Genomic DNA, 51,324 nt, shown 5'->3' with positions numbered 1-51,324 from the left:
CGTAGTCTTCAGCAGCGTTAGTCTGGTTCGTGAACTGATCGAAAAAGCCTGCACAAAAACCGGACTGAAAGTTACTGCTGACATTCTTGACGGAGTCTATGAAGCCGGACGGACAGTCACTCGTTGCGTCCGTGCTTCACTGAACATCGAGTACGACTCAACCTTGCCTGCGTGGAACTACAGCATCCGCTCACGGAACGCCGCATAGCGGGAAGTTATTTCGAGCACGTTCCTAAGGGCGCTCACCATGGCCGCCTTCGCTGAATCTGCCTCGCAGACAAATGGCAACGCCACGCGGCCTGGCAGGCCGGTGACGGAAATTTCCCGGATCACTTTCGGAAATCGCCCAATTGAGTCTGTACCCAGCGCCTAGTCCCATGTCTCAGGTGGCACCTTTTATCCGCCGGCGCGGCCAGGCTTGGGTTAAGTGACGTGCCTATCCGTTCGCCATGGGGCCGGCCTCGGCCCCTGGCGGCGCAGTGACTGACAAGCTGAAACGGCTTTCCTATAGGAATGGTTTGGCCACCAGTAAAGTGGTATAGCCGCTTTGTGTCGCGCACAGCAGAATCAGCGGAATCCTGGCCGTCATGCAAAGGCTGGTCGCACCAAATGACATCGCCCGCCCGGATGACCGGGCATCGCGAGTGGCGGGGGCGGCCGGCGGGGGAAACATTGCGAACAGCAGCGGCACCGCGAGCAGAGGTATGCAGAACGCTGCAAACATTGCGCGCCACCCCCACGCAGCAGCGAGCCATCCGGCAGCCAACGGAGCAACGATGCTGGTTGCTTCCAATGCAGCTTGGCCATAGGCAAACAGTTTCTTGTATCGCTCATGGGTCAAGAGGTCACGCATTAGGGCCCGGTTTCCGACGGAGCCTATAGCATTTACCGCGAACATTGCCAGCAAGACTACGGCATAGGCCAGGTAGCTTTGGGCAGTCGCACTTAGTAAGCCCAGCAAGCAAGCCGCCGCGGCGCTCACGGTTACGGCGCGCAGCCTGCCAATATGATCGACCAGCCATGGCGCACCGAGAAAAACGGCGGCGCCCACCATCAAGGTTGCCGAGAAGAAGGCCTGAAATCTCGCCTGGCTGACGCCAAGGTCGGCGCCGATCAGAGGGAGGACGGGGCTGAGCACATCGAATAGCGTCGCCACCAGTATTGTTCGGAAGACGAGGCACACATAGACGATTGTTGATACTGATCTCAGGCGGTCTATCATTTGCGCTTGGGGGATGCCATCGCTGTTGCCAACGACATCGTTCTCATTTTGTCTCATATTGCAAAATGAGCAACACCATGGCATGCAGAATCGTCTCGGCGTGCCATGGCTGACGCCGTATTTCAAGCAGCTAGAGCTTCATACTGGTCGAGGCGACAGAGTTTCCGCCCGCAAGAACTTCGTTCTGCGCTGCCGGCGCCACCAAATCTCAATGATGCCCTTGTGCTGGCGCTGGGAGAAATAATCGAAAAATTCCGGTGTTGCGTAACTAAACGCGCATAGTCATGTTCGCGCCCTTTGCCCTATTTTCAGCAAGCGGAAGTTTCTAGCGCCATTTTCGGACTTGCCCGATTGATTCCGTACCGGGCACCTTGTTCCATGACTCCAGTGGCGACTTGCCATGCTCACCGGAGTCGGATATGGCCTCAATCAGAAGCGCAATTCTCCCTAGATTAACCTACCTAAACCTTTGCGCTACGTCAGCAATCTCTGACGTACACGTGCGTGCGGAGGTTTCGCCATGGTGACCCGGACCTATCTCATCAGAGGCGATAAGGCCAACAACGGCGCCACCATTTCCGGCGGCAGCGACTCGTACTTCTGGCACAACGTTCCCGTCGCCCGGGAAGGCGATGCCGTGTACTGCCCCGTATGCAAGCGCGCGGGGACAATTGTCTGCGTCGGGCCACGCGTGCCTTGTACGGACATGGGCAAGGAAGTCGCACTCAGCGGAGATATCTGTGCCTGCGGCTGCCAACCGGCACCGGTCTTCTATGCCTCGCGGCCGTTCACAATGACCATCGCTTCCGAGGAAGCTGCCCAACGGCAAAGCGCCAAGCCCAATGGATTTGCAGCGACCGTGCGAGCGCAGCAATCCGGCGGCGCCACCAGTCATGATCAACGGGTCCAGCTGCTTGATGAGGCTAGCGGACAGCCGTTGGCAAACTGGCGGTATTGCCTTACGGGCGAGAACGGCACGCACGAGGGCCGCACCGACAGCAATGGCTTCACCACACGGGTGTTTGCGGATCAGGCCATGACTGTCAGGCTTGAGGTCTTTGGGGAGGAGGCGTAATCATGCAACCGCTCAAGACTCTCAATATACGGTTGACGCCAACTTCCGACACGGAGCACGTCAAGGTGTATCTGCTGCGGCCTCGGGGGACTTTGTATTGGGGTGGCGCAGGGTTGGACGGCAGCTATATTCCGCTAACTACCAAGGCCTTTCAGGCGGCCGGCATTGGATCGTTCAATCTCGGCCTCACCAACTCGGCAACACGGACGGCTCTCGGCGATCGTGGAATGCTTGTTGATGCCATCCGGGCTGGACTTACTATCCGCTATGAGGATGATGCGGAATGGGTCATTACCTCTGGCATGTCGGCCGAAGCACCGCAATTCAACCTGATCGGCTATTCCTACGGGTCATTGCTTGCGGCCCAGACAGCCAACTACTACGCAAACCAGGGACATACTGTGGACCATCTGGTGTTGATCGGCTCTCCAATCGACGGAACATTTCTGGACAAGTTGCGCAAGCATCGACACATTCGCAAGGTGGTTGTGGTGGACCTGACGGAACACGGAGATCCTATCCACGCGGGCATGTCTCAGCTCTCGTTGGTTTCGGCGGCGCCGAAGCTCGCCAGTCAAATGGCGGCTGGAAATGGTGAAGGTCATTTCTACTATGCGCACATGGTTCCAGATTTGCCACGCAGGCTGCAGAAATTGGCGGCTCGGGTAGCGGATGAGGGAGTCAGATGATGGTCTTGCGTTGGTTGTTCCTGCTGCCATCCGTATTGCTGCCCGCATCACTCATTGCCCTCAGCCTGTTTCACATCGTCGCAGCGCCAACGCGAGACGACATGTTCGTCGGATATGCAGGCGTTGTATCCGCCGCCGTACTCCTGCTTGACCTCGTCCTCGCACTGGTATGGCTCGGCGCATTTGGCTACCTGCTCTACGTCAGCCCCGGACAGCGACGGCTATTGCTGATAATTGCGGGAATGACCATTCTGGCGTTTGTCGCCTGCTACGTGCTGGACAGCAAGCTGATTCGGGCACTTCCGGGATGAGCGAGCGCTGCATCTGTAGCATGGACGGCGCGAACACGCGGGTGGCATCCGGCGCGTCGTCCCTACCCCACCAGCGCCCGCAACTCCCGCGCTTGGCAGGCGCCACCTGACTGGCGCAACGGGCAAGGTTGACTTGCATGGCCGTGGCGGCGACATCCAACAGGATCGGGTCAATGCTGTAATCGCGCTGATCCAGCCATACAAGCACATCCAGCAAGTGCCAGAGTGTGGTGCCGCCTTCATGCACCGGCGCCGGGAAAGACTCCGGATAGCCGATCATCAACTTGCGCATGTTCTGGCGGGACATGCCGACGGCATCGGCAATATCGGTGAGTCCCACCAGATCGGGAACCGCTTCGATCAGCGTGGCGGACGGCATGGCGCGCCGGGCATCGGCAAGGGCGCTCACCATGGCCGCCTTCGCTGAATCTGCCTCGCGGACAAATGACAACGCCACGCGTCCTGGCAGGCTGGTACCCACGAGTGCGTCTTCACAGCCTGCCTCGCCCAGGCGTTCGACCAGTGCTTCGATGTCGTGGTCGGCCTGCGACAGCCCGTCTCGACGTTTGCGGGAAAGATACTTCCTGCGGTCGATGGACTAGATAACTGCGAACAGCAGGTGTCGGGACGTGGGTTGCGGCGACACAATGCAGAGCTGTCTCATTGGCGGCAGTATCTACAACTCTTAGCCTTGCCGTTGGTGCTGAACACACCACTCGTAACGGCCTCACCGCACCCGACAGACTGCGGTGTTTTTTCGTCCATAGCTTCCGCTAAGGCCGGGTAGCGCGCATCGATACAAGACCCGAAAGGGGAAACATGCGGGCCGTTTGCGAGCGGTGTTCACGTACCTGGCCGCCCTTTGAACAGGGGCGAACTTCACAATCTTCGCAAGGATTGCCATGACGAAACGAAGCTCGCCGTTGCCCATTCGCACTGTCAAGATTAGCCGCACCTACTTTCCCGTTGTCCCTGACGGCACCAATGGCTTTACTGGCCTACGGGAAATTCCGTGGATTCGACTGCGTGGTGTCTGGTTAGAAAAGGCAGGGTTCAACGGGCAATCGCTGAAGGTCAAAGTGCAACGAAAACGCATTGTGATCTGCGTGGCCTAGCGTCAAGGGCTAGCCGCCTTGCATGTGCAAACGGGCGTCTGCGACTGCGGATTCAACCGGTCGATGCAACAGCTTGATGGAATCGTTCAGCCGGTGTATCGAAGTTTAGTGTCTTGCGCGTCCGAAGCCGCGCGGGGCTAGCGATGCTGCGGATGTGCTAGGAAGAACCGCACCATTTCGGCACTGGCATCCGGTCCCTTGGCATCGGTGAACGAGCCGCGGCTGCTGCCTCCTGCCCAGGCATGGGGTGCGCCGTGGATGAGCCAGTATTCGGCATCGACGCCGTTTGCCGCCGTCACGAACTGGCGGGTATATGCGTGTCCACCCCCGTCGCTGCTTCGTTCAGTTCGCTTTAGCGCCTCGCCGACCTCGAAAGGCGCGATCATGCGACTACCGTTGGAAGGATGCACGGTGTGGCCCGTATCGCCGTGAAACACGATAACTGGCCGTTTCGGCTGGGCCATGGACGCTTGGGCGTCGACGCGCGATGCGTCCTTGCGCTTGCCACCTTTCATTGCCGCTAGCGCGGAGGGCAGGTCATGCGCACAGCCCTGCGGCAGGCCGGAGTGAATCCCCGCGGCGGCATACAGTTCGGGATAGCGATGGATCATCACTGCCGCCATGGCGCCGCCAGCGGACAGGCCCGCGATATACACGCGATCTGCATCGACATTGTGGGAGGCCATGACCTCGCGGGTGATGCCAGCGATCAGCGAAGGCTCGCCACGCCCGCTTTGCTGGTCGCCAGGCCGGAACCAGTTCCAGCACTTGGAAGGGTTCGCCTCGGTCGGCTGGATCGGGTAGAGGACCAAGAAGCCATGTAGCTCGGCGAGCGCGTTCATGCGGGTACCCGCCGCAAAATCGTCCGCGTCTTGGGTGCAACCGTGCAGCATCACGATGAGCGGCACCGGCTCGTTCCGGTAACTGGAGGGCACGTAGAGCTTGTAGGCGCGCTGGCCCGCGTGGTTGGCGAACGTCTTCAGGCTGAAATGGCCGCGGACCTCCACATCGGATGGCGAAGGAACCTTCCGCGCCTGGCCGGGCAGGGGAGAGGCAAATGGCGTCTTTGCGAACGGCACGTCGTTCCTGAACGGTGAGCTGTCCGCTGGCAGCAACGCTTCGACAACTTGCGCCGGCGCAGGGCTCCCCTCTTTACTGCCCCAAGGCGAGCTGGTCCGGAGGGCTCGCTGGATCGCCTCCGTTGCCTCCAGCGGGCCGGCGGTGCGCAGGAACTCCATGGCCTCGCGCATGGAGGCGAGGAACGCGTCGTTCATTTTCATGATGGGTTTCCGGATGGGGCAGGTGTTGCGTGAAATTGCGTGAATTACCTGATGCGCCCGGCCAGAGCGGCCTTGACGGCGGCGGAGGCGTGGAAGGCGCCCAGCACCACGACTGACTGAATCGTGGCAAGAGCGAGCTCTGGACTGACGTCGGATGCAATGCTGGCAAGACCCAGCACATGGATATCGAGAAGCTGGTTGGCCGCCTGCGCGGCCTCCAGGTCCTGCCTGGAAAAGTGCTGCAGCCCAAGAACGAGCGCGCGACGGGTCACGGTCTCATTGACCGCCCGCGCATGCACTGCCAGTTGATTGCGAATGGCCGTACGAATCAGATCCGTGCGATTCGAATAAAAACCCTCTTCCACCAGGAGATCGATCTGGCCCAGGTCGACAGGGCCCAGATTGATCGTGATTTTTTCGGTGTCGCCGCCTTTCGATCGGGGCACCAGCATAAGTGCGCCTTTTCCGACTTTCATATGTTTGCCATCCTCATATCATCTCTACACCATCCATGTGGATGGTTATAGAATGTTGCGGTGCAGCAGTCAAGGAACCCTTTTAGCGGTTTCCACTGGCGTTGCGCTATGGGTACGGAATTCAGCGGCGACATCGAGAGCAGCCTGGGACAGGAACCGCAATCCGACCAACAACAGCCGGAACAGGGCCAGGCGAGAAACAGGTGTAGGGCACGGACGAAAGTATTAAGCAGGCCGGCCACCAGGACGCTTGACAGCAGCAAGGCCAGCAATGTCAAATTTCGGCGCTCTATAGAAAACAGGATTTACACGCCGCCGATGCGCGAGCGCCACGCAGATACCGTTTTGGCGGCGTCGACCGCGACGGCCTTCACGGCCCCTTCACGGCCCATAGCAAGGGCCAACAACGGCCGTTAGAATGGGCCAGTTATGGTCTCGCTGTCACTCGTTCGTTTCTCATCCCACGAGTGCTCGAAAATATGCGCGGCCACGAGGTCGACACACCCATACAACGCGTAGTCAATATGCATCAGCTTGCGCTGGATGACATCGGGCTCGTCGAAAGGCGTGATGTGGAAAACCAGATCCGCCTCCCGACGCGCAAGGTTGTAACGGCGTGAATTGGTGACGAGCTCCACCTCTCCCTGCTTCAGCTTCCTACATTCGTTCGAGGAGGGCGAAGCTCCGCGCGATGTATGGCTTGACCCCCAGGTCATTAGCGACAGCAAGACGGTCATCGACTTTGGGCTACTGTTCCTTGCCGAATGGCATGACCATCGATGAGCTGCATGGCAGCATCCAACGAAGAGCCGCTGTCAGCGGTAAAGACGACGTTCGAATGTCCGGGCGTGGGCCTGAACGAACGTCCGTCGGTGGCCGATAGCAGCCACTTTAGCCAAGAAAAATGGGAGCCTTCGGCTCCCATTTTTATCGTTGATTAACTAACACTCAATCCCAGCTCAACGCCCCACCCGTCTGATACTCAATAACCCGAGTCTCAAAGAAATTCCGCTCCTTCTTCAAGTCAATCATCTCGGACATCCACGGGAACGGGTTCTCCTCATTCGGGAACAGCTGATCCAACCCAATCTGCTGGCACCGACGATTGCAGATAAACCGCAGATACGACTTAAACATCGGCGCATTCAGACCCAACACCCCACGCGGCATCGTGTCCTCAGCATAGCGGTACTCCAGATCAACAGCCTTCTTGAACAACTCCGTGATCTCAGCCTTGAACTCCGCCGTCCAAAGATGCGGATTCTCCAGCTTGATCTGATTAATCAGGTCGATACCAAAATTGCAGTGCAGCGACTCATCCCGCAGGATGTACTGATACTGCTCTGCCGCCCCAGTCATCTTGTTCTGCCGCCCCATCGCCAGGATCTGCGTGAAGCCCACATAGAAGAACAGCCCTTCCATGATGCAGGCGAACACGATCAGCGACTTCAGCAGCTTCTGGTCGTTTTCCGGCGTGCCGGTCTTGAACGACGGGTCGGTCAGCGTGTCGATGAACGGGATCAGGAACTCGTCCTTGTCGCGGATCGACTGCACTTCGTGGTACGCGTTGAAGATCTCGGCTTCGTTCAGGCCCAGCGATTCAACGATGTACTGGTAGGCGTGCGTGTGGATGGCCTCTTCAAAGGCCTGGCGCAGCAGGTACTGGCGGCATTCCGGCGCGGTGATCTGGCGGTAGGTGCCCAGCACGATGTTGTTGGCGGCCAGCGAGTCGGCGGTGACGAAGAAGCCAAGGTTGCGCTTGATGATGCGGCGCTCGTCTTCGGTCAGGCCGTTGGGGTCTTTCCACGTCGCGATGTCGCGCGACATGTTGATTTCCTGCGGCATCCAGTGGTTGGCGCAGCCGGCCAGGTACTTTTCCCACGCCCACTTGTACTTGAACGGGACGAGCTGGTTGACGTCGGTCGAGCCGTTGATGACGCGCTTGTCGGCAGCGTTGACGCGGCGGTTGCTTTGCGCGGCGGCGGCGTTGGGGTTGTTGCCCAGGATGCCGCCTTGCGTGGCGCTCGGCGGCAGGACGCCTTGCTGGTCAGCGGTGGCAGCCGATGCAGCGGGTTGCAGGGCAGGCTGCGGTGCGGCCTGCGGGGTGGCTTGAACGTCGTCGTCCCAGCTCAGCATGATGTGATTCTCCGTGATTCGATTGGGGGGCGCGGTGGTCAAAGATGACGGCTCACGTTGTGGTGGCGCCGGCCCTCTCCCCCGGCCCCTCTCCCGCAGGCGGGAGAGGGGAGCAAACCCCGGGGGTGGTTGATTACTTCGCTACTGCGTGATTACTGGCAGGCTTCGCACTCTTCGAAGCCAGGATCGCCCGGGCGCATCGTGCAGACCGCGCCTTCCGCTTCCGGCATGGCCGGGGCCGATGCGGCCGCTGCGTCCATGGCCGAGCCACCATCGCTACCCGACGACACCGCATTCAGCGAGCCGCGCGACACGGTCGACTTCTCCACGTGCGTGGCAGCCATGGTGCGCAGGTAGTACGTGGTCTTCAGGCCGCGCAGCCAGGCCAGCTTGTAGGTGTCGTCCAGCTTCTTGCCCGAGGCGCCGGCCATGTAGATGTTCAGGGACTGGGCCTGGTCGATCCACTTCTGGCGGCGGCTGGCGGCTTCGACCAGCCAGGTCGGCTCGACTTCGAACGCGGTGGCGTAGATGTCGCGCAGGTCTTGCGGGATGCGGTCGATGCGGGCCAGCGAGCCGTCGAAGTACTTCAGGTCGGCAACCATCACTTCGTCCCACAGGCCGCGTTCCTTCAGGTCGCGCACCAGGTAGTCATTGACCACGGTGAACTCGCCCGACAGGTTGGACTTGACGTACAGGTTCTGGAACGTCGGCTCGATGCACGCGGACACGCCGATGATGTTCGAGATCGTGGCGGTCGGCGCAATCGCGATGCAGTTCGAGTTGCGCATGCCGTGCTGCTTGATGCGGGCGCGCAGCGCGTCCCAGTCCATGGTGCTGGACAGGTCCACTTCCAGGTAGCCGCCGCGCTCTTCGGCCAGCAGCTTGAGCGAGTCTTGCGGCAGGATGCCGCGGTCCCACAGCGAGCCTTCATAGGTGCTGTAGCGGCCGCGCTCTTCGGCCAGTTCGGTCGAAGCCTGGTAGGCGTAGTAGCACACCGCTTCCATCGAGGTGTCGGCAAACTTGACGGCGGCGTCGCTGGAGTACGGCGTACGCAGCACGTGCAGGCAATCCTGGAAGCCCATGATGCCCATGCCGACCGGACGGTGGCGCAGGTTGGAATTGCGGGCCTTGTCGACAGCGTAGTAGTTGATGTCGATCACGTTGTCGAGCATGCGCATGGCGGTGCGCACGGTCTTCTGCAGCTTGGCGTGATCCAGCGCGTAGGTGCCGTCGGCTTGCTTGGTCATGTGGGCGACCAGGTTGACCGAGCCCAGGTTGCACACGGCGATCTCGCTCTCATTGGTATTGAGCGTGATTTCCGTGCACAGGTTGGAGCTGTGCACCACGCCCACGTGCTGCTGCGGGCTGCGGATGTTGCACGGATCCTTGAAGGTGATCCACGGGTGGCCGGTCTCGAACAGCATGCCCAGCATCTTGCGCCACAGTTGCAGCGCGGGCAGCTTCTTGAACAGCTTCAGTTCACCGCTGGCGGCCTTGGCTTCATAGCCGAGGTAGGCCTTCTCGAATTCCTTGCCAACCTTGTCGTGCAGGTCCGGGCAGGTGGCGGGCGAGAACAGGGTCCACTCGCCGGCTTCCATCACGCGCTTCATGAACAGGTCCGGAATCCAGTTGGCCGTGTTCATGTCGTGGGTGCGGCGGCGGTCGTCACCGGTGTTCTTGCGCAGTTCCAGGAATTCTTCGATGTCCAGGTGCCACGTTTCCAGGTAGGCGCAGACCGCGCCCTTGCGCTTGCCGCCCTGGTTCACGGCCACGGCGGTGTCGTTCACTACCTTCAGGAACGGGACCACGCCTTGCGACTTGCCATTGGTGCCCTTGATGTGCGAGCCCAGTGCGCGCACATTGGTCCAGTCATTGCCCAGGCCGCCGGCAAACTTGGACAGCAGCGCGTTTTCCTTCAGCGCTTCGTAGATGCCTTCCAGGTCGTCCGACACGGTGGTCAGGTAGCACGACGACAACTGCGAGCGGCGGGTGCCCGAGTTGAACAGGGTCGGCGTGGACGACATGAAGTCGAACGACGACAGCAGCTGGTAGAACTCGATGGCGCGCGCTTCGCGGTCTTTCTCGTTCAGCGCCAGGCCCATGGCCACGCGCATGAAGAAGGCCTGCGGCATTTCGATGCGGGTTTCATCGATATGCAGGAAGTAGCGGTCGTACAGGGTCTGCAGGCCCAGGTAGTTGAACTGGAAGTCGCGGCCGGCGTCCAGCGCCGCGCCCAGGCGGGCCAGGTCGTAGGTGGCCAGTTGCTCGTCCAGCAGCTCGGCTTGAATGCCGCGCGCGATGAACTTGGGGAAGTACTCGGCGTAGCGCGTGGCCATTTCGCTCTGGGTCACTTCCGCGCCCAGGATTTCCTTGCGGATGGTGTGCAGCAGGATACGGGCGGTGACCTGGCTGTAGTCCGGGTCCTTTTCGATCAGGGTACGCGCGGCCAGGATGGCGGAGTCGTACACCTGGGTCATCGGCACGCCTTCGTACAGATTCTTCAGGGTTTCCTTCAGGATCGGCTCGGCGCTGACGGCATTGCCCAGGCCGGAGCAGGCGTTGTCGATCAGGGCGTGCAGCGCGGCGATGTCCAGCGGATGGCTCACGCCGCCGTCGGTCACGTTGACGCTGATGCCGCCTTCCTGCACGCGGGCCACGGCCTCGGCGCTGGCGCTGGCGCGTTCTGCCTTGCGCTTCTCGCGGTACAGCACGTAGGCGCGGGCCACTTCATGCTCGCCCGAGCGCATCAGCGCCAGTTCCACGTGGTCCTGCACGTCTTCAATATGGATGGCGCCGCCGTTGGGGCGGCTGCGCACCAGCGCGCGCACCACGTTGTCAGTCAGTTGCTCAACGATCTCGCGCACGCGCGCGGAAGCGGCGCCCTGCCCGCCGTTCACGGCGAGGAAGGCCTTGGTCATGGCAACGGCGATCTTGGACGGCTCGAAAGCCACCACAGCGCCGTTGCGACGAATGATCTTGTGATCCGGGTAATTCGTATTGGCGGCGTTGGCGGGGGTCTGCTGCGCGGTCGGTGCGATACCGGCGGCGGCGCCACCCGTGGTGATTTCGTTCTGGGCCGTTTGCATGAGAACTCCTGTTTTTACCCTGGAAATAAGAGACAAAAGAGTCCCTGGCGAAATGCGGCGAAAAGAACGTCCCTCCCGGCTGGAAAGCGGGTTCGGACAGACTGCCTTTACGTGAACATTTCGCCAGGGACTCTTGTGATTCGCTGGCCTTAGAGGGAGGTTCGGGACGATGCACGAACTTCGTGATCCCCAACTGACCCCTGGGCCGGCTCCCCGGTTTGACTACTAGATATAGTGGGTGCTGCCTGAAACTGGGCTAAGTATAGTGAAACGAATGCGAATGACCAGTCTTGACAAGCGCTTTTTGGAGGGCGCAGGCGTCAGTGCGGCAGCGCCACATGCCCGCAAGCCTAGGACTCGCAAGGGTTTTCGCCAGACCGTTCGCAACTGCACATTTCACAAAAATTTTTTTGATTGTTGCGACGGTGCGATAGCCCCACACGGACGTGGGGCATCAGCGCCAGGACTGGGCGCCCTGGCGTGGGGAAAGACGTTATGAATCAGTCACCCGAGGGAGGGGCCGATCCGCAGCGATACGGCAGCATACCCGGCGGCAATGACGCTTCTGTGGCAAAGCGCTTCCAGTCGAAATGCGGGCCGGGATCGGTCTTGCGCCCCGGGGCGATGTCGCTGTGGCCGGCAATCGCGCGCACCGGGTAGGCGGCCAGCAGCGCAGGCACCAGCGCGGCCACGGTGTCGTACTGGGCCAGGGTGAACGGCAGGTCATCGCAGCCCTCGATCTCGATGCCGATGGAAAAATCATTGCAACGGGCGCGGCCGAAGAAATCGGACTGCCCGGCATGCCAGGCCCGCTGTGTGCACGGCACGAACTGCACCAGTTCACCCTCGCGGGTGACCAGGAAGTGCGCGGACACCTGCACCTGGTGGATGGTGGCAAAGAACGGGTGCTTGCCGGGATCGAGCCGGTTCTGGAAGAAGGCCTCGATGTCGCCGCTGCCGAACTGGCCCGGCGGCAGGCTGATGTTATGCAGCACCACCAGGTCCACCGGCATGCCGGCCGGGCGCGCGTCGAAGTTGGGCGACGGCACGCGGCGCGCGGCGGGGACCCAGCCGTCGGCATCGGGTAGGTAGCGGTGCGCGGGCCTGGTCATGGCGTGCCCTCGCCTTCCACGGCGCTGCGGTCGGCGGCGTCCATGGCTTCGCGGATGCCCAGCTGCTGGATGCGGTAGCGCAGCTGGCGCAGGTTCAGGCCCAGCAGCGGCGCGGCCGCGGTGCGGTTGAAGTTGGTCTGCGCCAGCGCCTGCAGGATCAGCTCGCGCTCCACGGCTTCCAGCCTGGCCGGCAGGTCGATCGGGAAGACGATGCCGCGGCAGGCACGTTCGGCGGGGTCGCCGGCAGGCTCAGCTTCGGGCGCGCTGGCCGGGGCCGGTGCCACGGGTGGCGGCTCTGCCAGGGCCGGCGCAGGCGCGGCGGCCGGCCGCACCGGCGCCCACATGCCTGTGGCGCCCCAGGGGGCGTAATAGTTTGGCGCCGTTGCCGGCGCGGGGGCATGCATCAGCCCGGCGCGCTCGGCGCCGGCGTCCAGCGGGCCCAGGTCGGCCAGCTCGATCTCTTCGCTTTCGGCAAAGGCGTAGGCGCGCTCCAGCAGGTTCTCCAGCTCGCGCACATTGCCCGGGAAGGGGTAGGCCACCAGCCGTTGCAGCGCCGGCGGTGACAGCCGCTTGGGGTGCGGGTCGCCGTAGCGCACCGCCAGGTGGTCCAGGATGGCGCGTGCCAGCACCGGGATGTCTTCCCCGCGCTCGCGCAGCGTGGGCATGCGCAGCGCCAGCACGTTCAGCCGGTAATACAAGTCCTGCCGGAACTGCCCGGCCGCCACCATCGCGGCCAGGTCCTTGTGGCTGGCGCACATCACGCGCACGTCGACGGCGTCTTCGCGGCTGGCGCCGATCTTGCGCACGCGGCGCTCCTGCAGCGCGCGCAGCAGCTTGACCTGCATCGGCAGCGGCAGGTCGGCCACCTCGTCCAGCAGCAGCGTGCCGCCGTTAGCGGCCTGGAAGAAGCCGCCGCGCTCCCCGTCGGCACCGGTGAAGGCGCCTTTGACATGGCCGAAGAACTCGGACTCCATCAGGTTCTCGGGGATGGCGCCGCAGTTGACGGCGATAAAGGGATGCGCTGCCCGCCCGCTGGTGGCATGGATGGCGCGCGCGGCGCGCTCCTTGCCGCTGCCGGATTCGCCGCTGATCACCACCGGGGCCATGCTGCGCGCCAGCCGCGACAGCGAGCGGCGCACCTCTTGCATGGCGGCGGAATGGCCGGGCAGCAGCGCCGCGGCGCGGTCGGCGGCCCGCTCGGCCGCGGCGGCTTCGGCATCGGTGCTGTCGCGCTGCTGGCGGCCCAGCGCGTTCAGCACCAGGCTGCGCAGCTGTTCCAGCGAGACCGGCTTGGCGATGTAGTCGAAGGCGCCGGCCTTGAGCGCCTCTACGGCGTTGTCGGCGCTGCCGTAGGCGGTGATGACCGCCACCGGGATGCGCTCCGGCGCGGCCGACAGCTGGCGCACGATCTCGATGCCCAGGCCGTCGCCCAGGCGCATGTCGGTCAGCACCAGGCTGTAGCGGCCCTGGGCCAGCTTCTCGCGCGCCTCGGCCAGGGAGCCGGCTAGCACCACATCATGGCCCATGCGGCGAATCGAGATGTCCAGCAGCTCGCGCAGGTCGGCCTCGTCGTCGATGACCAGGATGGGATCGGGCGCTCGGGACATTCGCGGTGGCATGGAGTGGTAGCTGGGTTGGGACAGGTCAGGCGGCGGCCGCGTCGGCGTTTTCAATGCGCAGCGTCAGCACGAAGGCCTTGGCCGGCAGTGTATCGCGCGCGGCGGGGGCCAGCATGCCGGTGCGCTCGAGCAGCGCCGGCAATGCGATGGCGCCGTAGCGCACCTGGGCGTCATTGGCGCCGCACAGCTCGCGCGCCATGAACAGCCCCAGCCCGGTGCCCTGGGCATTGCTGGTGAAGAACGGTTCGAACAGGCTGCGCTGGTGCTCGCGCGCGACTTCGGCGCCGTCGTTCCAGACGATCAGCTCGGCATGGTGCTGGTCCAGCGCATGCGCCAGCAGCCGGATCGAGCCCGGCAGCCGGCTGCAGTAGCGCCAGGCGTTGTCCAGCAGGTTGCCCAGCACCTGCTGCAGCTGCGAGGCGTCGAACACCACCGGCTGGGCCACGTCCACGGTCAGCCGGATGGCATTGGCGTTGATGTCGGCCCGGCCTGCCGGGCGGGTCTCGCCGGCCTGCGGGCGGCGCGAGCGCATTTCGGCGCGCCAGCGCTCGACGATCTCGGGCAGCGCCTGCGCCAGGTGCACGGTGCTGCGGCCGGTGCGCGGGCGGCGCGACATCTGCAGCACGTCTGAGACGACCTGGTCCAGCCGGCGCACGTTGTCGTTGATGATGCGCAGCAGGCGGGGGTCGATATCGACATCGGCGCCGCCATGGTCCTGCGCGGCGGGATCGTGCCGGCCGGAATCGCCCAGCAGCTCGCTGGCCTGGCTGATCGCCGCCAGCGGGTTGCGAATCTGGTGCGCGATGCTGGCCACCAGCCGGCCCATGGCGGCCAGCTTTTCCTGCTGCACCTGCTCGGCGATGCGTTCCCAGCTTTCGATATGGACCAGCACGGTGTCGCGCATCTCGCTGCGCAACAGCGCCTCATCCTCCTGCGACCAGGCCATGGCCTCGTTCTGGGCGATGGCCAGGCGCAGGCGCCCGGCGGCTTCGGGCGACAGTTCGCTCCAGGCGGCCGTATCCAGCGTGGCCGGCACGGTGCGGCCATGCGCCATGGTCGACCGCAATCCTGCCAGCCCCGGCAGCACAAAGCGCAGCCGCAGCCGGGTGTGCTGCATGGTGCCGTCGGCCAGCGCGGTGCCGGACGCCATCGGCAGCAGCTGCAGGATGCGCGGCACATCGTCCTTGCTGTGCAGCCAGTCGCGCAGCATCTCCATCAGCGGCTGCAGGCGCGGGATGCGGCGCAGGTCGAACAGCACAGCTTCGCCGCCCTGCCCTGCCGTACCACCGAGCCGGCGTGAGTAGATGCGCTCATGCGACTGCACGCCCAGCAGCACTACCGCCGCCGGGTTGGCCGCCACCACCGCGCCGTTGGCGCGCATCAGCATCACGCCGTCCTGCATGTCGTTGACCATCAGCCGGTTGACCAGCTGCTGCAGGCGCAGCTCCTGCTCGCGCGCCAGCGCCAGGCGCTCCTGCGCGATCTGGCGGTTGGCCAGCATATACATCAGCAGCGCCGCGATCATGAACACCAGGCCGAACAGGCCCGAGCCCAGCAGCCCGGCATCGGCCTGGCGCAGCAGGATGGTGTGCATGAAGGGCCCGCTCATCACCACCAGCGCGGAGATCGACGCGGCAAACAGCGCGAACAGCAGGCTGGTGAGCGCGCCGGCTTCCAGCGCCGGCAGCAGGAAGATCATGGCCAGGCCCTCGGCCTGCCCGCCCCGCCCCAGCACGCTGAAGACCAGCGCCAGCAGGGCGAGGTCGGCCAGCACCTGCACCCGCACGCGCAGATGGAAGTGCCGGCGCCACAGCGTGCCGGCCAGCATCGCCAGGGCAATGCCAAGATAGGGCACGGCAATGGTCATGGCCGCCGCGTGTTCGATGCCGCCCAGGCGCCAAAGGTCGAACGGCACGGGCGGGATCGCATTCGTGACGGCGGTGACGGGTGCCGGCTCGCCGCGCTGCATCAGCGCAAAGCCGACCAGCAGCAGGCCCACCGCCACGCGGGTCCAGCAGAAATAGCGCAGCAGGCGCCAGTGGAAGTCAGGCGGCTCGGGCTGGCGCCACAACTGCGCCAGGCCGCGCCAGGCGTTCAGCCGGTGCCAGCCCGACGACGCCGGCTCTGTCATGGGTGCGGGCCGCCGCTGCCGTCGCCGCCCTCGGCCCGGCTTTCGTCAGGCAGGTGGCTGCGGCGGCAGTAATGCAGGCCGCGCCAGGCAATGGCCTCGCCCTGCGGCAGGTGCACGCCGCACTGGGCGCACTGGACCATGGGTTCGGCGGTGGCATCGGCCGGGCCGGCGGCGCCAGTGCGCTGGCTGGCCTCGCGGGCCTGGCGCGCGCGGTGTTCAGCGAGCCGGGCCTCGGCCCGGGCGCGCAGCCACCAGAAGACGCCCAGCACCACGGCCAGCAGGATCAGGATACGTGCCATGGAAGATCAGAGACGATGCAGGACGACTTCAATCACGAAACGGCTGCCGACATAGGCCAGCAGCAGGATGCCGAACGAGGCGATGACCCAGCGCAGCGCCACCTTGCCGCGCCAGCCGCGGAAGATGCGCCCGGCCAGGATGCCGCCGAACATGGCCCATGAGATCAGCGCGAACACCGTCTTGTGGTCCAGCCGGAAGGCGCGGCCGAACAGCTCTTCAGAGAACAGCAGGCCCGAGCCGATGGTCAGCGTCAGCAGCACAAAGCCGGCGCCGATCAGCCGGAACAGCAGCTTCTCCAGCGTCAGCAGCGGTGGCAGCAGGTCAAGCCAGCGGCCCAGCCATTCGCTGGGTTGCTGCTCCGGCGGCCGCGCCGGCGCGTGCCGGAAGCCGTGCAGGCGCCGTTCAGCCAGCAGCATCAGGAAGGCGTGGAACGCCGCCAGCGTGAACAGCCCGTAGGCCACGTTGGCGATGATGAAATGCAGCTTGAACAGCGGCCGCGCCGCGTAGCCCAGGATCTGCGAACCGGGGAAGGCCAGCGGCATCAGGCTGGCCACCAGCGCCACCGGGATCACGATCAGGCCCAGCCCCGCCAGCGAGAAGAAGAAGCTCTCTATCCAGTAGATGCCCACGCCCAGCCACAGCATGGCCGACAGCGCAAAGGCAAAGCCGAACATCATGCGCTCGGCCGGGAAGATGGTTTCATGCAGCAGCAAGCCGTGGCTGGCCAGCGCCGCCAGCATCAGCACGTGCCACCAGGCCGGGCGCCCTTCGCCGTGCGCGCCGCCCGCCGGGGGAATGGGGCCGCCGCCGGCCACCAGCACGGCCGAGGTCGCCCCCCCTGCCTGGCCGGCAGCGGTGGCAACGCGTGGATGGCGCGTGGCCCAGCCGTGATAGGCCAGGCCGCAATAGAGAAGTGCCGTCAGGGCATACAGTACAATGACCATTTACGCAGTTTACCTTAGTGCCCACGGACGGTGGCGGCCGGTTGAACCGGTGCTCCAGGCCCGCCCCGTGTGCCGGACTGCCTCCGATTTCAGCCCCGAGCCCTGCTCCGACTTCTCCCCCGATTCCTGCCATGCTGGACAATCTCACTCAACGCCTGGCGCGTGTGGTCAAGACCATGCGCGGCGAGGCGCGCCTGACCGAGGCCAACACCGCCGAGATGCTGCGCGAAGTGCGCCTTGCCATGCTCGAAGCCGACGTGGCGCTGCCGGTCGTGCGCGAATTCGTTGCCCGCGTGAAGGAAAAGGCCATGGGCGAGGAGGTTGTCAGCAGCCTCACCCCGGGCCAGGCCCTGGTCGGCGTGGTCCAGCGCGAGCTGACCGCGGTGATCGGCGGCGCCGACGCTGCCAGCGGCAACAACAAGGAAGCCGAGCTGAACCTGGCCGTGCAGCCGCCCGCCATCATCCTGATGGCCGGCCTGCAGGGTGCCGGCAAGACCACCACCGTGGGCAAGCTGGCCAAGTGGCTCAAGGAAAACAAAAAGAAGAAGGTGCTGACGGTCTCCTGCGACGTCTACCGTCCCGCCGCTATTGCCCAGCTCAAGACCGTCTCCGAGCAGGTCGGCGCCGACTTCTTCCCGTCGCAGCCGGACCAGAAGCCCGTGGACATCGCCCGCGCGGCGGTGGACTGGGCGCGCAAGCACTACCACGACGTGCTGATCGTCGACACGGCCGGCCGGCTCGGTATCGACGAGTTGATGATGCAGGAAATCGCCGCCCTGCACGCCGAGCTGAAACCCGCCGAAACCCTGTTCGTGGTCGACGCCATGCTGGGCCAGGACGCCGTCAACACCGCCAAGGCCTTTAACGACACCCTTCCCTTGACCGGCGTGGTGCTGACCAAGCTGGACGGCGACGCGCGCGGCGGCGCGGCACTGTCGGTGCGCCATATCACCGGCCGCCCGATCAAGTTTGTCGGCGTCGGCGAGAAGCTGGACGGCCTGGAGCCCTTCTACCCCGACCGCATGGCCCAGCGCATCCTGGGCATGGGCGACATCCTCGCGCTGGTCGAGGAAGCCCAGCGCGGCGTGGACATGGAAGCGGCCGAGAAGCTGGCCAAGAAGATCAAGAAGACCGGTGACTTCGACCTGGAAGACTTCAAGGCGCAGATCGGCCAGATGAAGAAGATGGGCGGCCTGGGCAGCCTGGTCGACAAACTGCCGGCGCAGTTCGCCCAGCAGGCGCAGGGCGCCAACATGGACCAGGCCGAGAAGCAGGTGGCCCGCATGGAAGGCATCATCAACAGCATGACGCCCACCGAGCGCGCCAAGCCCGAGCTGATCAAGGCCAGCCGCAAGCGCCGCATTGCCGCGGGCGCCGGCGTGCCGGTGCAGGAAGTGAACCGCCTGCTCAACCAGTTCGACCAGATGCAGTCCATGATGAAGAAGCTCAAGGGCGGCGGCATGATGAAGATGATGCGCCAGATGGGCGCGATGAAGGGCGGCATGAAGGGCCTCTTCAACCGCTAGAATCCGTCGCCGCAACCCGACTTGCCTCCCCCGCAAAAGAACAGGACAAACATCATGATGAGCGCCGTACAGGCCCGCGAGCTGTGGGCCAACTCCGAAGAAATCGTCTCCGCCGCGGAAGTCCAGGCATCGCTGGACCGCATGGCCACGGACATCACCGCCAAGATGGGCGATGCCTTCCCGCTGGTGCTGTCGGTGATGGGCGGCGCGGTGGTCTTCACCGGCATGCTGCTGCCCAAGCTGGCCTTCCCGCTGGAGTTCGACTACATCCACCTCTCGCGCTACAACAACAAGACCGTGGGCGGCGAAATGCAGTGGCGCGTGGCCCCGCGTGAATCGGTCAAGGATCGCGTGGTGCTGGTGCTGGACGATATCCTGGATGAAGGCGAGACCATGGCCGCCATCCGCGAGCGCATCATGGATATGGGCGCCAAGGAATTCCACGCCGCCGTGCTGTGCGAGAAGACCCTCAGCAAGGCCAAGCCCATGCACCCGGACTTCTGCGGCTTTGCCGTGCCCGACCGCTATGTCTTTGGCTGCGGCATGGATGCCAAGGGGTACTGGCGCAACCTGGACGCGATCCGCGCGTTGGTGTGAATAATCTGAAGGACTGATGGTTTGCTCCCCTCTCCCGCAGGCGGGAGAGGGGAGCAAGCACGTCACGCCTGGTGCGACCCCAGGATCGGCCAGAGCGAGGCCAGCAGCAGCACCGCCATGCCGATATTGAAAGCGCGCAGCACCTTTGGCCGCGCCAGCCAGCGCCGCAGCGCCGAGCCGCACAACGCCCACATTGCTACGCTGGGCAGGTTGACCACCCCGAAGATCCCCGCCAGCAGCAGCACGTTGAGCCACAGGTTGCCGTGCAGCACGTAGGTGCTGCACGCGCCCACCGCCATCACCCACGCCTTGGGATTGACCCACTGGAACGCCGCCGCGGCCCAGAAGCCCATCGGCCGCTTGACCTGCTGGTCCTGCACGCCGCCGGCCGTGGCCAGCTTCCACGCCAGCCATATCAGGTAGACCGTCGCCACCACGCGCAGCACCTGCCAGGTCCACGGGAAGGCTTGGAACAGCGATCCCAGCCCCAGCCCGACCAGTCCCACCATCAGCGCAAAGCCAATGCTGACGCCGAGCAGGTGCGGCACCGTGCGCATGAAGCCGAAGTTCACGCCCGAGGCGAGCAGCATCGTGTTATTGGGACCGGGGGTGATCGACGACACCAGCGCAAAGCCGGCAAACGCGGCAAAGACACCGGTTCCGGCGGCGAGTTGGGACACTTCCATGACTGACTCCAGGGCGCATTCAGGGAGTCAGTCTACGGTCAGTGAGCGGTACAGTACCGGTACAATTTTGGGAATTAATACCGATACGGGACAGATATGCCGACTGGTTCAGTGCAGGGCGCGCCCGGCCCGTTCTATGGGTTCACCACGGGCAGGCTTACGCCTCGCTGCGGTACGGCCGTTCGCGCAGCCATTTGGTGGCGATCCATTTCTCGCCGGATGCCACCGGCAGGCCGGCGTGCAGCGTACGTTCATCCAGCGTGCCGTCGGGCAGCCGGTAGCTGAAGTAGACCGCGTTGCCCTTGACCGGCGCCACCTCCAGCCCCACGCGCGGGAACGCGGTGGCGCCGCCCGCCTCAGGCGTGTTCAGGTAGATCACCAGGGTGGCGATGCGCTGCCCGCCAACGGAAAGCTGCCGCGCCTCGCCCGGGCGCTGCGGGTTGAAGTAGTCGAAGTGCGGCTGGTACTCGCCGCCGGGCTTGTAGTTGAGGATCTGCAGCCCTTCGCCGTGCTCGGCGGGCACGCCGGTGACGGCGGCGATGCGCGCCTCGATGCGCGCGATCAGGGCGTGCTCGGCCACCTGGAACATCGCGCCCATGCTGGTGCGGGCATCGATCAGGTTCTCGTCGCCGGTATCGGGGTTGACCACCGGCGAGCGCGCCAGGCGGCCGCGCGACAGCGCCACCAGGGCGTCGCACTCGTCGTCGGTCAGCAGTTGCTGGAACAGCTGGACCTGCGGCGACGCCAGCCGGAACAGGATCGGAACCTGGCGGTCGCCGCCATCGGCCGCATAGACCGCGGGCGTGCCGGCGGCGGCGGCGGAGCGGGCCGGGGCGGGCCTGGCCGGCGCGGCACCATCGGCGTCTTGTGCAAAGGCCGCGGCCACGGCCCGGCGCGCAAAGGCGTCGTCATAGCCCGAGCGCAGCATCGACAGCACCAGCGCATCGGCGGCAAAGCCCTGGGCGATATGCCGGGCCAGCCATTGTTCAAGTTCGGGCGAGGATTCGGTGTAGCCGGTCTTGCCGCCGGCAACGGATGCTTCGCGGATCATGACGGATTGGCGGCGACGCGTTGCGACGAGAACGGATTGCGGGCAGGCGGCTCAGACACCGGCGCGCGCGGGCGCGACGGCGCGATCTCGGGATCGCCGGCCACGGTGACCGTGGCTTCGGAATACTGCCAGCGCTTCCACGCCGCCAGCACCGCATTGGGGTACTCGGGGCGGCCGCGGCTGCCGTTGTAGCGGCCCAGCGCCAGGTACAGGTCGCCCTGCTCGCGGTCCAGGTAGTAGCGCAGGATGGTGCAGCCGTAACGCAGGTTGCTCTGCAGGTGAAACAGCTTGCGCGAGTCGCTGTCGCCGATGGCGCGCACCCAGAACGGCATCACCTGCATCAGCCCGCGCGCACCGGCCGAGCTGATCGCGTACTTGCGGAAGTTGCTCTCGACCTGGACCAGGCCCAGCACCAGCGCGGGCTCCAGCCCGGCGCGCTTGGCCTCGTAGTAGGCCACTTCGATCAGTTCCACGCGCACCTGCGGCTCGGGGATGCGCGAGGCCAGGCGGGCGGACATCTCGCCCAGCCATTTCAGGTAGGCCAGGCGCTCGCCACCGGACGCAAACACCGGCCGCGTGGGCCGGTCATCCGCGATGGCGGCGGCCAGCGCGCCACGCACGGAATCGGCCAGGTCTTCTTCCTTTTGCGCGCCGGCGTGGGCTGCCATGGCCGCCAGGGCCAGCAGCAGCCCGCCCGCGCAACGGCGGGCGGCGTCGGTCATGCCGCGGGCGGCGCGCATGGGGCTCAGTTCGCCAGCTGGCTGCGCACGTGGCCGACCACATCGGCCACGCTGACGGCGGTGGCCTGCGCGTCGCGCCGGCCCTGGTATTCGACCTTGCCTTCCTTCAGGCCGCGGTCGCCCACCACCACGCGGTGCGGCACGCCGATCAGCTCCCAGTCGGCAAACATCACGCCCGGGCGCTCGCCGCGGTCGTCCAGGATGACGTCCACGCCGGCGGCCAGCAGCTCGGCATGGATGCGGTCGGCCTCGGCCCTGACGGCTTCGGAGCGGTCGTAGCCCACCGGGCAGATCACCACCGCGAACGGCGCGATCGCGGCCGGCCAGATGATGCCGCGCTCATCGAAGTTCTGCTCGATCGCCGCGCCCAGGATACGGGTGACGCCGATGCCATAACAGCCCATCTGCATCGGCTGGGTCTTGCCGTTCTCGTCCAGGAAGGTGGCGTTCATGGACTCGGAATAGCGCGTGCCGAGCATGAACACGTGGCCCACCTCGATGCCGCGGCAGATTTCCAGCGTGCCCTGGCCGTCCGGCGAGGCGTCGCCGGCGACCACGTTGCGCAGGTCGGCCACGACCGGCTCGGGCAGGTCGCGGCCCCAGTTGACGCCGGTGTAGTGGTAGTCGCGGTAGTTGGCGCCGCAGACGAAGTCGCTCATGTTGGCGACGGTGCGGTCGGCCACCACCTTGACCGGCTTCTTCATGCCGATCGGGCCCAGGTAGCCCGGCGGCGAGCCGAAGGCGTCGACGATCTCGTTCTCGGTGGCAAAGCGGAAGTCGGCCAGGCCCGGCACCTTGGAGGCCTTGACCTCGTTCAGCTCATGGTCGGCACGGATCAGCAGCAGCCAGATCTCGGCGCCGGCTTCGGTATCCTTGGCCAGCACGATCGACTTTACATTGCGCTCCAGCGGAACGTTCAGGAATTCGGCCACCTGCTCGCATTTGACCTTTTCCGGGGTGAAGGTCTTGACCAGATCCTCCTTGGGCGCGGCGCGCTCGGCCAGCAGCGGCAGCGCCTCGGCGGCCTCCATGTTGGCGGCGTAGTCCGAGGTCGGGCAGTAGACGATGGCGTCTTCGCCGGTCTCGGCGATCACATGGAACTCATGCGAGCCCGAGCCGCCGATGGCGCCGTTGTCGGCCGCCACGGCGCGGAATTCCAGGCCAAAGCGGCGAAAGATACGCACGTAGGTGTCGTACATGTTCTCGTACGACTTGCGCAGGCCGTCCGCGTCGCGGTCGAAGGAATAGGCATCCTTCATGGTGAACTCGCGGCCGCGCATGATGCCGAAGCGCGGCCGGCGCTCGTCGCGGAACTTGATCTGGATCTGGTAGAAATTGACCGGCAGCTGCTTGTAGCTGCGGATTTCCGAGCGGGCGATGTCGGTCACCACCTCTTCCGAGGTCGGCTGGACCGCGAAGTCGCGCTCATGGCGGTCCTTCAGGCGCAGCAGTTCGGGGCCCATCTTGTCCCAGCGGCCGGTTTCCTGCCACAGTTCGGCCGGCTGGATCACCGGCATGGACAGCTCCACCGCGCCAGCGCGGTTCATTTCCTCGCGGACGATGTTCTCCACCTTGCGGATCACGCGCAGCCCGATCGGCATGTAGTTGTAGATGCCGGCGCCCAGCTTCTTGATCATGCCGGCGCGCATCATCAGCTTGTGCGAAACGATTTCCGCGTCGGCGGGCGCTTCCTTGAGGGTGGAAATGAAGAATTGCGAGGCTTTCATCCGTAATTTCTCTCTGGGCCGCCGGGTTCGGGAAAATCCGTCCCGGCAAAATCCGGGGGCCGGCGGCACTGAATTGTGTGCACGCGCCTGAAACTGCCCTTCCGCTCGGGGAAAACCAGCATCCCCCGGTCCGGGCCCGGCTGCGCGCTTCCTTTATAATCAGCGTAATTCTAAAGGATTCGAGGTGCAGTCATGCTCGATCGTGAAGGCTTTCGCCCGAACGTCGGCATCATCCTCCTCAACGCACGAAACGAGGTTTTCTGGGGCAAGCGAATCGGCGAACACTCCTGGCAGTTCCCGCAAGGTGGCATCAAGTACGGCGAAACGCCGGAACAGGCCATGTACCGCGAACTGCATGAGGAAATCGGCCTGCTTCCGGAGCACGTCAGGATCGTCGGTCGCACGCGCGACTGGCTGCGTTACGAGGTGCCGGACAAGTTCATCCGCCGCGAGATCCGCGGCCACTACAAGGGCCAGAAACAAATCTGGTTCCTGCTACGCATGGCCGGCAGGGACTGTGATATCCATCTGCGTGCCACCGAGCACCCTGAGTTCGACGCCTGGCGCTGGAGTCATTACTGGGTGCCGCTGGAGGCGGTGATCGAGTTCAAGCGCGATGTCTACCAGTTGGCGCTGACGGAGCTGTCCCGCTTCCTGAACCGGCACGCGCGTGTGCCGCTGAGTCCCTATGGCACACACGGGACGCATGGCCCCCACGGCATGCATGGCCGCCACGGCGGACCGCGCAGCCAGGCGCTCAGCCGCGCCCAGCAGGCGCAGCAGGCCGACGCCGACTGCAATGCCGAGGCCGAGCACGCGACCGAGCACGATTCACCGGCAACGCCGGTTTCCACCTCACGGAGCACTGATGACTAGTTTCACCGGCCTGGGCCGCCGCCGCGGCCTGACCGCTGCCGGAATGCTGATTGCCGCGGCCAGCCTTGCGCTGGCCGGCTGCAAGACCACCGGCAAGGAGATGGCGGAGGAAGAAAGCACCTGGCTCAACCCGTTCGCGCCCAAGACCTTTGAAGAGGCCAAGGCCATGCTGCCGGCACCGCCGCAGGACGCCAACCTGATCCCGTTCTCGGTGGCGGGCACCGGCTCGCTGTCGTTCGCGGTCGACGGCAAGTCGGTCTCGGTCGGCAAGGACAATGTGGTGCGCTACACGGTCGTCACCACCAGCCAGAGCGGCGCGCGCAACGTGACCTTCGAAGGCCTGCGCTGCGATGCGTTCGAGCGCAAGCTCTACGCCACGCTGCCCAAGGGCGCGACGGAATGGGTGGCCAACAGCAGCGACTACGGCGAGACCTGGCACCGCATGGAGACTGGCGTGCGCAATGCCTACGCCGCCACGCTGGCGATCGATTTCTTCTGCGAGGGCCGTACCGTGGCCGGCACTGCCGACGCCATGGTGCGCGACCTGCAGTCGCGCGCGCCGCACAAGCGCTGAAGCGCGCAGGGTCCACATAAAAAACGGCGGGACTGCCTGGCAGCCCCGCCGTTTTTATTTGCGCCTGGCCTTTGCGCCGGGATGCCGGGTCAGACCAGCACCAGGTTGTCGCGATGGATCAGTTCGGGCTCATTCAGGTGCCCCAGCACGGACTCGATCTCGGACGAGGGCTTGCGCGCAATCAGCCGCGCCTCGGCGCTGGAATAGTTGGTGATGCCGCGCGCCACCTCATGCCCCTGCGCATTGACGCAGGCGATCACCTCACCGCGCGCAAACTCGCCCTGCACTTCCACCACGCCGATCGGCAGCAGCGACTTGCCGCCACTGGTGAGCTTCTCGACCGCGCCGTTGTCGATCACGACCCGGCCGCGCAGTTGCAGGTGGTCGGCCATCCATTGCTTGCGCGCCGTGAGCCGCCCGGTCGGCGCCAGCAGCTGGGTGCCGATGGCCTCGCCCGCGGCCAGTCGCTCCAGCACGTTGGCCTCGCGCCCGGAGGCGATGGTGGTGTGGGCACCGGACTTGGCCGCGCGCTTGGCCGCCAGAATCTTGGTCAGCATGCCGCCGCGGCCAATCGACGTGCCGGCGCCGCCGGCCATGGCTTCCAGCTCGGGGGTGCCGGCCAGGGCCTCGTCCACGAACTGCGCGGCCGGGTCCTTGCGCGGATCGGCGGTGTACAGGCCGCGCTGGTCGGTCAGGATCACCAGCGCGTCGCCTTCGATCAGGTTGGTCACCAGCGCGCCCAGCGTGTCGTTGTCGCCGAACTTGATTTCGTCGGTGACCACGGTGTCGTTCTCGTTGATGATCGGCACCACGCCCAGGGACAGCAGCGTGAGCAGGGTCGAGCGGGCGTTGAGGTAGCGTTCGCGGTCGGCCAGGTCGGCGTGGGTCAGCAGCACCTGCGCGGTGCGGATGCCGTAGCGGCCGAACTGGCTTTCATAGACCTGCGCCAGGCCCATCTGGCCGACGGCGGCGGCAGCCTGGAGCTCATGGATTTCCTTCGGGCGGCGCACCCAGCCCAGGCGCTGCATGCCTTCGGCGATGGCGCCGGAGCTGACCAGCACCACTTCCTTGCCGGCTACGCGCAGCTTGGCGATCTGGGCCGCCCAGCGGGCGATGGCGTCGTGATCCAGCCCCTTGCCGTCGTTGGTGACCAGGCTGGAGCCGACTTTGACGACGATGCGCTTTGCCTGCGCGATGACCGATTGCATGGCGGGAATCCTGTCTCCCGGGCAGCCGGCGGCGGGCGCCGCGCCCGAATTGTCCGTGGGTATTCTTCTGTGGTGGGGCGCGCCGGCGGCGGCCCCTTGCTTATGCCTCGCGCTCGCCCTGGTCGACGTTGTGCAGGCGCTCGTCCAGGCGGATGTCCGGCTCGGCCAGCGCCGCAGCCTCTGCGGCCTTGATCGCCTGCAAATGGTCCTTGATCGCGTAGATCAGGTCGCGACAGTTTTCACCAGTCAGCGCCGAAATCTGGAACACCGGTCCCTTCCACTTGTAGCGCTTGAGGAAGTCCTTCACCTTCGCGGCGCGCTCTTCCTCCGGAACCATGTCGAGCTTGTTCAGCACCAGCCAGCGCGGCTTGTCATGCAGCGTTTCGTCGTACTTCTTCAGCTCGTTGACGATGGCCTTGGCTTCGGCGACCGGATCGACCGCCTCGTCGAACGGGGCCAGGTCGACAATATGCAGCAGCAGGCCGGTGCGCTGCAGGTGGCGCAGGAACTGGTGGCCCAGGCCCGCGCCTTCGGCCGCGCCTTCAATCAGGCCGGGGATGTCCGCGACCACGAACGATTGCTCATGGTCCACGCGCACCACGCCCAGGTTAGGGTGGAGCGTGGTGAACGGGTAGTCCGCGACCTTTGGGCGCGCATTGGAAATATGCGAGATAAAGGTCGACTTGCCGGCGTTGGGCATGCCCAGCAGGCCGACATCGGCCAGCACCTTCAGCTCGAGCTTGAGCATGCGCCGCTCGCCCGGCTTGCCGTCCACTTGCTGGCGCGGCGCGCGGTTGGTACTGGACTTGAAATGCAGGTTGCCCCAGCCGCCCATGCCGCCTTCAGCGAGGCACACGCGCTGGCCGTGCTCAGTCAGGTCGGCGATCACTTCGCCGGTGTCCATGTCGGCAATCAGCGTGCCCACCGGCATGCGCAGCGTGACGTCTTCGCCAGCCGCGCCATAGCAGTCGGAGCCACGGCCGTTCTCGCCGTTGCGCGCCACGTGCTTCTTGGCGTAGCGGAAGTCGATCAGCGTATTGATATTGCGGTCCGCCACCGCGAACACGCTGCCGCCGCGGCCGCCATCGCCTCCATCCGGGCCGCCGAAGGGCACAAACTTCTCGCGCCGGAACGAGGCGCTGCCATTGCCGCCGTTGCCGGCGATGGCTTCGATTCGGGCTTCGTCTATGAACTTCATGATGATGGGTTTCCGTGATGGATCGGCGGATCAGCGGCTGGAAGCCACCAACCGGGCTGGCGAACTGACATTGTCGCCAGAAAAGAAAAGGCCCCGCAAGCGTTGCGGGGCCTTCATCCTGCAAAGGCTGTTATCAGGCCGCCGGAACGACGCTGACTTGCTGCTTCTTGGCAGGGCCCTTGACGGCGAACTGCACGTGGCCGTCCACCAGGGCAAACAGCGTGTGGTCCTTGCCCACGCCGACGTTGTCGCCGGCATGCACGCGGGTACCGCGTTGGCGGATGATGATGCCGCCGGCGTTGATGGCCTGGCCACCAAACACCTTCACGCCCAGACGCTTCGATTCGGAATCACGGCCGTTCCGCGTGGAACCGCCGCCTTTTTTCTGTGCCATGTCTTACTCCTGTCGCTTTACCTGGTTACGCTCGATCGATCAGGCAACGATCGCTTCGATGCGCAGTTCGGTGTAATTCTGACGATGGCCTTGACGCTTCTGGTAGTGCTTGCGACGGCGCATCTTGAAGATCTTCACTTTGTCGTGACGACCTTGGGAGATAACGGTAGCCTTGACGGAAGCCCCGCTAACCAGCGGCGTACCAAACTTGATTTGGTCGCCGGCGCCCACTGCGAGCACCTGGTCGAGCGTGATTTCTGCGCCAATGTCTGCCGGTATCTGTTCTACTTTCAGTTTTTCGCCAGCAGCAACCTTGTATTGCTTGCCGCCGGTTTTTACGACCGCGTACATTGTCGAACCTCTCGGATGTGAATAAAACGCCGTATGCCGGCACTGGCGCACCCTGCGCGGCCGGTCAACTGCACGGCCTGGCGCCTGGATGGGCTCAATGCGGCCCGGTTATCTCCCGCCGGCCAGAACCCGCAAAGCGAGCGCAGCTACCGGAGGAAACCTGGAATTGTAAACGAGATCGGGGAAAAGCGCAAAGAAAACAGGCACATAGCCTGTGTGCGGCGGCATCGCCACAATGAGACCACGCCCTGGCTCAGGTCAGGTCGGCGAGCAGGAACCCTGCCAGTGCCGCAAACGCCACCCAAAGGGCGGTGCGGCGCAGGTGGCGGCGAGGCGCGAACTTGTTCATGGCTGCATTATAGATGCGCGCCTTGCGAACCCCCTGAGCCCATACCTGAGCGCGAATCTTTAGAAGCGCGCCATACGTAGAACGCCACGCGCATCGCATATAATCGTCCGGTTTTGCGTAACGGTGATCATCTTGCCCCAGCCTTCCGCCACTGCCTTGCTTGCCCCGGTCGCTGCAGACATGCGCGCGGTCGATGCTGTTATCCGCCAGCGGCTGTCTTCTGAAGTCCCCCTGATCGAGCAGATCGGCGAATACATCATCGGTGCCGGCGGCAAGCGCCTGCGCCCGGTGATCCTGCTGCTGACAGCGCGCGCGATGGGCTACGACGGCAATCGCCACCATGAGCTGGCCGCCGTCGTGGAGTTCATCCACACCGCCACCCTGCTGCACGACGACGTGGTCGACGAGTCCGAGCTGCGGCGCGGGCGCGATACCGCCAATGCCGTGTTCGGCAACGCCGCCAGCGTGCTGGTGGGCGACTTTCTCTATTCGCGCGCGTTCCAGATGATGGTCGATGCCGGCAGCATGCGCATCATGGAGATCCTGTCCAACGCGACCAACGTGATCGCCGAGGGCGAGGTCCTGCAGCTGCTGAACATGCACGACCCCGACGTCACCGTCGAGCGCTACCTGCAGGTGATCCGCTACAAGACCGCCAAGCTGTTCGAGGCCGCGGCCCAGCTCGGCGCCGTGCTGGCCGGCGCCGACGCCCGGATGGAAGAAGCCGCGGCCGAATACGGCCGCCGCATCGGCACCGCCTTCCAGCTGATCGACGACATGCTCGACTACACCGCCAGCGCGGAGCAGATGGGCAAGAATGCCGGCGACGATCTGCGTGAAGGCAAACCCACGCTGCCGCTGCTGCACCTGCTCGAGCACGGCACCGCCGAGCAACGCCAGCTGGCGCGCGATGCCATCGTCCAGGGCGGGACCGAGCACTTCGACGCCGTGTTCGCGGCCATCCACGCCAGCGGCGCGCTGGACGTCACCTTCGAAGCCGCACGGCGCGAGGCTGAAGCCGCCGAACAAGCGGCACGGCAGTTCCCGCCGTCGGAACTGAAGGAAACCCTGATCCAGCTCTGCGCGTTCTCATTGCAACGGCAGTCCTGACGCAACTGCGGGGAAGGCAGCGGAAGCGGGCTGAACGGCGATTTTCCTCGCCCTCTTCCATTCCCCAAAAAACACTGCTAAACTTACTTTCTTTGCTGCAGACGGTCAAACGGCTGCCAGCAAACCAAATCGGGGTGTAGCTTAGCCTGGTAGAGCGCTACGTTCGGGACGTAGAGGCCGGAGGTTCGAATCCTCTCACCCCGACCAAACAAAAAATGGAAAAGCCTAGGTGAATCAAGCACTTAGGCTTTTTTACTTTGGATCGTCATTCATGTCGGTTCAAAGCAAATTCTCCTCCTCGTTGTCCCAAGGTTGTCCCAAGCGCTCGATGTCGTTATGACTCGGTGGCCCGGCTTACGCCTTGACCAGCGCTGTGCATTTATCCATACTGTTGTTCATGGGTGAGAACAACACAGCGGCCCTGCCGGACACCCATGTTGCCGCTGTGTGAGCCGTTGGCTCGGGGCAGGTGAGGTTCGGGGAACGAGAGATAGCCGAACCAAGAGAGCCATCTACGCTCGGCGTGTACCCGCCAGGGTGGAGATGTTCGGGTTGCATGCGCAATGGCCCCTACATCCAGCCTCAGTGAACAAAGGCACCGTGAGGTGCGGCAGCGAACGGTCGTGTGAGCCTGGCAACCCCATAAGCACGATCTGCCGTATCAACAGCACCGGCTCTCACAAGCGCGTTCGCTTGTGAGAGCCGTATGCCTACGACATCGCCTGTGGTCGCCACTGCCAGCGACCTGCCCAAAATTCTGTTCATCGAGCAGTTGTCTGCCCTGATCGGGAAGACAGCAACCACGATCCGCACTTGCGCGACCAATGCCAAGTACGCGCACCTGATCCCTCGCCCCTTCAAGCTGCCGAACAGCCGTCGCCTCTGCTGGTACGAGCACGACGTGCTGGCTTGGATCAACTCCACGCGTCCCGCCGAGCCGCCGCCGAAGAAGCGGCCACGCGGCAGGCCCACCAAGGTCGAACAACTCGCACGGCAGCGCTGGGCGGAAACAGCAGCATCCCAATCGACTGCTTGAGGGTGAGGCATGGACTCACCGTTCAAGGGGGTTGCAGCGACCGCAGGCGAGCTGCTGAGGCCGCCGACCGGGCACGCCGCGTCGGCTCGACAGACAGCTCACATCACCGACAGCCGCGAATGGAGAGAGGGCTACCGCCGCCACCTAATCGCCAGGTCGGTGCCGCCGCATCAGGCCGCCGACATGGCCGCGAAGGTGGCATTCCGGCCTGATCTGTACCCGCTTGGACACGGCGTACCGCTTCAACCGCCAGTTCAATCGGCGTCGATCATCAGGGTCAGACACCCAGTCGACACGACCGTCGCGTATCCCAAGCGCTCGGGCAAGTTGCTTGACGCTGGGCACGAGATCGCCACCACGCCGCCGACTGGCAACGACATGGCATTCACCCACGCCGTACTCTGCCAAGTCGGCCTTCCACGAAGCAAGGTCGAAGGCCGCGAGTTCCATCGACAGTCGGGCGATATGTGGATCAACGTGCAAGCTGGGTGGCTTGATGAAGGGCGGGGACCGGTGGCCCAGCCCGTTCCCTATGGCGCGATGCCACGCCTTGCGCTCGCCATGATTTCCACGCTCGCCAAACGGCACAAGACGCGCGAGATTCCGATAGGCGAGAGCGCAGCCCAGTTCCTCAAGCTCATGGGCATGGACGACCAGAAGAACCGCTACGTGAAGCTGCGTGAGCAGATGCACGCACTGGCAGCGTGTCGTCTTCAGATTGGCTACCGAGGCCGCACCTTCAGCGGTCAGCCCGTTGACCAGTTCGATGCGTGGATAGGGAACGCGGATACGGGGCAGAAGGCGCTATGGCCGGGCGTTCTGGTGCTTTCCCAGCACTATTACAACGAACTGGTTGAGCACGGCGTTCCTCTCGACAAGCGCGCGCTCGTTGCCCTCAAAGGTTCCGCGTTCGCGCTCGATGTCTATACATGGCTTGCGCATCGCCTGCATCGCATCGAAGGTCGGCCCGTCACGCTTCACTGGAAGCCGTTGAGGCAGCAATTCGCGCAGGAGTCACAAAGCAAGGACGCGGATCGCGACTTCAAGAAGGCCTTTCTTCCGGCGCTGCGACAAGCGCTCGCGGTGTACCCAGAAGCGAAGGTGAAGCCGGTCAAGGGCGGCCTGCTGCTGATGGCCTCCCCGCCGCCGATTCCGTACAAAGGTGCAGCATGAAGCCGCCCACCGGGGCGGCGTGCGAGAGGGATTGAAGCCGAATGGCCAGGACGCGAACGCGGCTCGGGGCGAAGCCCGAAAAGCCCGGCCCGCAGGGACTCGCGCAAGGCGTTCAGCAGCTGACGCTCTTGAGCTTGGCGCGGATCGCGGCCAGATGTCTCAGCGCTTCCTCGCGCGTTGAACGATCCATGCCTTCCGGGACGATCAACCCGAGCACCTTGGCGACATTCGAGACGAATGGCCGTCTGGCCCCGGCCAATTGCTCCACGGCCACAGCGATGGCTTCATCGCTCACCTGACTGCGCAACCAAGCCAACGTGCGACGGTCGCGGTCATTAAGCAAAAGGATGCAGTCCTCCGGGCTGCTGCCCTCCGAACTGCCCTTGCCGGCCTGCTGACCGGCTGCGGACGGCGACTCGCCTGCTGGCTCGCTCGCCGACGTGTCGAAGCTGTTGCACGCAATGCCCACGTCCATGGTCGAAAGCGTAGCACGGAGGCGTGATCTTGCGTATAGTTTTACACATACGCAGATCACTAGAAAACGACGATGCAATTCAAGACGGTTCGCCATCGCGACCAAGACGGCAACTACCACAACGGAAGTACCGTGCAGTGCCTCCGCCGCGTGCGGGAGGTGACGCCGGATTATCCGGAAGGCAAGAACGTCCAACGTGTAGTGGCGAAGTTTGACCGTTCAGTTCGCGAGTTGCCTGCGGATGTGGCGGCCGTCCTCACCCCAGCCGAACGTGAGGAGTGGAATGACTGGCGCGCCAAGCAGGACGAAGAGCACTTGAAGTCTGTGTCCCAGTACGAACTTGACACGCTGGCAGACCGCTTGAAGCTCATTCGTGCCGGTATCGCCAAGGGGTACGCCTGCACGACAAGCGAGAACGCTGTGGCGATCCGCACGGGAGCAAGGGCCGTGCTTCGTGAGCTGGCCGACCTGATGCCCGAGCCGGTGCGTGGACGCCCAGTGATCGAAGACGAGGCCGAGATTCCGCTGCTACCCAACTTCGCCACTCCGGGGACCGCAGAGTTCGACGCCTACCAGCGCCTGCTCGAAGAGCACGAGCGCCGAAAAGCTAAAGACCAAGGAGGCTGACATGCGCTTTTGGACGTTTGATCCCAACACGTGCCGCTTCGAGCGATCGAACCGGCAAGCAGCACTGCATACCGCCGATGTGGCCGTGGTCAACGACAACGCAGACGTGCACGTCATCCACGCAGGCCAACTGCCTTCGCCCTGGCCCAGCGGCGAGCCGCTTGTCGTGGCCGGCGTGGAGTTTGAGCGTGAGCTGTTCGAGTAGGCATATGCGAACCTCACGCGCGATCGTCTTTGATGCCTTCGGGACACTGATCCGGTACACGGCCCGCCCTGCCCCTTATGAACGCCTCTTACGTTTAGATGGGCAGCCGGTGGATCGGAACTCGTGCCTCACGCGCAACGTGCCAATGGCGACGTTAGCTATCGAGTTGGGCGCTTCGGACGCCTTGGACGCGTTGGAGGTCGATCTGGCCGATGAGCTGAGTGGCCTGCGCCTTTTTCCCGAGGTCCCCGACGTGCTCGCAAGGGCACGCGCCGCCGGGCTACGCATGGCGGTCTGCTCGAACCTCGCGCAGGAATATGGGCCAACCGTGCGCGGCCTCCTCCCGGGCTTCGATGCCTACATCTTTTCGTACGAAGTCGGCGTTGCCAAGCCGCACCCGACGATGTATCGGATCGCGCGCGCTGAACTGGGCTGCGCGCCGGCCGAAATGGTGTTTGTGGGCGACAGCAAACGGTGCGACTTAGACGGGCCATTAGCGTTCGGAATGCAAGCCCGCTGGCTGGACCGCAGAGCTGGACGGACACTGCTCGATGCACTCGCGGGCTTTCTGTGAAGCCGATCTTGGTCATCGACTTAGAGGCGACTTGCGCAGACGATGGAAGCATCACTCCGGAGCAAATGGAGGTCATCGAACTCGGCGCAGTCTGGGCCACCCCTGCCGGTGAAGTCATCGACACCTTGCAGCGCTTCGTCAGGCCGACCGAGCGCCCGACCCTTACGCCCTTCTGCCGTTCGCTGACCCACATCGAGCAGGCCAGCCTCGACACTGCGCCGAGCTGGCCCACGGTTGCCGCCGAGCTGGCCGGGTTCGCCTGCCTGCATGCCGGGCAATGCTGGGCGAGCTGGGGAGCCTACGACCGACGCCAGATCGAGCGCGAGAGCGCCCGGCATGGCCTCGCTGACCCTCTGCCAGGGCTTTCCCACCTGAACCTCAAGGCGACCTTCGCCAAGGCCCGCAAGATCAAGCAGACGGGGATGGCTACGGCCCTGCGGATCGCCGGACTCGCATTGGAAGGTGAACATCACCGCGCCCTCAGCGATGCCCGCAACATTGCTCGCTTGCTGCCCTTCGCTTTGTGAGCGTTTCAGCGTGCGGGTCAGGGCAAGGCCTCCAAAGTTCACCACATTGCACCACTCTGGTGTAAAATGGTGCAATTGAACTGAGGCAGGCATGGCACCCATGGCACTCTCCACGAAACAGCATCCTTCGGCGAAAGAAGGAACCCGTGCGTCAGTCACGTTCCCTGCCGATCTCTATGCCGAGCTTGAGCGGATCGCGGAAGAAAAGAAGGTTTCTGTCGCCTGGGTCGTTCGCGATGCAGTCGAAAAATATGTTGAGGCGCAGTACCCCCTCTTTCGCAGCGCGCAGTGAAAGCCCATGCCAAGCAAAACAAGAGGAAGCGGTGACATCGTGAAAACCAATACCCGTGCTATCAAGCAAAAGATTGCTCGCCTGAAGGCTGGCGGAAATCCGCGTGTGCTTGACCTTTTTGCCGGCTGCGGCGGCATTTCGCTCGGCTTCTCTGCTGCCGGATTTACCATCGCGGGCGCTGTTGAATTCGACCCGGATGCGGCGGCCTCACATGGGCGGAACTTCCACGGCGGACACGCAGCGCATTCGCAGGCACGCGACATCACACAGACGAGCCCGGATCAGCTTGCGAAGGACCTTGAGGTAGGTTCGACCGCTGAGGCGTTCGACGTGCTCGTCGGTGGCCCGCCCTGCCAGGCGTTCGCCCGCGTTGGGCGGCCCAAGCTGCGCGAGGTGGACAACCACGCGGAGGCCTTCAAGCATGACCCGCGCGCCCAGCTCTATATCGACTACCTGCGCTACGTGGAAGCCTTTGCGCCCCTCGCCGTCGTGGTCGAAAACGTCCCCGACGTGCTAAACCATGGCGGGCAGAACATCGCTGAAGAAATCGCTGAAGTTCTGGAGAGCAAGGGGTATGTCTGCCGCTACACGCTGCTGAACGCCGCTTTCTATGGGGTGCCGCAGATGCGCGAGCGGATGATCCTCATTGCCTACCGGCGCGAGATCGCCGCCGCCGTGACATTTCCTGAGCCGACGCACTTCATCGACCTGCCGCCGGGATATGAAGGCACCCGCTCGGTCGCACTCAAGTTCCTCGACAACGAGATAGCCGACGACGCGCACCACTACATCCACGCGCCGAAGGCGGCACGCTCTCTGCCACCCGCCATCACTGCGGAAGATGCGCTCGGCGATCTGCCGACCATCGACGCGCGCGAGCTGCTGAAGAGCGGTGAACTGCGTCGCGGCGCCCGCCGCTTTGACGTGCCCATGCCGTATGGCCAGCAGCCTCATACGTCCTACGCTCGGCTCATGCGGACATGGCCGGGCTTCGAGGCGCCGGAGGCGCTGACCGATCACGTCATCCGCTATCTGCCGCGCGACTACCCTCTGTTCGCCCGCATGAACCCAGGCGATCAATATCCCCAGGCGTACGAACACGCCATGGCGATGTTCGAGCAGCACCTCGCCGACTTGGCGAAGCAAGGCGTCAAGGTCAAACCCGGCTCGCAGAAGTACGAGGACATCAAGGCTTCGATTGTGCCGCCCTACGACGTGGGCAAGTTCCCGAACAAATGGCGCAAGATGTGGCGCGATCAGCCAGCGCGCACGCTGATGGCGCACCTTGGGAAGGACAGCTACAGCCACATTCACTACGACAGCAAGCAGGCCCGCACGATCTCCGTGCGCGAGGCCGCCCGTCTTCATTCGTTCCCCGATGGCTTCGCCTTCTGCGGCACGATGAACCCAGCCTTCCGGCAGATCGGCAATGCCGTCCCGCCGCTGCTGGCGAAGGCCGTCGCGACCCAGATCATGAAGACACTCAAACAATCGGACAGGGAGACGTCGGATGAACCTCGTCGAGCGGCAGCAGCGGTTTCTTGACGCTGCGCAGAAGCATTTCAAGACCTCGAAGGCAGTCCGCCCGCGCGAGCTGTTCGGCGTTTCCAACAGCGCCAAGATCGTCGAAGGCGGCATCCAGCTTGGCGTCGTCAATCTGGACAACGTCAAGGACGACACCGAAGCGCTGATCTTCGGCTGCGTCATGCGCTTCCCGCCTGAGGATGAGGTTTACTTCGCGGTCCTGGTGCGTAAGGACAAGGCCAGCTTCCTGGCACGCCTCGCCGAGATGAAGAAGCTCGGTGCGGCCGCGAAGGCAGCCGGCGCCGAACCTGCCGACCTGCTGTCCGAAGGTACCGACGAAGAAGCCCCCGAGGCCCCTGGCGCAACCATCAAGTACAGCGCTCGCAACAACCTCGTTCCGATCTACCTCGCCCGCGACGGGCGGCTCTGGCTGCGCAACGCCAAGTTCTGGGACAGCCTTGCCTTCGACATGACGCCCTTTGGCCCGGCGACAGAGCCGGACGAGATCGTCGTCGCGCTCTACCCGCCTACCGCCTCGGCGCGGCGCAGCTTGCTGGCGCGCGAATTCATCGGCTGGCTTGGCAGTCTGGTCGGCTCGCAGAAGATTCACGAGCTGCCGGTCTGGACCGACACCGCCACGCTGAGCCCGGAAATGCGTCGCATGCCGGCAAGCATTCCGGTCGGCGACATCGAAGCTGCCGTCAAGGCGCTCGGCGGGCATTACCCCAACGGCGAGGTGAAGCGTTTCCACGCGGCGCTAAATTTCCTGCCGCACAAACACTTCGTGATCCTGTCCGGCCTGTCCGGAACGGGCAAGACGCAGCTCGCGCTGAAATACGCCAGGGCTGTGCATGGGCTCACCTCGAACACCGACGACGATCCGCTGATCTTCGAATGCCCGGTGCGGCCGGAGTGGACGGACCCGACCGGACTGACCGGCTATTTCGACGTGCTGACGAACCGCTACGTCGTGCCGACATTCCTGGAGGCCGTGCTGGTGGCGACGGCGCACCGCGAGTCGCCGGTCTTCGTCATCCTCGACGAGATGAACCTAGCGCGAGTCGAGTACTACCTGTCCGACGTGCTGTCCTGCATGGAGACCCAGGGCCGCCTGCAGCTGCACTCGAACAGCGTGCCGCTCGAAGGCACGACGGGGGCCAGCATCCGCGCCGAGCTGCCGCTGCCTGCCAACCTGTTCATCATCGGCACCATCAACGTCGATGAAACGACGAATCCGGTCAGCGACAAAGTCCTCGACCGCGCATCGGTGATCGACATGTCGGCGGTCGATGTGCCGGGCTTCCTAGCTTCGCTCGAAGGCCGCTATCCCGAGCTGAAGGACGCGCGCGCCGCGTCCGAAGCAAGGCTGACCGAAATCCATGGCCTGATGCAGCAGTACGGGCTCGGCTTCGGCTACCGGCTGATCGAAGAGTTCGTGCGCTATCACGCCTTCGATGCGGCCAGCCTCAAGAGCCCGGCCGCCGATGTCACCGACCAGCTGCTCGTGCAAAAGGTACTGGTGAAGCTGCGCGGCGCCGAACGGCAGCGCCCGCTGCTGACCAGCCTCGACAAGGCCTGCGAGGGCCTGCCGCGTGCGAAGGCCTTCGTGCAGAAGCTGCTGGCCGATCTCGATGATTTCGGCTCCTTCCAGGCGATGCGGTGAACCGTGACGGCGCTCTACATCCAGGCCGAGAGCGGCGGACCGGCATGGCAGGTCTGGCCCATGCCGGATGTAGTACCGCCCGGCGCGGTGCGGGAAGGGGCGTCCTACCTCTTTGAACTGCGCGACAGTGACGACGCGCTTTCGGCCGACCTGTTGATCGACGATGTGCTGGTCGAGGCGCTGCGGTCGCGCGAGCCGCGCAAGGCCCGCTGGCGCTGGCAGCCTGGTTTTCATGCCGGCATGGTGGAGGCTGTGCTGCGCGTGCCGGGCATAGGAACCCGGCGCTTCGAGGTTACGACGGACCCCGACCTGCGCAAGCTGACGCGCGACGACTTCGACGCGATGGTGCGCGAAGTTCTTGAAGACACGTTCGCCCTGTTCTCGTTGAGCGCATTCCGCAAGGGCATCGCGCGCCAGCCTGGCAACCGCCCACCACCGCTCGCCCGCCTTGAATTCCTGCGGTCGCGGGCCGGTGCAATCGTGGCGGCAGTCGAAGCCATCGCCCGTGCGCCGCGGCACTTTCTGCGTGCCGAAGACATCACGGTGCCGGCGCACCGTGCCACACGCGCGACCGGGCCCGAGATCATCAAGTCCTTCAGGTCGGGCGCGGTCCGCACCGAGACCGTCACCCCGTCACGGCTGCCGACGGCGCTCAAAGGGCGTCTGCCCGCGCAGATCACGGTGCGGCAGCGCCGGAACAGCGTAGACATCCCGGAACATCGGCAGATCAAAGCCTGCCTGCGCTCCTGGTCTGCGTGGCTCGGCGGCGTCGCCGAGGTGCTGGCCAAAGCAGGTGGCACAAACGATGCAGAGGTCGTCAGCACAGCTGGCAGTTGGGCCGTGCGCGCGCGGCGTATCGCGCGACTCCTGAACGATGCCGCGTCGGCCGGCTTCATGACCGAAGTCGGTGAGGGGCCAGCACTCCTGCGCATGTCCTCGCTATTCCGCAACGACCCGGTCTATCAGCGCTTCTACCGGCTCTGGCAAGACATGAATCTCGGGCTCGCCGCGCTGTTCGGCGACTTCCTGCAGATGCCACTGGCCCGGACCTATGAGCTGTACGAGCTGTGGTGCTTTCTGCGCCTGCTGCGCGCGGCCGTTGAGGAATATGGCGCCTCAGATGTTGACCTGAGTAACCTGTTCCTTAGCGAAACGGGTGGCGGCGTGACGATCGCGGCCGGCGCCATCACGGTGCCGATCGGCGGCGACCGCGTGCTGTGCTTTCAGCGGCAGTACCGCGAATACTGGGTGGAGGACAGCCGCGAAGGCAGCTTCAGCCGGACGATGGTGCCCGATGTCGTGCTGGCGGGCAGCGACCTGGGCGGCCCGGAGCGGCGCGTCATCGTGCTCGATGCCAAGTACCGGATCAATGACGGCCTCAATGACGCCCTGAATTCGATCCACACCTACCGCGACGCACTCGTGCAGGAGGTGACAAGCGGTCGGACCGAAGGGATCGTCACTGCCGCCTATCTGCTGACCCCACATGTGCCGGCGGGCCTGCAGGCGGATTTCAAAGCCACACCCGTGCCAGGCCGGCTCTTCCATCCGGAGTACCGCGAGAAATTCCACTTCGGCGCTGTGACGCTTCGTCCCGGCATGTCGGGCGAAGAGCTGCGCAGCTGTCTGCGCACCATCGTTGCAGACGCTGGGGCGTGAATGGCCGACGTGCTGACACCCGAGCAGCGCAAGCTGAACATGAGCCGCATCCGGGGCAAGGACACAAAGCCCGAGATGCTGATCCGTCGCGGCCTGCACGCACGGGGGCTGCGCTATCGGTTGCATGACCGGTCGCTGCCCGGCCGGCCCGATCTGGTGTTTCCAAAGTACCGCACTGCTGTTTTCATTCATGGCTGCTTCTGGCACGCGCACGGCTGCGCGCTGTCAAAGCTGCCGGCAACACGACAAGACTTCTGGCAGGCCAAGTTAGGGGCCAACGCCGCACGCGACCAAAAGGCGGTCGATGCGCTGCGGGCCGGCGGTTGGCGCGTGCTGGTGATCTGGGAATGCGCGCTGCGCGGGGCAGCGCGACAGAATGAATCGGTTGTGCTTGAACGGGCCGCCGGCTTCATTGAAGGTACCGACATGGGCCTTCTCGAAATCGCAGCCGTGGGCGCCGTCAACGCTGGATCGGAGGCGCACGATGCATGAACTTTCAGGCTTGCTCGGCACCGCCGCAGCGGGGGTGGCACCTGAATATTTCCTGCTGCCGATTCATGGTGCGGACCCGGTCTACCGCGAGCGCGTCTATTGCTACGAGCTTTATCACCAGATGCGGCGGCTGTGGCCGGCGGACAGCCACTATCGACTCAATGGTGAGATCGACAAACGGTCGCACCCGTACTTTGCCGACGGCGCGGCCCCGAAGCCGGACTTTCTGGTGCATGAGCCCGGCACGGGGAACAATCATGCGATCTTCGAGGTGAAATCCGCTTTGGGGTCCGAGGACGGAACGATCAAGGATTTCAAGACGCTTCTGCACTTCAGGCATCAGCTCGGATACGTGCGTGCGATCTACCTGATCTACGGCGCCTCGCCCGCCGAAGCGCTCGCAAAGTTGCAACGCCTCGGTCTGATGGACCAGCTGGCTGCCGTTGAACTGTGGGTGCACCCGGAAGCGGGCATGCCGGCGGAACGCGTCGCACCGGCCGGTTGAAGAGCGACAGCAAGACAGGGAAGGGACAAAAATGCAAAAGCCCACCATGCCGCAAAAGACGGTCTTGGAAACGATTCTGGAATGGTCACAGGGTCGCCCGCTCTGGCAGCGTGACGCCTTACGGCGCATCATCGGGCAGGGCCGCGTGACCCAAGAGGATGTGGCCGAGCTGGTCGAGCTGTGCAAGGTGGGCCACGGTGCCCCTGCAGGCCAGCTCGTCGCCGTGCCGCTGGCAAAGGAGCATCTTCCCGCTACACCGGGCGAAGGTGCCGCGCTTACGTTGGTATCGGTGGCCGGTGTGCGCGGCGCAAACAACCTCGCGCCCGGTCAGACGCTGAATTTCGAGCCGAAGGGCATCACGATCGTCTATGGCGATAACGGCGCGGGCAAGTCGGGCTATGCGCGCATCCTGAAGCGTGCCTGCCGTGCGCGCCACGCCGGGAAGATCGAGGCCAACGTCTACGACAACCAGGCCCCGACGGTCGCAAGCGCTGACATGACCTACGGCGTCGGTGGTGTTGTGCAGCCGGTCGAGCGCTGGCAGGACAGCCCCCAGCCGCATGCCGTTCTTTCGGCGGCCAGTGTCTTCGACAGCGACTGTGCGGCCGTGCACATCCGCGAGAAGAACGAAGTCGCCTTCCGTCCGTTTGGCCTCGATGTACCGGACGAACTGGCTGCCGCCTGTCAGGCTGTCAAGGACGCTCTGGCGGCCGAGCAAAAGCAGCTTGAGAAAGCACGCAGTCCGATCTTCGCGACGCCGACCTGGAAGGCAACCACGGCTGTGGGCAAGACCCTCGCCGCGCTGAACGCCACTACCGACGCAAAGAAGGTTGAAGCCTTGGCAACCCTTACGGCTGAAGAGGCAGCCCGGCTTGAGCGCCTGCGGGAAGACTTGTCGAAGAATCCGACGAAGGCGGCAGCTGAGCAAACCGTCAAGGCCGACAACGTCAAGCGGCTCATGGAAGCGGCGAACGGTGTCGCAGCCAAGACCACCGACCAAGCACTGCTTTCAGTCTTCACAGCGGCTAAAGAAGCTCTGCTGAAGCGCGAGGCCGCGCGTCTGGCTGCCGACAAGGCGTTTGCCGGTGAGCCGCTGGCCGGCGTTGGTGGCGAAGTGTGGCGAGCGCTGTGGGACAGCGCCCGCCGTTACTCGACCGAAGTCGCATATCCCGGACAGCCGTTTCCACCGTCAGCCGGCGATGCGCATTGCATGCTCTGCCAGCAGCCGCTGGGAGATGAGGCACGGACGCGCATGACCCGCTTCGATGACTTCATCAGGAAGGATACGGAACGGCTGGCAGGCGAGGCCGAACGGGCCGCGCTGACTGCACGTCAGGCCGTGGCAGCCGGGACCATCGGCACGCGGGCCGTCAAGGCCAGTCTGGACGAACTTGGAATTCAGAACCCAGCGTTGCAAAAGCAGACACGCCGCTTCATCGCAGCAGCAAGACTGCGGCGTCACGCTCTTCTGAAGGGGCTAGGCGGCGACGAGCTGACGCTTCCACCCGTCCCGCCGTCACCAGCCGCCGACCTCGGCCAGCTCGAAACCACGCTTCGCGACTACGCCGCCGAGCTGCGCAAGTCGGCGGGTGCGGACGAACGAAAAAAGCTCGAGGCGGACTTTGCCGAGCTGAGCGACCGCGCTCTGCTTGCCGGCATGCTTCCGGTCGTCACAGATGAACTCCAGCGGTTGAAGACCATTCGCTTCCTGACCGAGTGCGCGGGCGATACGGCGACAAACACCATCACGAAGATGGGCAACGATATCGCCGACACCGCGATCACGCCGAAGCTGCGAGACAGGTTTCAGGAGGAGATCACCAAGCTGGCCGCTGAAAAGGTCAGGGTCGAAATCGTGCGCTCGGGCGGTAAGTACGGGTCACCGCAATATCAGGTGCGCCTCTTCGCCAACCCGGACGCAAAGGTCCATGAGGTTTTAAGCGAGGGCGAGAAGACCTGCGTTGCACTCGCAGCGTTCTTGACCGAACTCGCTACCGCCGCGCACCGCTCGGCTCTGGTCTTCGATGACCCCGTGTCATCGCTGGATCACCGCTGGCGCGGGCAAGTGGCCAAGCGACTTGTTGAAGAAGCTGGGAACCGCCAAGTCATCGTCTTCACGCACGACTTGGTGTTCGTCAACGATCTGAACGATCTCGCGACGAAGGCGGGCAGGCCGCTCCGTCTCTCAACGCTGAGCCGTGGTGCCGCAGGCGCCGGCATGGTCTCTGATGGCTTGCCATGGAAGGCCCAGGGAGTCGAGGACCGCATCGACAAGCTTGAGAAGGCGGCTCGGGCAGCCAAGGTGCTCCACGACAACAATCAGGACGACGAATACGCCATCGAAGTGGCGAAGCTCTACAACGCACTTCGTGCGTCCTGGGAGCGCGGCCTGGAGGACATCGCCTTCTTCCGGGTTGTGCAGAGACATCGTGACTACATCAATGCCAAAGACCTCAAGAAGGTGAGCGTTCTCACAGAGGCCGACTGTGACGCATTCGCAGTTGGATACAAGAAGTGTTGCGACATTGTCGATGCGCACGACCCTTCGGCTGGCCGGAATGCTTCCCCACCCCCACCTGCGGATGTACTGCTCGACCTTCAGGCCCTCAAGGACTGGGCTGCTTCGTTACGAGCGCGGCAGAAACAGGTAGCCTAAGGGCCTATGCCTGCCCGCCTCGCTCATTCGCTGCGATCAATTGAACGCGAGTCGCGGCAAGCACAGTGGCTCGGACCTCCTCGGCGTAGACGATGACCTGCGCGCCGTCATTTGCTTCGACCCGGACCATGTCGCGGTTGGACGCCAAAAACTCTGTCCGCAGCGACCGTCCGATGTCGGCTAACGCAACGGAGTCGATCTCGCCTTGCAGATCATCCTGCTTACCCACCCGGCGGTACTCAGGCGGGATATAGACCAGTTCAAGGCCCGAATCGGACAGGAGGCCCTGTAGACATACCACTCCGTGCGCTCGGGTCAAGATCGACTGCAAGGCAGCAAAGGTGCTTGCAATTCGTGCAAGGCTGGAATTCGGGTGACAACGAGCAGCGATCCAGCGCGCACCGACGGCAAGCTCAATGGCCGAAAACCCAACTGGCAGTTGAGGTGTGAGTGTTTCAGCGCGCGCCATCAAACACTGATCTCCGGCCCTTCGTTGACCGAGTCTTGCCCCTCAAGTCGGAGGAAATGGTCGCGGTAGCGCTCAATCTTGGCCAGCGCCCGCGAGCCGTCCGGGCCAAAGGCGTAGCGCGCTGTCCGCTGGGCATAGTCATGCCAGTTCCGGCCCTCGTCTGCGGTGCGAATCGACGGCGCGCAGGCCTCAAGGACGGTGGCTATCTCATCCTGTCCGTGCCCGGTGGCCCGCAGCCGCACGGCGATCATGGAGTCCACGCGCGACAGGTCGATCCCGTCGCCCTTGTGGCGCGCAGCGATGTCGCGGTAGTGAGCCTCGTAGGCATGAGCGGGGGCCGCAGTGCGCGCCGCAGCAGGGGTAGCAGACCTCCGCACTTGTGCCACCCGGACTTCCTCGTCGAGCTGGCGAGCGACGACACAGCTCAGTGCGTATGCCTTGTCGCAGTTGCAGGCCACGGCGTGCCGCAGCTCAACCACCGGAAAGGTGCCATCAGGTCGCTGGTACTTCGGCGCAGGCGCACCCGGCTCCCACTTCCGGTTCTCGAAGCCCGGCGCGCGGTGTGGATGGATGCAGGCTTGCAGCTTCGGGTCGCCATATTGCTTGTTGAGGGCGACGATGAGGCGATTGCCTACGTCCTGATCGTCCGCACGACCGAGCTTGGGGACGTTCAGGACGGCTTGCAACTTGCCCGGACTGGACTCCATCACCACGGCAGGCCGGTAGCCATCGGCGAGCATCCGGCGCAGGCTGGTATCGCTCAGGTCATCGACTAGTACATGGTGCATCCGCTCGCTGCGCGGGGTGTAGTACAGGTTCTCGCCGCGTGCATGGAGGCGCAGCAGCTCTCGCATCCGTCGCTCCACCACCGTTGCCTCCACGCCGTCCTTGCCGCCCAAGACAAAGGCCTTGCGATGGTCGGCTGACATCTTGATCGCCGTCAGCGTGTACCTCTCCGCGCCGATTGCTTCGTGGTACTGGGCGAAGAGCCTCATTTGCGGTGCGCGCATTGCTTCCTCCCGTGCTGCCCGGCGTGCTTCCTTGGCCGCCTCGACTTGTTCTTGCAATTCAGGGTTGGCGATGCGGATGCCATGCTCCACAGCAAGCCGAACGCATGTGGCCTTGTAGGCGTCCGAGCCGTACACGCTGACCTTGCCCCACTTGGCGGCCCCAAGCTGTAGGGCGGCCAAGGTCGCAGCTTCGTCGTGCGCCTCCTGAACGTCGATGCGACGGCCGTGGTCGGTGAATGACACTTCCTCAGACACACCCCCCGCCGCCCCTTGGCGGCGGTATTCCACCGCTCCGCAGACGATCTCGCCAGTGAAGGCACGAAGGTCGCGCGGGAGGGCTTCGTTGTCACCATCGCCTTCGAGGCGCAGCGGCTCGTGCCGGTGGTAGCGGTAGTCGCCAGCGTCCTCGGGGCTAAACCACTTGGCCAGCCAGTCGTGGTACTCCGGCCATGCGTCTCGGGCATCACGCAGCGCCTTGGCTTCCCGGCGATGCCGCTCCCTGATTTCCAGTTCGACCTTCTTGGCCTCGGCAGCGGTGACGCTGCGCATGGCGTTCAACAGCTCGCCCTTCCCCTTCCACTGCTGGGCAGCGATGGCCGCGCTGCGCTCCGCCTTCTGAACACGAAGCTGGGCCATCTCGCGCTCGTAGCGCTCTTTCTCTTCGCGCTGCTTTCGCGCGAGGTGCGCCCGATGATCCGTCGCGGCGGCGATGTAGTCATCCCAGCCGGGGAGGTCTGCTCGCAGCGGCTCTGGCTTGCGCTCGACCGCCACGACAGCGGAGGCGGCAGGTTCGAACGCTCCAAGCCGCTTGGTGAGCTTGCCAAGACTGCACCAGTGGCCCGCCGTGCTGGCCTTGATGGGTTGATCGCCGACGTAGATGTGCGCCCCTCCACCGGCCTTCACGTAGCGCATACCGCGCTCGGCAAGGCCGTGGTGCAGCTCTGCCCAGCTCGCTGCCGCCCCGATCAGTTCGCCTGCCTCTTCAATCCCGATCCGCGCTGCGCTCTTCTGACCCGTGCGGCTTTCCATGTCGCCCGCACGAGTCGGCACGCTGGGCGCGCTGTCCAGCTTCCCGACGCGCGCTACGGTGCCATCTTCCAAAACGACATAGCGCCCGTTTGGCTCACGCTGCCACCCTTGCCGATGCTCAACGATTGCTACCGTTCGATGTGCCGCCTCGATGTCCCAGCCGTTCGCAGGTTTGACCACCTTGCAGGTGTCCGGGTGAACCTTGTTAATCGCTACATGCAGGTGGATGTTGTCGGTGTCCTGATGCAACGCAGCGATGACTTGGTGCTTCTCAAGCCCAAGCTGCTCAAGGAACACATCGAGCAGTTCTTCCACCTGCTCAGGGGTCGGCTGCTCGCCCTCATGCCAGCTCGAAACCCAGTGCTGAATCGGGTGCTTCGATTTTTTGCACTCCATCGCCAGCGCGACCATCTCGGCCTGCTGGCCCTTGAACGTGCTGGTGTTGAAGCCGCGCGTCGTCAGGTACAGCAGCTTTTCCGGCTGCTCACCTTTGCCGCCAAGGATGACGCCATCGTCGTCGATGTGATACCCGAGCCGGGTCAGGCGAGCCGCGTCATCCGGCACCGCGACGTAATCCGTCAGGTCACTGATGTTGGTGGCTTTGGACTTGCGCCCGGCCTTGTCCTGATCGACCGGGATTTTCTTGAGGATCATCGGTCGGCCCCTTGGTTGGCCAACTGGTCGATGTACGCATAGACCTGCCGAAGTGCCCGTGCCGTTTCAGCGGCGTAGATGCCGCCCGACTGGTTGTGAATGTGCTTGAGCAGGCCGCCGATGCGATTGAGGTGGCGAATCATCTTCTCGTCGCTGCGGGCAACGATCTTGCGGCCGAAGTAGCGCCTGCGCACCAGCTCGCTCACGCTCAGACCCGCGTCGTCGGCATCTTCCTTGAGCTGCACCTTTTCGCCAGCGGTGACGCGCACACCGATCCGCTCGGTGAGCGCTTCTTCCCCTTTGATCTCAAACGGCATGGCACTGGCTCCTTCAACTGGCCCCGTGGCGGCGGGGTGTGTCCTGTTGTCTACATCGCTGTCACCAGCCCCCGGCAGGGCAGGATGAAGTGAGCCACGGATCGAGACGCGGAGCGTCGAGGACACGGCGCCCCTTGGCGGGCACATGGCGCGGAGCGCTATGTGTTCGACAAGGGCCATCCTGTTACGCCCGCTGGACACGGTTCCGAATCTCGATGGAAACAGCCCCGTCTTCAGACGGAAGCAAAAGGGCTACGGCTGGCGATGCAGTGAGTATGCTTGAAAACACATGCACGATCAACCGCTCTCAGCACACAAAGACATGACACATCGAGCCATACAGCAGGCATTCCGACGATTTCCAGCTTGCGCAACGTCAGAAAAGTCGCAATACTAAAAGCGATTTAATTTGAAGACGGGAGCACACATGGCAATAACCGTTGAACAGGTGGAGGCCATCGCGGCGAAGCTGCGGGCACTACCTCCGGCTGACAACAAGAGCCGAGTGGTCAGCAAGCAGGAGAGCATCAAGATGCTGACCAGCGAGATCGCCGACCTGCGTGAACGGGGCTACACGCTGGAGCAGATAGCTGAACTACTCACCAGCGAAAAACTGGACATCGGCGCGCCCACGCTGAAGAGCTATTTGCAACGCAGCAAGCCGACGGGCAAGAAGGCTTTCGGAAAGCGCAAAGGTGTTCCGTCTGGCGTGCCGCCAAGCAGCGCACCCCCCGCGCCAATAGCCAGCGCGAAGCCGACCCCTGAACAGACCCTTGGGGAGCGAGCAGCAGCAGCGCTTCCCCAAAGCACCGGCAGCGCGACGAACGCAGTTGCTGCCATCACCCGACCTGACCGACAACGAATTTGAGAGGAAGCACCGATATGAACAGCACCAACACGATTTACCTGTGCGCCGGAAACAAAGGAGGGACCGGCAAAAGCATGGTTGCGACAGCGCTCATCGACGCCTTCCTGCAACGCGGTGTTGAACCGTTTGTGATCGAAACAGACGACGCCAACCCTGATGTTTTCAAGGCGCATTCGGAGCGGGTTCAGTGCGCAGCGATGAGCCTTGACGAAGCCGATGGGTGGATCGAACTGATCAACACGACCGACAAGGCGCGCGGCGTCCCCGTGATCGTGAACACAGCAGCCCGAAATAGTGCTGGCGTGGAACGCTATGGGCAGACTCTGCGAAGCACTCTCGGAGAGCTGGGCCGGAAGCTCGTCACTCTCTGGGTCATCAACCGGCAGCGCGACAGCCTGGAGCTGCTGGCCGACTACCTTGATGCGATGCCCGTGGGTACAGACCATGAAGTCCATGTCGTGCGCAACTTGTACTACGGCAGCACCGACAAGTTCCAACTCTATAGCGGCAGTGAGCTGAAGAAGCGGATCGAGGGAAGCGGCGGGAAGACGTTGGACTTTCCCGATCTGGCAGATCGTGTGGCGGACGAGTTGGCAACAAAGCGTCTGACGATTCAGGGAGCAGTCAAGGAGATGCCGCTGGGGAACCGCGCCGAGTTGCTGCGGTGGCGACGAGAAGCAGTCAAGACACTAGAACAGGTCATGTCGTGAGTACGGCAGGCCGTCCCGGAATCGTTGCAGCGTTCGAGGCGGTTTGGCAGCGCAAGGCGACACCCGAAGAAGCAGATCGTTTGCTCCACGTCCAGGCAGTCTTGGGCGTGCAGGATAACGACGCCATCATGGTCCTGATGATCGCCCTGGAGCACTACCAAGGGCTATATAGCGCGATGCCTGAACGCATCGAGGAAGCATCACGTACAGCGGTCAGGGAAGCAAGGGAGACAGCCCAGCAACTTGCAAACACTGCGGCCCAGCTCGCGCACGCTGATTTAGTGGATCGGCTTGGCAACGCAGTCAACCAAGTAGCGAACGAGGCAGCACGGAAGCAGCAGTGGAGAGCGCTGGCGATGGGAATAGGGACAGCAGCGATCACGCTAGTGATTACCGGATGCCTTGCCTTCCGCCAAGGCAAGGAAGCAGGACTCGGGGAGGGCTACGAGGTGGCTCGGCACGAAGCTGCGGCGGCAAGCTGGGCGAATACGCCGGAGGGCCAACTGGCATACCGGCTCGCACTGGTCGGGAGCTTGCAGCAGGTCGCCAAGTGCAGTGAACCGGGATGGAAGATCAGCAAGGGCGCATGTCTGCCGTACAGCGCACCGGACGGAAACCTGCACGGCTGGGTGATTCCGTGAGAGCACTGCGGGAGCAGCACTCTCAGTAGAAGACAAGCTACTTGCCGACGCCTCCCCAGTCGCAGACCGTGACCGGGACTTGCACGTAGCCATGCTGTTGCAGCCACAGGACAGCGAAAAGGACTGCCACCTGCGCGGGAAAGAACCACGGCTTGGCTATGACCGCGTTCATGCGCGAGCCAACCGCCTTCATAGACCGAAGCAGGGTAGCGCCAACAGCCCTCGGTCGGGATCGCGCACCTGCAGTCACGACTCCAAGAGATGACAGGGAAGCCGCTAGAAAACCCGCCCGTATTTGCATTTTTCTCTCCTTCATAAAAGTTGCTTTTCCACTCAAGGACCTCGAAAGCCGCACTGTGCAAAGCAAGGTGACATGCATTGTGTGAAGCAGTGTGTGCAGTTCTAGCACGCGACGTTTGATTTGCCTTTGCGGATGCTTGCACGCATATGCAGTATGCACTAATATTGGATCAACAGCCAAAGAACTGAATTGGAGTCGTGCATGGCCCAGATGCCCTTTACACCGCCGCCAGACGACGCCAGCGTCGGGATGCTCAAGGCGATGTTTGGCCCGGTAGTTGACGTGCTCCTGAACGGTGCCGACCCCAACACCGTGAGCGCGGCAAGCGGCTTGATCGCGACGCTTTTCGGGTACTTCAACAGCGGCATCCTTGTCGTGGCAGCGGTGATCGCCGGGTACGTCGCATCGATGGGCGCGATCAACACCGCGACGGACGGGGAGGCCTTCGGCAAGGCCTGGAGCGCTGTCTGGACGCCCGTGCGCTTCGTCGCAGGTGGTGCGGTACTGCTTCCATCGGCCAGCGGCTACAGCTTCATCCAGATGCTGGTGTTGTTGATCTCGCTTTGGAGCGCAGGCTTCGCCAGCAACCTCTACAAGCTCGGCATGAGCATGGGCGTGCTCAGCCCGGCAGGCATCGTCAGCAGCAGTGGCAACGTCGGCGGCGAGCTGTATGGCCTTCGCGAGTTCGCGACGCAGTACGTGGCCGTCGCCTACTGCGCGCGATCAGCCAACATGACGTTCACTGACCCCGGTGCAGGGACCGCCCCGGCAGTCTCGGCTGACGCGACTATGAGCGGCAGTCCGACCAAGTGGGACAAGCAGTCCTCCAGCGACCTCTCCACGGAGTACACGTTCTTTGTCCGCGACCGGAACGCGGTGACGAACCTCGGTGGTGGCGCACCGTTCTGTGGAACGGTATCGCTCAAGGTCTACGCAGCTGATCCCGAAGCAGCGAAGGACAGCACAGGCACCCAAGCAGCAATCGACAGCATCCGCGCCGCCGTGAGTGCGGCCAAGGTGCAAGCCGCCATCGACCTGATGAACGATATCGATGGATGGGTCGCGACCTGGCCCGCCAACATTTCGCAGCCGGGATGGGATCAGGTCGACAGCGCCACGCTCAACAGCTTCGTTGAAGCCCGCAATGCGCAGATCGTGTCCTCACTCCAGTCCTCGATGACGAGTGGGGAGTCGAACGTCAACAGCTCGGTGCAAGCCTATGCCAATGCGCTGGTGCAAGGCGGATGGGCAATGGCAGGCGGCTGGTACCAGCGCGTGGGTGCGATTCGTCGTCAGCTCAACGAGATCGCCGGAGGAAACCCCGGCACGGTGACTGCGCCGAACTTCTACGCCCTGCCCAAGAGTGCATTGGCTGACTTGGTGAGTGCCAGTGTGAACACCATCAGCGAGACCATCCAGTCGAAGTCGTCATCGGCCTCTGGCTTCGAGGCCAAGTCGTTCGGGGAGATCGGCGGTGTGGTGCCGAAGGACAGCGCCTCATCCCTGAACGTCGGTTCGATCAACGCCGAGATGAATGCCCGGTTCGACACGATCACGACCCGCATCCAGAAGTGGCTCGTGAGTGTGCTGCTCGGCTCCGGCAGCGGCGTGGATGCCGTGTCCCGGATGAAGATGAGCGGGGACGTGCTGACGTTGATTGACGCAGACATCAACGCGGGCCTCATCGCCATGAAGACCGCAGGCACCACGCTGCGCGTCGTCGCAGCGGGTGTTGACTCGCTGTCGCCCGTCAACATCAAGAGCTACGAAGCGGCCGCCAGCCTGGACGACTGGCTCGACAAGGTGCCTGGCCGCCTGCTCTCGCGCATGCTGACGTTCATCGAGCCGCTGGCGTTCTACTTCGGCTCGTTCTTGCCCGCCCTCCCGTACTCGATCTTCATGATCGTCGTGGTGGGCTGGGTTCTGGCCGTGTTCCAGACGATGCTCGCCGCCCCGCTCTGGGTCATCATGCACATGCGCCCAAGCCAGACGTTTGTCGGCTCGGAGGCCCAGGGCTATCTGCTCCTGCTGGCC

51 protein-coding genes, 1 tRNA gene and 2 pseudogenes (1 of these 54 running past the window's edge) are annotated in these 51,324 nt (G+C 64.0%); 29 read left to right on the top strand and 25 right to left on the bottom strand.

What is annotated here, in order from left to right; genetic code table 11:
• Nucleotides 1-208: hypothetical protein (locus A3A5_RS41230; protein WP_369797769.1), on the top strand; the 208-nt coding region annotated here is incomplete at its 5' end.
• Between the two features lie 297 nt (nucleotides 209-505).
• On the opposite strand, the gene A3A5_RS0111350 is transcribed toward A3A5_RS41230, so the two are convergent.
• A complete protein-coding gene (locus tag A3A5_RS0111350; protein WP_157637195.1) occupies nucleotides 506-1,348 on the bottom strand; it encodes an MFS transporter in 843 nt (280 codons plus the stop codon).
• A gap of 394 nt (nucleotides 1,349-1,742) precedes the next feature.
• On the opposite strand from A3A5_RS0111350, the gene A3A5_RS0111345 reads away from it, so the two are divergent.
• The 3 genes from A3A5_RS0111345 to A3A5_RS0111335 are packed head-to-tail and all read left to right on the top strand — an operon-like array spanning nucleotide 1,743 to nucleotide 3,297.
• The gene (locus A3A5_RS0111345; protein ID WP_018310691.1) at nucleotides 1,743-2,297 is read left to right on the top strand and encodes a PAAR domain-containing protein; all 555 of its coding nucleotides are present in this window, start codon (nucleotides 1,743-1,745) and stop codon (nucleotides 2,295-2,297) included.
• A gap of 2 nt (nucleotides 2,298-2,299) precedes the next feature.
• On the top strand, nucleotides 2,300-2,986 hold the full coding sequence (locus A3A5_RS0111340; RefSeq protein ID WP_018310690.1) for a thioesterase domain-containing protein: 687 nt from the start codon (nucleotides 2,300-2,302) through the stop codon (nucleotides 2,984-2,986).
• On the top strand, nucleotides 2,983-3,297 hold the full coding sequence (locus A3A5_RS0111335) for a hypothetical protein (protein ID WP_018310689.1): 315 nt from the start codon (nucleotides 2,983-2,985) through the stop codon (nucleotides 3,295-3,297). The genes A3A5_RS0111340 and A3A5_RS0111335 overlap by 4 nt, the downstream gene beginning before the upstream one ends.
• Before the next feature lie 62 nt (nucleotides 3,298-3,359).
• On the opposite strand, the pseudogene A3A5_RS41225 reads toward A3A5_RS0111335, so the two are convergent.
• Nucleotides 3,360-3,850 (bottom strand): annotated as a pseudogene (locus A3A5_RS41225) (helix-turn-helix transcriptional regulator).
• 349 nt (nucleotides 3,851-4,199) lie between these two features.
• Between A3A5_RS41225 and A3A5_RS41220 the strand changes: the two are divergent.
• Nucleotides 4,200-4,412: a SymE family type I addiction module toxin gene (locus A3A5_RS41220; RefSeq protein WP_081623865.1), complete on the top strand. Its 213-nt coding sequence runs from the start codon at nucleotides 4,200-4,202 to the stop codon at nucleotides 4,410-4,412.
• Between the two features lie 137 nt (nucleotides 4,413-4,549).
• Here A3A5_RS41220 and A3A5_RS0111325 read toward each other — a convergent pair whose 3' ends face one another.
• The 3 genes and pseudogenes from A3A5_RS0111325 to A3A5_RS41215 form a co-directional block, all read right to left on the bottom strand.
• Nucleotides 4,550-5,692, bottom strand: coding sequence for a PHB depolymerase family esterase (locus A3A5_RS0111325; RefSeq protein WP_018310687.1), 1,143 nt, complete (start codon nucleotides 5,690-5,692; stop codon nucleotides 4,550-4,552).
• 44 nt (nucleotides 5,693-5,736) lie between these two features.
• Nucleotides 5,737-6,168: a CopG family transcriptional regulator gene (locus A3A5_RS0111320; RefSeq protein WP_026200669.1), complete on the bottom strand. Its 432-nt coding sequence runs from the start codon at nucleotides 6,166-6,168 to the stop codon at nucleotides 5,737-5,739.
• Between the two features lie 485 nt (nucleotides 6,169-6,653).
• Nucleotides 6,654-6,806: pseudogene (locus tag A3A5_RS41215) on the bottom strand (LysR family transcriptional regulator); the annotation flags it as partial.
• A 150-nt stretch (nucleotides 6,807-6,956) separates the two neighbouring features.
• On the opposite strand from A3A5_RS41215, the gene A3A5_RS43195 reads away from it, so the two are divergent.
• On the top strand, nucleotides 6,957-7,109 hold the full coding sequence (locus A3A5_RS43195; RefSeq protein WP_157637194.1) for a hypothetical protein: 153 nt from the start codon (nucleotides 6,957-6,959) through the stop codon (nucleotides 7,107-7,109).
• A gap of 7 nt (nucleotides 7,110-7,116) precedes the next feature.
• Here A3A5_RS43195 and A3A5_RS0111305 read toward each other — a convergent pair whose 3' ends face one another.
• The 7 genes from A3A5_RS0111305 to A3A5_RS0111275 form a co-directional block, all read right to left on the bottom strand.
• Nucleotides 7,117-8,304, bottom strand: coding sequence for a ribonucleotide-diphosphate reductase subunit beta (locus tag A3A5_RS0111305; RefSeq protein ID WP_018310684.1), 1,188 nt, complete (start codon nucleotides 8,302-8,304; stop codon nucleotides 7,117-7,119).
• Nucleotides 8,305-8,456: 152 nt separating this feature from the next.
• On the bottom strand, nucleotides 8,457-11,390 hold the full coding sequence (locus A3A5_RS0111300; protein ID WP_018310683.1) for a ribonucleoside-diphosphate reductase subunit alpha: 2,934 nt from the start codon (nucleotides 11,388-11,390) through the stop codon (nucleotides 8,457-8,459).
• A gap of 500 nt (nucleotides 11,391-11,890) precedes the next feature.
• Entirely contained in the window at nucleotides 11,891-12,502 is a 612-nt protein-coding gene (gene ampD / locus A3A5_RS0111295; RefSeq protein ID WP_018310682.1) for a 1,6-anhydro-N-acetylmuramyl-L-alanine amidase AmpD, read from the bottom strand.
• The gene (locus A3A5_RS0111290; protein ID WP_081623864.1) at nucleotides 12,499-14,121 is read right to left on the bottom strand and encodes a sigma-54 dependent transcriptional regulator; all 1,623 of its coding nucleotides are present in this window, start codon (nucleotides 14,119-14,121) and stop codon (nucleotides 12,499-12,501) included. The genes ampD and A3A5_RS0111290 overlap by 4 nt, the downstream gene beginning before the upstream one ends.
• Before the next feature lie 25 nt (nucleotides 14,122-14,146).
• The gene (locus tag A3A5_RS0111285; RefSeq protein WP_018310680.1) at nucleotides 14,147-16,252 is read right to left on the bottom strand and encodes a sensor histidine kinase; all 2,106 of its coding nucleotides are present in this window, start codon (nucleotides 16,250-16,252) and stop codon (nucleotides 14,147-14,149) included.
• On the bottom strand, nucleotides 16,249-16,551 hold the full coding sequence (locus tag A3A5_RS0111280; protein ID WP_018310679.1) for a PP0621 family protein: 303 nt from the start codon (nucleotides 16,549-16,551) through the stop codon (nucleotides 16,249-16,251). The genes A3A5_RS0111285 and A3A5_RS0111280 overlap by 4 nt, the downstream gene beginning before the upstream one ends.
• Nucleotides 16,552-16,557: 6 nt before the next feature.
• The gene (locus A3A5_RS0111275; RefSeq protein ID WP_018310678.1) at nucleotides 16,558-17,496 is read right to left on the bottom strand and encodes an inner membrane protein YpjD; all 939 of its coding nucleotides are present in this window, start codon (nucleotides 17,494-17,496) and stop codon (nucleotides 16,558-16,560) included.
• Between the two features lie 131 nt (nucleotides 17,497-17,627).
• Here A3A5_RS0111275 and ffh point away from each other — a divergent pair, with 131 nt between their 5' ends.
• Together ffh and A3A5_RS0111265 are read left to right on the top strand one after the other, a co-directional pair.
• Entirely contained in the window at nucleotides 17,628-19,022 is a 1,395-nt protein-coding gene (gene ffh, locus A3A5_RS0111270) for a signal recognition particle protein (protein ID WP_013958043.1), read from the top strand.
• 54 nt (nucleotides 19,023-19,076) lie between these two features.
• Nucleotides 19,077-19,619: a hypoxanthine-guanine phosphoribosyltransferase gene (locus A3A5_RS0111265; protein ID WP_018310677.1), complete on the top strand. Its 543-nt coding sequence runs from the start codon at nucleotides 19,077-19,079 to the stop codon at nucleotides 19,617-19,619.
• A 62-nt stretch (nucleotides 19,620-19,681) separates the two neighbouring features.
• Here A3A5_RS0111265 and A3A5_RS0111260 read toward each other — a convergent pair whose 3' ends face one another.
• The 4 genes from A3A5_RS0111260 to A3A5_RS0111245 all read right to left on the bottom strand — a co-directional run bounded on the left by A3A5_RS0111260 (nucleotide 19,682) and on the right by A3A5_RS0111245 (nucleotide 23,823).
• A complete protein-coding gene (locus A3A5_RS0111260; protein ID WP_018310676.1) occupies nucleotides 19,682-20,305 on the bottom strand; it encodes a LysE family translocator in 624 nt (207 codons plus the stop codon).
• A gap of 157 nt (nucleotides 20,306-20,462) precedes the next feature.
• A complete protein-coding gene (locus A3A5_RS0111255; protein ID WP_018310675.1) occupies nucleotides 20,463-21,356 on the bottom strand; it encodes a 2OG-Fe(II) oxygenase in 894 nt (297 codons plus the stop codon).
• The gene (locus tag A3A5_RS0111250) at nucleotides 21,353-22,096 is read right to left on the bottom strand and encodes a lytic transglycosylase domain-containing protein (protein WP_018310674.1); all 744 of its coding nucleotides are present in this window, start codon (nucleotides 22,094-22,096) and stop codon (nucleotides 21,353-21,355) included. The genes A3A5_RS0111255 and A3A5_RS0111250 overlap by 4 nt, the downstream gene beginning before the upstream one ends.
• A 5-nt stretch (nucleotides 22,097-22,101) precedes the next feature.
• Nucleotides 22,102-23,823: a proline--tRNA ligase gene (locus A3A5_RS0111245; protein ID WP_018310673.1), complete on the bottom strand. Its 1,722-nt coding sequence runs from the start codon at nucleotides 23,821-23,823 to the stop codon at nucleotides 22,102-22,104.
• A gap of 192 nt (nucleotides 23,824-24,015) precedes the next feature.
• Here A3A5_RS0111245 and A3A5_RS0111240 point away from each other — a divergent pair, with 192 nt between their 5' ends.
• On the top strand, nucleotides 24,016-24,699 hold the full coding sequence (locus tag A3A5_RS0111240) for an RNA pyrophosphohydrolase (RefSeq protein ID WP_013958052.1): 684 nt from the start codon (nucleotides 24,016-24,018) through the stop codon (nucleotides 24,697-24,699).
• The gene (locus A3A5_RS0111235) at nucleotides 24,692-25,273 is read left to right on the top strand and encodes a CNP1-like family protein (protein WP_018310672.1); all 582 of its coding nucleotides are present in this window, start codon (nucleotides 24,692-24,694) and stop codon (nucleotides 25,271-25,273) included. Before A3A5_RS0111240 ends, A3A5_RS0111235 begins: the two co-directional genes overlap by 8 nt.
• Before the next feature lie 89 nt (nucleotides 25,274-25,362).
• Here A3A5_RS0111235 and proB read toward each other — a convergent pair whose 3' ends face one another.
• The 4 genes from proB to rplU form a co-directional block, all read right to left on the bottom strand.
• The gene (gene proB, locus A3A5_RS0111230) at nucleotides 25,363-26,481 is read right to left on the bottom strand and encodes a glutamate 5-kinase (RefSeq protein WP_018310671.1); all 1,119 of its coding nucleotides are present in this window, start codon (nucleotides 26,479-26,481) and stop codon (nucleotides 25,363-25,365) included.
• 100 nt (nucleotides 26,482-26,581) lie between these two features.
• Nucleotides 26,582-27,679: a GTPase ObgE gene (obgE, locus tag A3A5_RS0111225; RefSeq protein WP_018310670.1), complete on the bottom strand. Its 1,098-nt coding sequence runs from the start codon at nucleotides 27,677-27,679 to the stop codon at nucleotides 26,582-26,584.
• A gap of 133 nt (nucleotides 27,680-27,812) precedes the next feature.
• The gene (rpmA, locus tag A3A5_RS0111220) at nucleotides 27,813-28,073 is read right to left on the bottom strand and encodes a 50S ribosomal protein L27 (RefSeq protein ID WP_010814747.1); all 261 of its coding nucleotides are present in this window, start codon (nucleotides 28,071-28,073) and stop codon (nucleotides 27,813-27,815) included.
• Nucleotides 28,074-28,112: 39 nt separating this feature from the next.
• A complete protein-coding gene (gene rplU, locus A3A5_RS0111215; RefSeq protein ID WP_006576525.1) occupies nucleotides 28,113-28,424 on the bottom strand; it encodes a 50S ribosomal protein L21 in 312 nt (103 codons plus the stop codon).
• A 529-nt stretch (nucleotides 28,425-28,953) separates the two neighbouring features.
• Between rplU and ispB the strand changes: the two genes are divergently transcribed.
• The 4 genes from ispB to A3A5_RS38260 all read left to right on the top strand — a co-directional run bounded on the left by ispB (nucleotide 28,954) and on the right by A3A5_RS38260 (nucleotide 32,092).
• Nucleotides 28,954-29,883 (top strand): octaprenyl diphosphate synthase, encoded by a 930-nt coding sequence (gene ispB / locus A3A5_RS0111205; RefSeq protein ID WP_018310668.1) that lies wholly within the window; start codon nucleotides 28,954-28,956, stop codon nucleotides 29,881-29,883.
• 130 nt (nucleotides 29,884-30,013) lie between these two features.
• Nucleotides 30,014-30,090 (top strand) — tRNA-Pro (locus tag A3A5_RS0111200).
• Nucleotides 30,091-30,607: 517 nt separating this feature from the next.
• Entirely contained in the window at nucleotides 30,608-30,919 is a 312-nt protein-coding gene (locus tag A3A5_RS0111195) for a hypothetical protein (protein WP_198293128.1), read from the top strand.
• 9 nt (nucleotides 30,920-30,928) lie between these two features.
• Nucleotides 30,929-32,092, top strand: a complete 1,164-nt coding sequence (locus A3A5_RS38260) for a replication protein RepA (protein WP_018310666.1) — start codon at nucleotides 30,929-30,931, stop codon at nucleotides 32,090-32,092.
• Between the two features lie 112 nt (nucleotides 32,093-32,204).
• On the opposite strand, the gene A3A5_RS0111185 is transcribed toward A3A5_RS38260, so the two are convergent.
• Nucleotides 32,205-32,567, bottom strand: a complete 363-nt coding sequence (locus tag A3A5_RS0111185) for a hypothetical protein (protein ID WP_018310665.1) — start codon at nucleotides 32,565-32,567, stop codon at nucleotides 32,205-32,207.
• Between the two features lie 72 nt (nucleotides 32,568-32,639).
• On the opposite strand from A3A5_RS0111185, the gene A3A5_RS0111180 reads away from it, so the two are divergent.
• The 11 genes from A3A5_RS0111180 to A3A5_RS0111130 all read left to right on the top strand — a co-directional run bounded on the left by A3A5_RS0111180 (nucleotide 32,640) and on the right by A3A5_RS0111130 (nucleotide 43,291).
• The gene (locus A3A5_RS0111180) at nucleotides 32,640-33,194 is read left to right on the top strand and encodes a hypothetical protein (RefSeq protein ID WP_018310664.1); all 555 of its coding nucleotides are present in this window, start codon (nucleotides 32,640-32,642) and stop codon (nucleotides 33,192-33,194) included.
• Between the two features lies 1 nt (nucleotide 33,195).
• Nucleotides 33,196-33,399, top strand: a complete 204-nt coding sequence (locus tag A3A5_RS38255) for a hypothetical protein (protein WP_018310663.1) — start codon at nucleotides 33,196-33,198, stop codon at nucleotides 33,397-33,399.
• 4 nt (nucleotides 33,400-33,403) lie between these two features.
• A complete protein-coding gene (locus A3A5_RS0111170) occupies nucleotides 33,404-33,973 on the top strand; it encodes an HAD family hydrolase (protein ID WP_018310662.1) in 570 nt (189 codons plus the stop codon).
• Nucleotides 33,970-34,500 carry a 3'-5' exonuclease gene (locus A3A5_RS0111165; protein WP_018310661.1) on the top strand — a complete coding sequence of 177 codons (531 nt, stop codon included), beginning with the start codon at nucleotides 33,970-33,972 and terminating at the stop codon, nucleotides 34,498-34,500. Before A3A5_RS0111170 ends, A3A5_RS0111165 begins: the two co-directional genes overlap by 4 nt.
• Nucleotides 34,501-34,600: 100 nt before the next feature.
• The gene (locus A3A5_RS0111160) at nucleotides 34,601-34,792 is read left to right on the top strand and encodes a CopG family transcriptional regulator (RefSeq protein WP_018310660.1); all 192 of its coding nucleotides are present in this window, start codon (nucleotides 34,601-34,603) and stop codon (nucleotides 34,790-34,792) included.
• Between the two features lie 39 nt (nucleotides 34,793-34,831).
• A complete protein-coding gene (locus A3A5_RS0111155; protein WP_035812325.1) occupies nucleotides 34,832-36,337 on the top strand; it encodes a DNA cytosine methyltransferase in 1,506 nt (501 codons plus the stop codon).
• Nucleotides 36,303-37,979: an McrB family protein gene (locus tag A3A5_RS0111150; protein ID WP_018310658.1), complete on the top strand. Its 1,677-nt coding sequence runs from the start codon at nucleotides 36,303-36,305 to the stop codon at nucleotides 37,977-37,979. Before A3A5_RS0111155 ends, A3A5_RS0111150 begins: the two co-directional genes overlap by 35 nt.
• Nucleotides 37,980-37,982: 3 nt before the next feature.
• The gene (locus tag A3A5_RS0111145) at nucleotides 37,983-39,638 is read left to right on the top strand and encodes a DUF2357 domain-containing protein (RefSeq protein WP_018310657.1); all 1,656 of its coding nucleotides are present in this window, start codon (nucleotides 37,983-37,985) and stop codon (nucleotides 39,636-39,638) included.
• Nucleotides 39,639-40,130, top strand: coding sequence for a very short patch repair endonuclease (locus tag A3A5_RS0111140; protein WP_018310656.1), 492 nt, complete (start codon nucleotides 39,639-39,641; stop codon nucleotides 40,128-40,130).
• The gene (locus A3A5_RS0111135) at nucleotides 40,123-40,635 is read left to right on the top strand and encodes a hypothetical protein (RefSeq protein WP_018310655.1); all 513 of its coding nucleotides are present in this window, start codon (nucleotides 40,123-40,125) and stop codon (nucleotides 40,633-40,635) included. The genes A3A5_RS0111140 and A3A5_RS0111135 overlap by 8 nt, the downstream gene beginning before the upstream one ends.
• A 31-nt stretch (nucleotides 40,636-40,666) precedes the next feature.
• Nucleotides 40,667-43,291: an AAA family ATPase gene (locus A3A5_RS0111130; RefSeq protein ID WP_026200663.1), complete on the top strand. Its 2,625-nt coding sequence runs from the start codon at nucleotides 40,667-40,669 to the stop codon at nucleotides 43,289-43,291.
• A 4-nt stretch (nucleotides 43,292-43,295) separates the two neighbouring features.
• On the opposite strand, the gene A3A5_RS0111125 is transcribed toward A3A5_RS0111130, so the two are convergent.
• From A3A5_RS0111125 to A3A5_RS0111115, 3 genes are read right to left on the bottom strand one after another with little or no spacing between them, the layout of a single operon-like run.
• Entirely contained in the window at nucleotides 43,296-43,760 is a 465-nt protein-coding gene (locus tag A3A5_RS0111125; RefSeq protein WP_018310653.1) for a hypothetical protein, read from the bottom strand.
• On the bottom strand, nucleotides 43,760-46,453 hold the full coding sequence (gene traI / locus A3A5_RS0111120) for a TraI/MobA(P) family conjugative relaxase (RefSeq protein ID WP_018310652.1): 2,694 nt from the start codon (nucleotides 46,451-46,453) through the stop codon (nucleotides 43,760-43,762). Before traI ends, A3A5_RS0111125 begins: the two co-directional genes overlap by 1 nt.
• Nucleotides 46,450-46,770, bottom strand: coding sequence for a hypothetical protein (locus A3A5_RS0111115; protein WP_018310651.1), 321 nt, complete (start codon nucleotides 46,768-46,770; stop codon nucleotides 46,450-46,452). The genes traI and A3A5_RS0111115 overlap by 4 nt, the downstream gene beginning before the upstream one ends.
• 427 nt (nucleotides 46,771-47,197) lie before the next feature.
• Here A3A5_RS0111115 and A3A5_RS0111110 point away from each other — a divergent pair, with 427 nt between their 5' ends.
• Genes A3A5_RS0111110 through A3A5_RS0111100 form a run of 3 tightly spaced genes read left to right on the top strand, consistent with a single transcriptional unit; the run spans nucleotide 47,198 to nucleotide 48,989 of the window.
• Nucleotides 47,198-47,638, top strand: a complete 441-nt coding sequence (locus tag A3A5_RS0111110) for a hypothetical protein (RefSeq protein ID WP_018310650.1) — start codon at nucleotides 47,198-47,200, stop codon at nucleotides 47,636-47,638.
• Nucleotides 47,639-47,652: 14 nt separating this feature from the next.
• Complete coding sequence (locus A3A5_RS0111105; RefSeq protein ID WP_018310649.1) at nucleotides 47,653-48,348, top strand: hypothetical protein; 696 nt, start codon at nucleotides 47,653-47,655, stop codon at nucleotides 48,346-48,348.
• Nucleotides 48,345-48,989: a hypothetical protein gene (locus A3A5_RS0111100; RefSeq protein ID WP_026200662.1), complete on the top strand. Its 645-nt coding sequence runs from the start codon at nucleotides 48,345-48,347 to the stop codon at nucleotides 48,987-48,989. The genes A3A5_RS0111105 and A3A5_RS0111100 overlap by 4 nt, the downstream gene beginning before the upstream one ends.
• 37 nt (nucleotides 48,990-49,026) lie before the next feature.
• Here A3A5_RS0111100 and A3A5_RS45385 read toward each other — a convergent pair whose 3' ends face one another.
• Nucleotides 49,027-49,161, bottom strand: coding sequence for a hypothetical protein (locus A3A5_RS45385; RefSeq protein WP_255343504.1), 135 nt, complete (start codon nucleotides 49,159-49,161; stop codon nucleotides 49,027-49,029).
• A gap of 330 nt (nucleotides 49,162-49,491) precedes the next feature.
• Here A3A5_RS45385 and A3A5_RS38250 point away from each other — a divergent pair, with 330 nt between their 5' ends.
• Nucleotides 49,492-51,324: the 5' portion of a DotA/TraY family protein gene (locus tag A3A5_RS38250; RefSeq protein WP_018310646.1), read on the top strand. 1,005 nt of this gene lie beyond the right edge of the window; the window shows 1,833 of its 2,838 coding nt (coding positions 1-1,833); the start codon lies at nucleotides 49,492-49,494; its stop codon lies beyond the right edge, outside the window.

The sequence above is a fragment of the Cupriavidus sp. UYPR2.512 genome (assembly GCF_000379565.1).
Classification (GTDB): Bacteria; Pseudomonadota; Gammaproteobacteria; order Burkholderiales; family Burkholderiaceae; genus Cupriavidus.
The sequence above is the reverse complement of the archived record's forward strand: the minus strand, read 5'-3'. Positions and strand labels throughout refer to the sequence as shown.

Excerpts from the sequence above, each read along its gene's own strand:
- A3A5_RS0111345 (WP_018310691.1), top strand. The coding sequence starts at position 1,743 with ATGGTGACCCGGACCTATCTCATCAGAGGCGATAAGGCCAACAACGGC.
- A3A5_RS0111340 (WP_018310690.1), top strand. The coding sequence starts at position 2,300 with ATGCAACCGCTCAAGACTCTCAATATACGGTTGACGCCAACTTCCGAC.
- A3A5_RS0111335 (WP_018310689.1), top strand. The coding sequence starts at position 2,983 with ATGATGGTCTTGCGTTGGTTGTTCCTGCTGCCATCCGTATTGCTGCCC.
- A3A5_RS41220 (WP_081623865.1), top strand. The coding sequence starts at position 4,200 with ATGACGAAACGAAGCTCGCCGTTGCCCATTCGCACTGTCAAGATTAGC.
- A3A5_RS0111325 (WP_018310687.1), bottom strand. The coding sequence starts at position 5,692 with ATGAAAATGAACGACGCGTTCCTCGCCTCCATGCGCGAGGCCATGGAG.
- A3A5_RS0111320 (WP_026200669.1), bottom strand. The coding sequence starts at position 6,168 with ATGAAAGTCGGAAAAGGCGCACTTATGCTGGTGCCCCGATCGAAAGGC.
- A3A5_RS43195 (WP_157637194.1), top strand. The coding sequence starts at position 6,957 with ATGGCAGCATCCAACGAAGAGCCGCTGTCAGCGGTAAAGACGACGTTC.
- A3A5_RS0111305 (WP_018310684.1), bottom strand. The coding sequence starts at position 8,304 with ATGCTGAGCTGGGACGACGACGTTCAAGCCACCCCGCAGGCCGCACCG.
- A3A5_RS0111300 (WP_018310683.1), bottom strand. The coding sequence starts at position 11,390 with ATGCAAACGGCCCAGAACGAAATCACCACGGGTGGCGCCGCCGCCGGT.
- ampD (WP_018310682.1), bottom strand. The coding sequence starts at position 12,502 with ATGACCAGGCCCGCGCACCGCTACCTACCCGATGCCGACGGCTGGGTC.
- A3A5_RS0111290 (WP_081623864.1), bottom strand. The coding sequence starts at position 14,121 with ATGCCACCGCGAATGTCCCGAGCGCCCGATCCCATCCTGGTCATCGAC.
- A3A5_RS0111285 (WP_018310680.1), bottom strand. The coding sequence starts at position 16,252 with ATGACAGAGCCGGCGTCGTCGGGCTGGCACCGGCTGAACGCCTGGCGC.
- A3A5_RS0111280 (WP_018310679.1), bottom strand. The coding sequence starts at position 16,551 with ATGGCACGTATCCTGATCCTGCTGGCCGTGGTGCTGGGCGTCTTCTGG.
- A3A5_RS0111275 (WP_018310678.1), bottom strand. The coding sequence starts at position 17,496 with ATGGTCATTGTACTGTATGCCCTGACGGCACTTCTCTATTGCGGCCTG.
- ffh (WP_013958043.1), top strand. The coding sequence starts at position 17,628 with ATGCTGGACAATCTCACTCAACGCCTGGCGCGTGTGGTCAAGACCATG.
- A3A5_RS0111265 (WP_018310677.1), top strand. The coding sequence starts at position 19,077 with ATGATGAGCGCCGTACAGGCCCGCGAGCTGTGGGCCAACTCCGAAGAA.
- A3A5_RS0111260 (WP_018310676.1), bottom strand. The coding sequence starts at position 20,305 with ATGGAAGTGTCCCAACTCGCCGCCGGAACCGGTGTCTTTGCCGCGTTT.
- A3A5_RS0111255 (WP_018310675.1), bottom strand. The coding sequence starts at position 21,356 with ATGATCCGCGAAGCATCCGTTGCCGGCGGCAAGACCGGCTACACCGAA.
- A3A5_RS0111250 (WP_018310674.1), bottom strand. The coding sequence starts at position 22,096 with ATGCGCGCCGCCCGCGGCATGACCGACGCCGCCCGCCGTTGCGCGGGC.
- A3A5_RS0111245 (WP_018310673.1), bottom strand. The coding sequence starts at position 23,823 with ATGAAAGCCTCGCAATTCTTCATTTCCACCCTCAAGGAAGCGCCCGCC.
- A3A5_RS0111240 (WP_013958052.1), top strand. The coding sequence starts at position 24,016 with ATGCTCGATCGTGAAGGCTTTCGCCCGAACGTCGGCATCATCCTCCTC.
- A3A5_RS0111235 (WP_018310672.1), top strand. The coding sequence starts at position 24,692 with ATGACTAGTTTCACCGGCCTGGGCCGCCGCCGCGGCCTGACCGCTGCC.
- proB (WP_018310671.1), bottom strand. The coding sequence starts at position 26,481 with ATGCAATCGGTCATCGCGCAGGCAAAGCGCATCGTCGTCAAAGTCGGC.
- obgE (WP_018310670.1), bottom strand. The coding sequence starts at position 27,679 with ATGAAGTTCATAGACGAAGCCCGAATCGAAGCCATCGCCGGCAACGGC.
- rpmA (WP_010814747.1), bottom strand. The coding sequence starts at position 28,073 with ATGGCACAGAAAAAAGGCGGCGGTTCCACGCGGAACGGCCGTGATTCC.
- rplU (WP_006576525.1), bottom strand. The coding sequence starts at position 28,424 with ATGTACGCGGTCGTAAAAACCGGCGGCAAGCAATACAAGGTTGCTGCT.
- ispB (WP_018310668.1), top strand. The coding sequence starts at position 28,954 with ATGCGCGCGGTCGATGCTGTTATCCGCCAGCGGCTGTCTTCTGAAGTC.
- A3A5_RS38260 (WP_018310666.1), top strand. The coding sequence starts at position 30,929 with ATGGACTCACCGTTCAAGGGGGTTGCAGCGACCGCAGGCGAGCTGCTG.
- A3A5_RS0111185 (WP_018310665.1), bottom strand. The coding sequence starts at position 32,567 with ATGGACGTGGGCATTGCGTGCAACAGCTTCGACACGTCGGCGAGCGAG.
- A3A5_RS0111180 (WP_018310664.1), top strand. The coding sequence starts at position 32,640 with ATGCAATTCAAGACGGTTCGCCATCGCGACCAAGACGGCAACTACCAC.
- A3A5_RS38255 (WP_018310663.1), top strand. The coding sequence starts at position 33,196 with ATGCGCTTTTGGACGTTTGATCCCAACACGTGCCGCTTCGAGCGATCG.
- A3A5_RS0111170 (WP_018310662.1), top strand. The coding sequence starts at position 33,404 with ATGCGAACCTCACGCGCGATCGTCTTTGATGCCTTCGGGACACTGATC.
- A3A5_RS0111160 (WP_018310660.1), top strand. The coding sequence starts at position 34,601 with ATGGCACTCTCCACGAAACAGCATCCTTCGGCGAAAGAAGGAACCCGT.
- A3A5_RS0111150 (WP_018310658.1), top strand. The coding sequence starts at position 36,303 with ATGAACCTCGTCGAGCGGCAGCAGCGGTTTCTTGACGCTGCGCAGAAG.
- A3A5_RS0111140 (WP_018310656.1), top strand. The coding sequence starts at position 39,639 with ATGGCCGACGTGCTGACACCCGAGCAGCGCAAGCTGAACATGAGCCGC.
- A3A5_RS0111135 (WP_018310655.1), top strand. The coding sequence starts at position 40,123 with ATGCATGAACTTTCAGGCTTGCTCGGCACCGCCGCAGCGGGGGTGGCA.
- A3A5_RS0111130 (WP_026200663.1), top strand. The coding sequence starts at position 40,667 with ATGCAAAAGCCCACCATGCCGCAAAAGACGGTCTTGGAAACGATTCTG.
- A3A5_RS0111125 (WP_018310653.1), bottom strand. The coding sequence starts at position 43,760 with ATGGCGCGCGCTGAAACACTCACACCTCAACTGCCAGTTGGGTTTTCG.
- traI (WP_018310652.1), bottom strand. The coding sequence starts at position 46,453 with ATGATCCTCAAGAAAATCCCGGTCGATCAGGACAAGGCCGGGCGCAAG.
- A3A5_RS0111115 (WP_018310651.1), bottom strand. The coding sequence starts at position 46,770 with ATGCCGTTTGAGATCAAAGGGGAAGAAGCGCTCACCGAGCGGATCGGT.
- A3A5_RS0111110 (WP_018310650.1), top strand. The coding sequence starts at position 47,198 with ATGGCAATAACCGTTGAACAGGTGGAGGCCATCGCGGCGAAGCTGCGG.
- A3A5_RS0111105 (WP_018310649.1), top strand. The coding sequence starts at position 47,653 with ATGAACAGCACCAACACGATTTACCTGTGCGCCGGAAACAAAGGAGGG.
- A3A5_RS45385 (WP_255343504.1), bottom strand. The coding sequence starts at position 49,161 with ATGAACGCGGTCATAGCCAAGCCGTGGTTCTTTCCCGCGCAGGTGGCA.